This window comes from Halosimplex marinum, from assembly GCF_051414075.1.
Classification (GTDB): Archaea; Halobacteriota; Halobacteria; order Halobacteriales; family Haloarculaceae; genus Halosimplex; species Halosimplex marinum.
The window spans coordinates 53756-109775 of sequence record NZ_JBLKNY010000007.1 but is presented as its reverse complement, the minus strand read 5'-3'; the positions used below and the strand labels follow the sequence as shown (position 1 = coordinate 109775).

At 67.4% G+C, this 56020-nt stretch carries 50 protein-coding genes and 1 pseudogene (1 of these 51 only partly in view); 27 read left to right on the top strand and 24 right to left on the bottom strand.

Translation table 11 applies throughout. The annotated features are described in order from the left end of the window. Positions 1-45: 45 nt before the first annotated feature. Positions 46-954 (bottom strand): pyridoxal 5'-phosphate synthase lyase subunit PdxS, encoded by a 909-nt coding sequence (gene pdxS, locus ACMGFI_RS19055; protein WP_436911704.1) that lies wholly within the window; start codon positions 952-954, stop codon positions 46-48. Positions 955-1072: 118 nt separating this feature from the next. Here pdxS and ACMGFI_RS19050 point away from each other — a divergent pair, with 118 nt between their 5' ends. Then, positions 1073-1846, top strand: a complete 774-nt coding sequence (locus tag ACMGFI_RS19050; protein ID WP_436911703.1) for a DUF1405 domain-containing protein — start codon at positions 1073-1075, stop codon at positions 1844-1846. A 62-nt stretch (positions 1847-1908) separates the two neighbouring features. Here the strand turns inward: ACMGFI_RS19050 and ACMGFI_RS19045 are convergent, their stop codons facing one another. Then, positions 1909-2178, bottom strand: coding sequence for a hypothetical protein (locus tag ACMGFI_RS19045; protein WP_436911701.1), 270 nt, complete (start codon positions 2176-2178; stop codon positions 1909-1911). Positions 2179-2352: 174 nt separating this feature from the next. Here ACMGFI_RS19045 and ACMGFI_RS19040 point away from each other — a divergent pair, with 174 nt between their 5' ends. Further along, positions 2353-3195 carry a phytanoyl-CoA dioxygenase family protein gene (locus ACMGFI_RS19040; protein WP_436911699.1) on the top strand — a complete coding sequence of 281 codons (843 nt, stop codon included), beginning with the start codon at positions 2353-2355 and terminating at the stop codon, positions 3193-3195. Between the two features lie 433 nt (positions 3196-3628). On the opposite strand, the gene ACMGFI_RS19035 is transcribed toward ACMGFI_RS19040, so the two are convergent. The 4 genes from ACMGFI_RS19035 to ACMGFI_RS19020 all read right to left on the bottom strand — a co-directional run bounded on the left by ACMGFI_RS19035 (position 3629) and on the right by ACMGFI_RS19020 (position 10706). Next, the gene (locus ACMGFI_RS19035; RefSeq protein WP_436911698.1) at positions 3629-5719 is read right to left on the bottom strand and encodes an ATP-binding protein; all 2091 of its coding nucleotides are present in this window, start codon (positions 5717-5719) and stop codon (positions 3629-3631) included. 66 nt (positions 5720-5785) lie between these two features. Then, complete coding sequence (locus tag ACMGFI_RS19030; RefSeq protein WP_436911697.1) at positions 5786-7039, bottom strand: DNA cytosine methyltransferase; 1254 nt, start codon at positions 7037-7039, stop codon at positions 5786-5788. A gap of 312 nt (positions 7040-7351) precedes the next feature. After that, complete coding sequence (locus ACMGFI_RS19025) at positions 7352-10072, bottom strand: valine--tRNA ligase (RefSeq protein WP_436911695.1); 2721 nt, start codon at positions 10070-10072, stop codon at positions 7352-7354. 322 nt (positions 10073-10394) lie between these two features. Further along, positions 10395-10706, bottom strand: coding sequence for a hypothetical protein (locus tag ACMGFI_RS19020; RefSeq protein WP_436911693.1), 312 nt, complete (start codon positions 10704-10706; stop codon positions 10395-10397). Positions 10707-10785: 79 nt separating this feature from the next. Here ACMGFI_RS19020 and ACMGFI_RS19015 point away from each other — a divergent pair, with 79 nt between their 5' ends. Then, on the top strand, positions 10786-11826 hold the full coding sequence (locus ACMGFI_RS19015) for an NAD(P)-dependent alcohol dehydrogenase (RefSeq protein ID WP_436911692.1): 1041 nt from the start codon (positions 10786-10788) through the stop codon (positions 11824-11826). Positions 11827-12200: 374 nt separating this feature from the next. On the opposite strand, the gene ACMGFI_RS19010 is transcribed toward ACMGFI_RS19015, so the two are convergent. The 6 genes from ACMGFI_RS19010 to ACMGFI_RS18985 form a co-directional block, all read right to left on the bottom strand. Further along, positions 12201-13115, bottom strand: coding sequence for a DUF6807 family protein (locus ACMGFI_RS19010; protein ID WP_436911691.1), 915 nt, complete (start codon positions 13113-13115; stop codon positions 12201-12203). Further along, the gene (locus tag ACMGFI_RS19005) at positions 13112-14194 is read right to left on the bottom strand and encodes a Gfo/Idh/MocA family protein (protein WP_436911688.1); all 1083 of its coding nucleotides are present in this window, start codon (positions 14192-14194) and stop codon (positions 13112-13114) included. Before ACMGFI_RS19005 ends, ACMGFI_RS19010 begins: the two co-directional genes overlap by 4 nt. Positions 14195-14266: 72 nt before the next feature. Then, positions 14267-14560 (bottom strand): hypothetical protein, encoded by a 294-nt coding sequence (locus tag ACMGFI_RS19000; protein ID WP_436911686.1) that lies wholly within the window; start codon positions 14558-14560, stop codon positions 14267-14269. A 12-nt stretch (positions 14561-14572) separates the two neighbouring features. Next, positions 14573-15475, bottom strand: coding sequence for an HFX_2341 family transcriptional regulator (locus ACMGFI_RS18995; RefSeq protein ID WP_436911684.1), 903 nt, complete (start codon positions 15473-15475; stop codon positions 14573-14575). 319 nt (positions 15476-15794) lie between these two features. Further along, positions 15795-17261 carry a sodium:solute symporter family protein gene (locus ACMGFI_RS18990; RefSeq protein WP_436911682.1) on the bottom strand — a complete coding sequence of 489 codons (1467 nt, stop codon included), beginning with the start codon at positions 17259-17261 and terminating at the stop codon, positions 15795-15797. Further along, the gene (locus ACMGFI_RS18985; RefSeq protein ID WP_436911680.1) at positions 17254-17475 is read right to left on the bottom strand and encodes a DUF3311 domain-containing protein; all 222 of its coding nucleotides are present in this window, start codon (positions 17473-17475) and stop codon (positions 17254-17256) included. Before ACMGFI_RS18985 ends, ACMGFI_RS18990 begins: the two co-directional genes overlap by 8 nt. 242 nt (positions 17476-17717) lie before the next feature. Between ACMGFI_RS18985 and dnaG the strand changes: the two genes are divergently transcribed. Further along, a complete protein-coding gene (gene dnaG, locus ACMGFI_RS18980; protein WP_436911678.1) occupies positions 17718-19259 on the top strand; it encodes a DNA primase DnaG in 1542 nt (513 codons plus the stop codon). Positions 19260-19355: 96 nt separating this feature from the next. Here the strand turns inward: dnaG and ACMGFI_RS18975 are convergent, their stop codons facing one another. Beyond that, entirely contained in the window at positions 19356-19895 is a 540-nt protein-coding gene (locus ACMGFI_RS18975) for a GNAT family N-acetyltransferase (protein WP_436911677.1), read from the bottom strand. Then, positions 19892-21241, bottom strand: coding sequence for a DUF92 domain-containing protein (locus ACMGFI_RS18970; RefSeq protein WP_436911676.1), 1350 nt, complete (start codon positions 21239-21241; stop codon positions 19892-19894). Before ACMGFI_RS18970 ends, ACMGFI_RS18975 begins: the two co-directional genes overlap by 4 nt. Positions 21242-21393: 152 nt before the next feature. On the opposite strand from ACMGFI_RS18970, the gene ACMGFI_RS18965 reads away from it, so the two are divergent. Further along, entirely contained in the window at positions 21394-22002 is a 609-nt protein-coding gene (locus ACMGFI_RS18965) for an undecaprenyl diphosphate synthase family protein (RefSeq protein WP_436911675.1), read from the top strand. A gap of 25 nt (positions 22003-22027) precedes the next feature. Here the strand turns inward: ACMGFI_RS18965 and ACMGFI_RS18960 are convergent, their stop codons facing one another. Beyond that, a complete protein-coding gene (locus ACMGFI_RS18960; protein WP_436911673.1) occupies positions 22028-24037 on the bottom strand; it encodes a hypothetical protein in 2010 nt (669 codons plus the stop codon). A gap of 172 nt (positions 24038-24209) precedes the next feature. Between ACMGFI_RS18960 and ACMGFI_RS18955 the strand changes: the two genes are divergently transcribed. Next, complete coding sequence (locus ACMGFI_RS18955; protein ID WP_436911671.1) at positions 24210-25004, top strand: MBL fold metallo-hydrolase; 795 nt, start codon at positions 24210-24212, stop codon at positions 25002-25004. Between the two features lie 108 nt (positions 25005-25112). Here the strand turns inward: ACMGFI_RS18955 and ACMGFI_RS18950 are convergent, their stop codons facing one another. After that, the gene (locus tag ACMGFI_RS18950; protein ID WP_436911669.1) at positions 25113-26159 is read right to left on the bottom strand and encodes a glycosyltransferase family 2 protein; all 1047 of its coding nucleotides are present in this window, start codon (positions 26157-26159) and stop codon (positions 25113-25115) included. 203 nt (positions 26160-26362) lie between these two features. Here ACMGFI_RS18950 and ACMGFI_RS18945 point away from each other — a divergent pair, with 203 nt between their 5' ends. Continuing rightward, complete coding sequence (locus tag ACMGFI_RS18945) at positions 26363-27118, top strand: SDR family oxidoreductase (protein ID WP_436911667.1); 756 nt, start codon at positions 26363-26365, stop codon at positions 27116-27118. On the opposite strand, the gene ACMGFI_RS18940 is transcribed toward ACMGFI_RS18945, so the two are convergent. After that, a complete protein-coding gene (locus ACMGFI_RS18940; RefSeq protein ID WP_436911666.1) occupies positions 27100-27969 on the bottom strand; it encodes a DUF4037 domain-containing protein in 870 nt (289 codons plus the stop codon). The two genes, ACMGFI_RS18945 and ACMGFI_RS18940, sit on opposite strands and share 19 nt — an antisense overlap. Before the next feature lie 186 nt (positions 27970-28155). Here ACMGFI_RS18940 and ACMGFI_RS18935 point away from each other — a divergent pair, with 186 nt between their 5' ends. From ACMGFI_RS18935 to ACMGFI_RS18915, 5 genes and pseudogenes are all read left to right on the top strand, one after another. Further along, the gene (locus ACMGFI_RS18935; protein WP_436911663.1) at positions 28156-28908 is read left to right on the top strand and encodes a class I SAM-dependent DNA methyltransferase; all 753 of its coding nucleotides are present in this window, start codon (positions 28156-28158) and stop codon (positions 28906-28908) included. Positions 28909-29081: 173 nt separating this feature from the next. Next, on the top strand, positions 29082-30296 hold the full coding sequence (locus tag ACMGFI_RS18930) for a hypothetical protein (protein WP_436911661.1): 1215 nt from the start codon (positions 29082-29084) through the stop codon (positions 30294-30296). Between the two features lie 13 nt (positions 30297-30309). Then, on the top strand, positions 30310-30873 hold the full coding sequence (locus ACMGFI_RS18925) for an AAA family ATPase (RefSeq protein ID WP_436911660.1): 564 nt from the start codon (positions 30310-30312) through the stop codon (positions 30871-30873). Positions 30874-30967: 94 nt separating this feature from the next. Beyond that, positions 30968-31957 (top strand): nicotinate-nucleotide--dimethylbenzimidazole phosphoribosyltransferase, encoded by a 990-nt coding sequence (locus ACMGFI_RS18920; protein ID WP_436911659.1) that lies wholly within the window; start codon positions 30968-30970, stop codon positions 31955-31957. A 213-nt stretch (positions 31958-32170) separates the two neighbouring features. After that, a pseudogene (locus ACMGFI_RS18915) lies at positions 32171-32388 on the top strand (undecaprenyl diphosphate synthase family protein); the annotation flags it as partial. 58 nt (positions 32389-32446) lie between these two features. Here the strand turns inward: ACMGFI_RS18915 and ACMGFI_RS18910 are convergent. From ACMGFI_RS18910 to ACMGFI_RS18900, 3 genes are all read right to left on the bottom strand, one after another. Next, positions 32447-33625: an inorganic phosphate transporter gene (locus tag ACMGFI_RS18910; protein ID WP_436911657.1), complete on the bottom strand. Its 1179-nt coding sequence runs from the start codon at positions 33623-33625 to the stop codon at positions 32447-32449. Next, positions 33625-34416, bottom strand: a complete 792-nt coding sequence (locus ACMGFI_RS18905; protein WP_436911655.1) for a hypothetical protein — start codon at positions 34414-34416, stop codon at positions 33625-33627. Before ACMGFI_RS18905 ends, ACMGFI_RS18910 begins: the two co-directional genes overlap by 1 nt. A 231-nt stretch (positions 34417-34647) precedes the next feature. After that, entirely contained in the window at positions 34648-35523 is an 876-nt protein-coding gene (locus ACMGFI_RS18900) for a homoserine kinase (RefSeq protein ID WP_436911654.1), read from the bottom strand. Between the two features lie 247 nt (positions 35524-35770). Here ACMGFI_RS18900 and ACMGFI_RS18895 point away from each other — a divergent pair, with 247 nt between their 5' ends. Then, a complete protein-coding gene (locus tag ACMGFI_RS18895) occupies positions 35771-38119 on the top strand; it encodes a sensor histidine kinase (RefSeq protein ID WP_436911652.1) in 2349 nt (782 codons plus the stop codon). 78 nt (positions 38120-38197) lie between these two features. After that, the gene (locus tag ACMGFI_RS18890; protein ID WP_436911651.1) at positions 38198-39511 is read left to right on the top strand and encodes an NAD(P)/FAD-dependent oxidoreductase; all 1314 of its coding nucleotides are present in this window, start codon (positions 38198-38200) and stop codon (positions 39509-39511) included. A 49-nt stretch (positions 39512-39560) separates the two neighbouring features. On the opposite strand, the gene ACMGFI_RS18885 is transcribed toward ACMGFI_RS18890, so the two are convergent. Continuing rightward, the gene (locus tag ACMGFI_RS18885; RefSeq protein ID WP_436911649.1) at positions 39561-40154 is read right to left on the bottom strand and encodes a DUF6149 family protein; all 594 of its coding nucleotides are present in this window, start codon (positions 40152-40154) and stop codon (positions 39561-39563) included. Between the two features lie 224 nt (positions 40155-40378). Here ACMGFI_RS18885 and ACMGFI_RS18880 point away from each other — a divergent pair, with 224 nt between their 5' ends. From ACMGFI_RS18880 to carB, 5 genes are all read left to right on the top strand, one after another. Next, the gene (locus tag ACMGFI_RS18880; protein WP_436911647.1) at positions 40379-41659 is read left to right on the top strand and encodes an NAD(P)/FAD-dependent oxidoreductase; all 1281 of its coding nucleotides are present in this window, start codon (positions 40379-40381) and stop codon (positions 41657-41659) included. A gap of 270 nt (positions 41660-41929) precedes the next feature. Further along, the gene (locus ACMGFI_RS18875) at positions 41930-42346 is read left to right on the top strand and encodes a DUF7124 domain-containing protein (protein ID WP_436911645.1); all 417 of its coding nucleotides are present in this window, start codon (positions 41930-41932) and stop codon (positions 42344-42346) included. Positions 42347-42449: 103 nt separating this feature from the next. Further along, positions 42450-42983 (top strand): DUF5815 family protein, encoded by a 534-nt coding sequence (locus ACMGFI_RS18870; protein WP_436911644.1) that lies wholly within the window; start codon positions 42450-42452, stop codon positions 42981-42983. A gap of 239 nt (positions 42984-43222) precedes the next feature. Then, positions 43223-43453 (top strand): hypothetical protein, encoded by a 231-nt coding sequence (locus tag ACMGFI_RS18865; RefSeq protein ID WP_436911642.1) that lies wholly within the window; start codon positions 43223-43225, stop codon positions 43451-43453. Positions 43454-43791: 338 nt separating this feature from the next. Further along, positions 43792-47079, top strand: coding sequence for a carbamoyl-phosphate synthase large subunit (gene carB, locus ACMGFI_RS18860; protein ID WP_436911641.1), 3288 nt, complete (start codon positions 43792-43794; stop codon positions 47077-47079). Between the two features lie 159 nt (positions 47080-47238). Here the strand turns inward: carB and ACMGFI_RS18855 are convergent, their stop codons facing one another. Next, positions 47239-47868, bottom strand: coding sequence for a P-loop nucleotide/nucleoside kinase family protein (locus tag ACMGFI_RS18855; protein WP_436911639.1), 630 nt, complete (start codon positions 47866-47868; stop codon positions 47239-47241). Positions 47869-47996: 128 nt separating this feature from the next. On the opposite strand from ACMGFI_RS18855, the gene ACMGFI_RS18850 reads away from it, so the two are divergent. Then, on the top strand, positions 47997-48143 hold the full coding sequence (locus ACMGFI_RS18850; RefSeq protein WP_436911637.1) for a hypothetical protein: 147 nt from the start codon (positions 47997-47999) through the stop codon (positions 48141-48143). 22 nt (positions 48144-48165) lie between these two features. Here ACMGFI_RS18850 and ACMGFI_RS18845 read toward each other — a convergent pair whose 3' ends face one another. Further along, positions 48166-48492, bottom strand: coding sequence for a DMT family transporter (locus ACMGFI_RS18845; RefSeq protein ID WP_436911635.1), 327 nt, complete (start codon positions 48490-48492; stop codon positions 48166-48168). Positions 48493-48646: 154 nt separating this feature from the next. On the opposite strand from ACMGFI_RS18845, the gene ACMGFI_RS18840 reads away from it, so the two are divergent. After that, positions 48647-49054, top strand: coding sequence for a CBS domain-containing protein (locus tag ACMGFI_RS18840; RefSeq protein ID WP_436911634.1), 408 nt, complete (start codon positions 48647-48649; stop codon positions 49052-49054). A gap of 64 nt (positions 49055-49118) precedes the next feature. Then, on the top strand, positions 49119-49895 hold the full coding sequence (locus tag ACMGFI_RS18835; protein WP_436911633.1) for a class I SAM-dependent methyltransferase: 777 nt from the start codon (positions 49119-49121) through the stop codon (positions 49893-49895). A gap of 100 nt (positions 49896-49995) precedes the next feature. Here the strand turns inward: ACMGFI_RS18835 and hflX are convergent, their stop codons facing one another. Continuing rightward, a complete protein-coding gene (hflX, locus tag ACMGFI_RS18830) occupies positions 49996-51303 on the bottom strand; it encodes a GTPase HflX (protein WP_436911631.1) in 1308 nt (435 codons plus the stop codon). A 489-nt stretch (positions 51304-51792) separates the two neighbouring features. Here hflX and ACMGFI_RS18825 point away from each other — a divergent pair, with 489 nt between their 5' ends. From ACMGFI_RS18825 to ACMGFI_RS18805, 5 genes are all read left to right on the top strand, one after another. After that, positions 51793-52107, top strand: a complete 315-nt coding sequence (locus ACMGFI_RS18825; protein WP_436911630.1) for a hypothetical protein — start codon at positions 51793-51795, stop codon at positions 52105-52107. Continuing rightward, positions 52100-52267 (top strand): hypothetical protein, encoded by a 168-nt coding sequence (locus tag ACMGFI_RS18820; protein WP_436911629.1) that lies wholly within the window; start codon positions 52100-52102, stop codon positions 52265-52267. Before ACMGFI_RS18825 ends, ACMGFI_RS18820 begins: the two co-directional genes overlap by 8 nt. Before the next feature lie 842 nt (positions 52268-53109). Next, on the top strand, positions 53110-53868 hold the full coding sequence (locus ACMGFI_RS18815; protein ID WP_436911627.1) for a hypothetical protein: 759 nt from the start codon (positions 53110-53112) through the stop codon (positions 53866-53868). Positions 53869-53983: 115 nt separating this feature from the next. Beyond that, positions 53984-55354 (top strand): DNA polymerase Y family protein, encoded by a 1371-nt coding sequence (locus tag ACMGFI_RS18810; protein WP_436911624.1) that lies wholly within the window; start codon positions 53984-53986, stop codon positions 55352-55354. A 50-nt stretch (positions 55355-55404) separates the two neighbouring features. Beyond that, positions 55405-56020 carry the 5' portion of a fumarylacetoacetate hydrolase family protein gene (locus ACMGFI_RS18805; RefSeq protein ID WP_436911623.1) on the top strand. 98 nt of this gene lie beyond the right edge of the window, so the window shows 616 of its 714 coding nt (coding positions 1-616); the start codon lies at positions 55405-55407; the stop codon falls past the right edge of the window.

Genomic DNA, 56020 nt, shown 5'->3' with positions numbered 1-56020 from the left:
CGGGGAACTGAGACGAGACGCCGAGAAAGAACTAAGCTCGGCCGATCAGACGCCGCGGCCCTGCATCTTCTCCTCCTCGGGCAGGTCGGCGTTGGCGTCGCCCTTCATGCCCGCACCGGTGTTGGAGGCGATCTCGGCGAGTGTCTCGGGGTCGTCCCAGTTGTTGACGGCCTCGACGATGGCCGTCCCCATCGCCTCGGGGTCCTCGGCGCCGAAGATGCCCGAGCCGACGAAGATGCCGTCGCAGCCGTGGTGCATCATCAGCGCGGCGTCGGCCGGCGTCGCGATACCGCCCGCGGCGAAGTTGACGACCGGGAGCCGCCCCATCTCGGCGGTCTCGTGGACGAGTTCCGCGGGCGCCTCGTTCTCGCGGGCCCACTTCTCGCGCTCCTCGTGGGTCGCGCCCTCCAGTTCGCGGATGGCCGATTTGATGTTGCGCTGGTGGTGGACGGCCTGGTTGACGTCGCCGGTGCCGGCCTCGCCCTTCGTGCGGATCATCGCCGCGCCCTCGTCGATGCGGCGCAGGGCCTCACCGAGGTTGCGGGCGCCGCAGACGAACGGGGAGGTGAACTCGCGCTTGTCGATGTGGTAGCGGTCGTCGGCCGGCGTCAGCACCTCGCTCTCGTCGATCATGTCCGCGCCGGTCGCTTCGAGGATCTGGGCCTCCTTGGTGTGGCCGATGCGGGCCTTGCCCATCACGGGGATGGAGACCTCGTCGATGATCGCCTCCAGGGAGGCGGGGTCGGCCATGCGGGCGACGCCGCCGCGCTTGCGGATGTCGGCGGGGACGGCTTCGAGGTTCATCACCGCGACGGCGCCCACGTCCTCGGCGATGCGGGCCTGCTCGCGGTTGACTACGTCCATGATGACGCCGCCCTTCTGCATCTTCGCGAACCCGCGCTTGACCAGGTCGGTCCCGTGGCGGAGTTCCTCCAGGTCCGTTTCGTCGGTCATACTCCCGGCTTGGCGTCGGACTCACTTAACGGGTATCGTTCGCGGGTGGGAATCCGCGGGTCGGCGACCCCTCGACACGACCGCTATCGTTTTGCGCGCGGCGTCCACAGGGTGGGGTATGTCGGCCGTCTCCCGCGCGGGTCGCCGCATCGAGCGGCTCGTCGCCCGGTACTTCGACGCGCCGCTCCCCGACGGCGAGGGACTCCCCGCCTACGTCGCGCCGCTGCCCGACTGGCTGGAGGACCTGGGCCTCCGGCTGGCGTGGCCCATCGCCCTGGTCAACCTCGTCGGCACGCTCTTCGGCTTCTGGTACTACGCCGGCCGCCCGCTGGACCTCGCGCCGCCGCTCGTCAAGGGACAGCTCGGCGCCGCCCCTCTCCTGGCGTACCCGCTCGTCCCCGACTCGCCGGTCGCGACGATGTTCATCGGCCTCTCGCTGGTCGCCTGGCGGCTCGACGTCGACGCCGGCCCGCTGCACGCGCTCGCGTTCTTCGGCTGTATCAAGCTCGGCCTGTGGACGCCGTTCGTCCAGCTCGTCCTCAACGGCCCCGGCGGCATCGCCGCCTGGCTCTACTGGTTCCTCGTCCTCAGCCACCTCGCGATGGCCGTCGAGGCGTTCCTGATCCACCGCTACGCCGCCTTCTCCGTGGGATCGGTCGCGGTCGCGCTCGCGTGGTACGGGTTCAACGACGTGGTCGACTACTTCTGGCCGGTTCTAGAGGGGCCCCACCACACGTGGCTGCGCGCCGAACCCTTCGTCGCGCCCGGCGTCCCGGACCACGCGGTCCTCGCCCACGACCTCGCGGCGGCCTGGGCCGTCGTCCTCACGCTGGTCGCGACGTTCCTCGCGCTGGCGACCCGCGTCGAGAAGGTCAAGCGAGGCGCGGCCTGAGGGTCCCGAGGCGGGGACCGCCTTCCGCCCACCTTCCGCTCCCCCATCCTCTTCCCATCCTCTCAGTCGTCCGCGACCGGACGCGCGCCCGTCTCGCACCCGCCGCAGTACCGATACGTCTCCGACGCCAGCGGCGCGCCGCAGTCACGACAGGTCGCGGCGGCCGCCTCGGCGCCGGCCGAGAGGTCGGCGAACGGGTTCGCCCGCTCGCCGTCGTCGTCCTCGAAGAGGTGTCTCCGCTTCGGTCCCGGTCGCCCGTGGCGAGCGACGGCCACGAGCGTCGACACGACGGCGAGCGACAGGCAAACGCCGGCCGCGATCACGAGTGACATCCCTTGGTTTCCCCTTCGAACACGCACGGCTATGGGTTTCGAACCGGCCAAAAATTACGATTCGGACGATCGATCGGGCGGTTCGGGTCGCCGGCCGTCCGCGACTCGGCGGGAACTCCGGGAAGGTGCTTCCGCGGTCCGAAGCTATACCCCCGGGTCGCCCGTGTCCGAGGTATGGTATCGTTCACCGACTCGGAGCGCAGGTCGTTCGCGCGCAACGGCTTCCTCGTGCGCGACGACCTGCTGCCGGCCGGGCTCGTCGACGACGCTCGCGCGGCCGTCGTCGACGCGATGGACGCCGACCCGGACGACCCCGACGCGGTGCTCGGCCGCGGGTACGAGGTGGCCCTGGAGGGGGTCGACCAGGCGCCGCTGACCGAGATCGCCGAGCGCCTGTTCCCGGCCGCCGAGGCGCTCGTCGGCGAGGGCGTCCTCGAACCCCCGGGCTCGGGGATGCAGGTCGCGCTGGAGTTCCCGGACGGCGACGCCGCGGACCCGGTCCACGGCGCCAAGACCGTCGACGGCCACCTCGACGGCTACGCCGCGTTCGACGAGAACCCCGAAGCGACGACGTTCCAGCTCGGCGCGGCGGTCTACTTCGACGACATGGGGCCCCGCGGCGGCGGGTTCACCGTGTGGCCGGGTTCGCACCGCGCGGCCGCCGCCTACTTCGCCGACCACGCGCTGGAGTCGGTCGGCGGGAAGCCGAACAACTCCCAGCTCCCCGCGACGGGCGACGAGCCCGGCGAGTGGGACTACGACCGCCGCCTGCACGACCAGTGGGACCCCTACGAGATAGCGGGGGCGGCCGGCACGGTCGTCCTCTGGCACGGCCTGCTGACCCACGCGGCCGGTATCAACACCGGCGAGCGCGTCCGGATGACCGGCATCGAGCGGTTCGCCCGCGAGGACATCGAGGACGTTCGTCGGGACGCCGCTACCAACCTCTTCGAGTACTGGCCCGCGATGGCCGGCGTCCCGTTCGTCGACGGTGGGGAGCCGGTCGTCCCCGAGTGAACGCGGGTTCAGCGGAGGAGTGCGATTCCGCGGCGGCTGTGTTGTCGATCATATAGTTAATGCAGATCCAGCGGATGCCGAGGCTTTCACGTTTTAGCTGGGAAAGAGCGTTCTTCGCGACTCTCGTCTTTTCGGCATCACTGGGGCCGAAGATAGTGATGTTATCGGCTTGGTCGAACTGGATGGGGGCTAATAGGGACGAGAGATATCGATCTGACCCTCTCGGTGGTAGAGGTCTCTCGAGATGAATTACAGACGGAGAGCGCGTTTATCAATAATTATTTCTATTTATATGGTTATTTTATGATCCCATACACATATCAGACCGCACTTTTAGTTTCGAGCAAAGGGGAGTGAGTGTGGAATACGTTCGCTGAACCCAGAAGTGAAGTCGATCCTTAGAAATAGATTCGCAATTCTCAGTTTATTTCGTTTACTCGTCGGTACCACTAACCGTCGAGATGCTTGTGAAGGCATCTTCCTCAACTTCAGGCACTTGATTTTCGGCCTCTAAGAAATCCTGATGATGATCCTTTGCATCCTTGAGCAAATCATGCCATGATTTCCGCCCAGTCACAATATCATTCTCGACTAGATTCTCATACGAATCTCGGGCCATTTCAGTGAGATCGATTCCATCGGCTATAATTGTGAAGCGTGCTTCGTTCGGGAAGTCTTTCCTGAAGCCAGAGTTCTGCTCAAAGAAATCATCAAATGCGGTAACGTAGTTTCTAAACCTCTGGTAATCTTCATCACTGAAGGTATAATCAGGCGGCTTGAGTTCGACAACCCGGACTGATCCACGAATCTCCAGCATCACCAGATCGGGGCGCTTTCGGTCGAGGTCTTCGACAGCTGTAGTTGTAGTGATCTCCTCACCCTTCTGGGCCTCATACCACTCCTCAAATGCTTCTCTGATCTTGCTGATGCTTTTTTCTGAGGTAAGTGGTTGCCATGTTGGGTCAACAAGCCATGGAGAGTTTTCAACAATTTCGTGTAATTCGTCCTCATTTGCATCGTAATTATTGATTTTCTCCTCGAGTACCCGGATGGTGTTGATCTTATTCTGAGCAATCTGTCCGTATGAGGTGATTTCTGCGATGTGTGTTGACTCGAATAGTTCTATCAGATCTTCTGGATCGATCTCACCATCCTCAGCAAGCTGCCGTATCTCGTTCAGCGTATCCACTAGATGTTTATGCGGGGCTATTTGTAGAACAAAGTTTGTAAGATCTTCCAAATAATTCTCTAGTTCTAGCTCGTCTTCATTAGCATATTGACCGAGACTCTTGCCAAGTTCAACCGCTGCCTCCTGAATCCCTTCTTTATCGTACCTCTCTGCGGCCTTATCTCGAATGCCAGACTTCTCTACGAACTTGTTCTGTGCTTTTTCCCTACGCGGTTCTGTACTTGATTGTGCGACTTCCTTAACACGTTTTTTACCCCATTCTCCAAATTTATCTCCAAGTTCAGAGTTCCAAAGGATGTCTTGACGGTGTGTCTGGATCAGGTCTGGCCCATCATCCTGATCTAACCAGTCAGCGTGGATCTCACCAACAAGGTACGATCGGGTTACGAATTCTCCAGTAAAACCGGCTGGTAGACCGAAATCACGAGTGTTTGAGACCAGCTTTCCCCTTGCATAAATAGTCACTCCACCGAATTCATCGTTATATGATGTCTCAGCAAGGCCCATCCAACCCTTTACATCATATTTCTTCCCTTCATACTGGACCGGCTTGTCATCAAGACTGATCTCTGTTCCGTCTTGTAACGGTGGCTTAGAGTCTGAAAGCTTGAATTCGTCGTGTGGATCCTTGTTTTTATTGTCCTCTATTATTACATCAAAGTCGGAAGTCCCAGTTGCGAATCGCTGACCAAGACGCTTTTCGAGAGTATCCTTCTTAGGGACCATCTTAACGTTGAAATCATGAAGTTTGATGAGTGTACCCCTCTCTGGGCTCACATCACCGTCGTGTTCTAACGGCTTGGGTTTATAAGGTTCAGTCTCATCTTCAGAACGATCCGTAATCTCGTTATAATCCATCAGAAAATGCGATATCTCATACTCATCCTGATCTTCATCTCCGCCCGCAGACAGAACTTCAACTTGATCGCAAATTCCGAAAGGAGCTAATTTCCCAATACCTTTTCTACCCATCACTTCTCGGTCCTTCTCTCTGCTAGTTTCCTCTCCGTCCTCACGACGATCTCGACCAACTCTGAGAAATAGATCGTTCGCCTCTTCCGGTGTCATTCCGTGGCCATCATCCTCAATCTCTACATCGAATCCTTTCTGGTCTACGCCATCTGAGGTATGCGTGGCCAGATACTTTCCGAGCGGCAGTCGAAGTTCAACTTCTTCTGCGTCTGCATCATAGGAGTTCGCAATTAATTCAGCAACTGCTGCGGAAACCCGGTCATAGAGATTAATACCCAGTTTATCCACGATGGTTGTTTCAATATCCATCGTGTATCGGGAGTCCGAATCAGGCGATTTAGCGCCCTCAGCGTCTTGGGACATATGAATCCCATTTCTAGGGGGGACTCACAAAATACTTTCCTAGAACCGAAATTCTACAGATTCTACTCAACGAGTCGTCTCCAGTGGAGTCCGTGACGATGATTGGGAAACTCGGGACGCGAGAGATTGAATGAGATCCGGGGGGACTGCATTCCCAACGATCCTCTCTGAGTCATCATTTGTCGAAGGCAGTTTGAACCACCTCGGGAACGTCATCAAGATAGCCGCTTCTCTAAATGTAATCGCTCGATTCTTTTGCGGATGGGTAAATCTACCACAGCTGGGAGTTGTACACCGAGTTGTGAGAGTTGGCGCTGGACGCTCTCCATCAATAATTCCGTATGATGCAGAAGCGCCCTTCTCTAGTCCCTGATGAGCTTCAACAATGAGGTTTTCATCTTCTGTATCTTCTAGGTCACGCCAGCTATCTCCCCGTTTACGGATCGCTTCCATTCGCTCGATAGTACTCGGATGATGGGCACGTGCTCGATGCGCTTTATCATCAGGATAGCCTTCCAGACCTACCTGTTTCTCACCTGCTTCAAGACCCTGATATAGGCTATCTGCCTGGGAAAAAGCCTCGTTGACACTAATCCATTCTTTCAAATCTGCGTTCGCTGTGGCATCTTCTGTATGGGTTGGGCTTGGAAGTGAGACCTCGTCATCTTCGTAACCGTAAACGAACAGTCCAATAGTCCTCTTTCGTCGTTGAGGGACCCCATAGTCAGCAGCATTAAGAACGTCCAAGGCGACACCGTACCCTCCATTCTGCGGTGAATCACTTTCCTTTACGATATCTCCCATGGAGCGTTTTAACCAATCAATGTATGTAGTGGGATTTTCATCACCTGCGTTCAGGATATTTCTCACGTTCTCAAAAAAGACGACCTCTGGGACCTCTTCCTCTACAAATTCTACAAAGGCCCTCAGAAGGTTATCTTTCGGTTGATCTTCTGGCCAAGGTTCTGTATCTCGAAGGCTGCTAAAGTTCTGACATGGGGGGCATCCGCATATAATGTCAACTTCTCCTGCCGATAAACCGAAGTACTCTCTGATATCTTGAAACGTGACTGTTCGGAGATCTTCGTCCACCTTGTTATCTTCGTAGTCTCGACTGAGATCGGCTTCAAGTGGCTCGTCAAAGCTGACCTTTCCTGAGTACTCGTCGAGACTTCCCTCCCCACAGAGATTAGATTCATACGTCTCAAGGGCGATCGGGTCCGCATCTACAGCCCCAACTATTTCATAACCGGCTTTCACGAAGCCGAGAGATGCACCTCCGGCCCCGCAAAAGAGGTCAACGACTTTTCCCTGCGTCATGAATCAATGATCAGGTTGACGACGTCTAAATCTATCGGTTGTTCGACGTCCATTCGTATTTGGTCGGTGAACAGTTTGTTGGATGTCTGTTTTACCCCGTGCCATATCCATCACTACGATGTAGTACTTGGCACGGGAATTCAAACTTTGTATTGCACACCCCGAATGAGGATTTGCCTTGCTACGAATCAATTTTGACCTCGGCATTGACACCGTCCGCTTCGGCCTCGAAGTCGAACTCGATATCCAAAGAAGAAACCAAACCAAAAACCCGCTATTTCATATTCCCATAGAAACGCAAACCGGTCCCGGTTAGCCGACGATCAGGACCGCCGACTCGGTCTCGATCATCTCGCCGTCGCCCGAATACGTCCGCGCTTCCTCGATCTCGTACATCTCCGAATCGAGTTCGACGCCGGCGACCTCCAACTTCCCGTCGACCTCCTCGAACTCACCACTCTCGATGGCGGCGTCGATGTCGCCGACCTCGCTGCCGTACTCGGGGCCGACAAGCGAGTAGTCGAGGTCGACGCCGGTGACCTCGGTGGTGACCTCGGGCGCCTCGTCGAGCGTCTCAAGCTCGGCGACGTGCATCGCCTCGGCGACGGCGTCCTCGAAGCCCGCAATGGTGCCGTAGACCTGGACGCGGTCGAGGTCGGCGTTGAGCGCCAGCCCGTTGTCGGTCTTGTAGCGGCGCAGCGCGGCGATGACCTCCATCGCCGTCTCGCCGGCCGCCAGGTCGGCCTCGTAGCCCCGCGTCTCCGGCCAGTCCGTCGTGTGGACGGAGTCCAGCCCGTCACCGCCGTCCGCGTAGAGGCGCTGCCACAGCTCCTCCGTGACGTGCGGGAGGAAGGGGGCGAACAGCTTCAGGAAGGTTTGGTGGGCCGTCAGGAGGGCGTACTCGGTCGACCGGGCGTCCGCGCCGCCGTCGGCGTCGTCCAGTCGCTGTTTCGCGATCTCCAGGTAGTCGTCACAGAAGGAGTTCCAGAAGAACGAGCGGAGTTCGTTGCGGGCCTTCGAGAACTCGTAGGCCTCGAACTGCTCGGTCAGGGAGGCGACGGCGTCGTCCAGTTCCGCGAGCATCCAGCGGTCGACGGCCGCCAGGTCCTCGTCGGCCGGCTGCTCGATGCTCTCGGGCTCGCCCGTCAGCTGGTCGATGAGCCTGGACGCGTTCCAGAGCTTCTGGAGCAGGCGCTCGCCGGCTTCGAGATCGCCCTCCTTGTAGGGGAAGTCGTCGCCGATGGAGGTGCCGGCGGCCCAGTAGCGGGCGGCGTCGACCGGGAAGTTCGCCGTGACCTCCTCCGGGGGGATCACGTTGCCCTTCGACTTGGACATGGCCTCGCGGTTCTCGTCCAGGACCATCCCGTTGATCATGACGCTCTCGAAGGGAACCTCGCCGGTGTGCTCGTAGCACTTGACGACGGTGTGGAACAGCCAGAACGAGATGATGTCGTGGCCCTGCGGTCGGAGGTCGAACTGGTAGAGCTCCGGCCGCTCCATGGTGAACTCCTCGGCCTCGGCGTCCCAGTCCCAGCCGGCGTTGACGAGCGGGGTCAGCGACGAGGTGGCCCAGGTGTCGAAGACGTCCTCCTCGGGGCGGAAGTCGCTGGCGCCGCACTCGGGGCAGGCGTCGACCGGCGGGTCGTCCGCGAGGGGGTCGACGGGGAGGGCCTCCTTCGCAGCCATGATCGTCTCGCCGCAGTCGTCGCAGTACCAGACGGGGATGGGGATGCCGGAGTCGCGCTGGCGGGAGATACACCAGTCCCACTCCAGGCCCTCGATCCAGTGTTGATACCGGGTGAACATCTTCTCGGGGTACCAGTCCATCTCGCGGCCCGCTTCGAGGTACTCGTCGGTCCGGTCGAGCATCTCGACGTACCACTGCTCGGTGACGAGGTACTCGACCTCCGTCTCGCAGCGCTCGTGGACCTGGACGGTGTGCTCGTGGTTGCGGCTCTCGACGAGGGCCCCGACGTCGTCCAGATCGTCGATGATGGCCGCGCGGGCCGCCTCGGTGGACATCCCCTCGTAGTCGTCGGCGAGGTCGGTCATCGTGCCCGACTCGTCGATGGCGATGCGCAGGGGCAGGTCGTGGGCCTGGTACCACTCGATGTCGGTCTGGTCGCCGAACGTACAGCACATGACGATCCCGCTGCCGGTCTCCAGGTCGACGCGCTCGTCCTCGATGATGGGGACCTCCTGCCCGAAGATGGGGACCCGCGCCGTGCCGCCGACGAGGTGGGCGTTTTCCTCGTCGTCCGGGTGGACGAAGACGGAGACACAGGCGGGCAGTAGCTCCGGCCGGGTCGTCGAGATGGTGAACGTGGCGTCCTCGTCGGCGGGGCCCTCGCCGGTCTCGACCAGGTCGAAGTGGATGTCGTTGAACTTCGTGTGCTTGTCGGCGTCCTCCTGTTCGACCTGGGAAATGGCCGTCTCGCAGTCGGGACACCAGATGGTCGGGGCGCGCTGGCGGTACTCCCGGCCCTGCTCGTAGAGGTCGATAAAGGAGAGCTGGGAGATCCGCTGGACGCGGGGCTCGATGGTCTTGTAGGTGTTGTCCCAGTCGACGGAGACGGCGAGCGACTGGACGTCGTCGGTGAAGGCGTCCTCGTAGTCGGCGCAGACCTCGCGGCACTTCTCCTGGAACTCCCGGCGGGTGAAGTCCTGGTGGCGGATGCCGAGTTCGCGCTCGGTCAGGCGCTCGGAGGCGATCCCGTTGTCGTCGTAGCCGAACGGGAAGTAGACGGCGGGGTCGGCCATCCGGTGGTAGCGGGCGACGAAGTCCTGCAGCGTGAACTGGTAGAGGTGGCCCATGTGGAGGTCGCCCGAGACGGTCGGCGGCGGGGTGTCGATGCTGAAGGCGGTGTCTGCGTCGAGGGCGGCCTCGCGGTCGTAGGCGTAGGTGTCCTCCTCGACCCAGCGGCGCTGCCACTTCGACTCGACCTCGTCGGGGTCGTACTCGCCGGGGAGCGCGTCGTCGGCCTCGCGTGCGTCGGGGGCGTCGGCGTCCCCGGCGTCGCTGTCGGTGCTCATCGCTGCTCACCCCCGGAAGTCCCTCGTGCTCGGGGTCCGAGCGCAGTGGCTGTCGTGCGGTGCGTGCTGTCGGTCGGTATCGTGGTGTCGTACATCGGTCTGTCTGTCGGCCGGTCGTCGAACGGTGCGAACGCGGGGTCAGAATGGGGGGGTGTGGGGCTAGGGGGCCCCTACACGTACGGCGGCTACGGACAGCCGGGGCTCGTCCGCGGCGCGAGCGGCGGCTCCGTCGAACGGCCCTGTCATCGGTAGAGAGTGGACGAGGCTCGAAAATAACTCTTACGTCATCGCCACGGCCGCTCCGGCCGCAGTTCCGGCCGGCTCAGTCGCCCCCCGACGGGCTGGGAGTCCATCGCCGGGGAACGTCGCTCCCCCGGTCGTCGTACTCCCGGCCGTCGTCGCTATCTCGGTCGTCGCGCCCCCCGCCGTCCGAGGGCCCGGCCGACTCGCTGCCGTCGTCCCACGGGCGACCGCTCCCCGGACGCCCGAACGCGAGCGCCGACACCCCGTATCTGTCGCCCGCTTCGCGGCCGGGACCGAACCCCCGGTCGGCCCGCTCGTCGATGAACTCGTCCCGGAGCAGTACCCCGCGGTCACAGTCGAGCGACCGGTCGCCGCACTGGAGCGTGGGCATGGCGGAAATTATAATGATTAACCAATATAGTTTGGGGGCGGCGCCCGGATTTAACCGGCTCTCGTCCGTACGGGCGACTATGCGTGCTGCCCGACTCCACGAGTACACCGAGGACATGGCGAACGGGCTGACCGTCGAGGCGGTCGACCGCCCCGAGGTGTCGGCGGGCGACGACGTGGTCGTCGAGGTCGAGGGCGCCGGCTGGTGTCAGACTGACAACCACATCATCGAGGGGATGTGGACCGACTACGTCGACCAGGACCTCCCGCTGACGCTCGGCCACGAGAACGCCGGGACGGTCGTCGAAGTGGGAGAGGACGTGCGGACGGTCGAACCCGGCGACCGGGTGGTCTGCCACCCCGTCCAGACCTGCGGCGTCTGCCGGGCCTGCCGGGAGGGCGAGACGATGTACTGCGAGAACCAGGCGTTCAACGGCCTCACAGTCGACGGCGGCTTCGCCGAGTATCTCCAGACCGGCGAGCGGTCGGTCGTCCCGCTACCCGACGGCGTCGATCCGGCCGACATCGCGCCCCACGCCGACGCCGGGATCACCGCTTACCACGCCGCCAAGCGGGCCGTCGCCGACCTGAACCCCGGCGATACCGCGGTCGTCGTCGGCGTCGGCGGCCTCGGCCACATCGGCCTCCAGTGTCTCGACGCGATGTCCGCCGCCGACATCGTCGCCGTCGACCTCAAGGAGTCAGCGCGCGACCTCGCCGAGGACCTGGGCGCCCACCTGACCGTCGACCCCACGAGCGAGGACGTGCCCACAGTAGTCGACGACTTCACTGACGGGACCGGCGCCGAGCAGGTGCTCGACTTCGTCGGCGCCAACGAGACGACCGCGCTCGCGCCCGACATCGTCGCCGCGGGCGGCGACCACCACATCATCGGCTACGGCGGCCACATCCACGAGCCCGCCCAGGCCCTGGTCGACGGCGAGTTCGCCTTTCAGGGCAACATCGTCGGCCGGTTCACCGAACTGCAGGAACTCGTCGCGCTGGTCGAGCGCGACGAGGTCGATCTGCACACCAGCCGCTACGACCTCGGCGAGATCAACACCGTCGCCGAACGGCTCGAACACGGCGAGATAGACGGTCGAGCCGTCATCACGCCGTAACTCGCCCTATCGACAACCACTCTGGCGCGCGCTGTCGCGCGCTCTCGTGCGCGCGACGGAACTGCGCGAGGGATGAGCACCGCACGCCGTAGGCGCGCGGAGCGCAATCGGCTGGGGAGGTTTGTGGCCGTCTGCGGTGCTGTGCGGGGCGGTCGCGGTCCCTGGCGGACTGAAAGGGCGAGGCGCGCTCGCGTTCGGTTTAGTCGTCTGAGTCGGCACTATCCGCGCGGGCGGTGCGGAGAGCGCGGATATCCGACTCAGCGACCGCGAGCGGGCCGAGGGCTTTCACCGCTTGCTGTCGCCTGCGGTCGATTCAACTCCGAGCGAGCTGGTCGAGAGCCTTCCGCGGCCACCGAATATCGTGATCGGTTCATCTACACCGAGTCGACGAACGACTCGTAGGCCCGCTCGACCTGCTCCTCCTCGAGCGTCCCCGAGTGGACCCACAGCCCCCAGGTCCACGACCGCGACTCCCCTTCCTCCAGGGTCTCGACGGTCCCCCAGGTCGGGTTCGCGGCGAGGAAGCCGAACGGCTCGTCCATGACGAACCAGTCGACGGGCTCGTCCCCGTTGTCGGGGTGATCGAACATCGCGATCCCGGCCAACCAGGGATCGCCGACCGCGGCGGCGCCGGCCCGCCCGTCGAGCGGTCCCGAGTAATCGCACCACCGAGCGGCGGGACCGCTCGCGGCCCGCGGCGGCGACGTTTCGCCCGGGTCCCGCCCGTCGGGCAACAGCACGCGCCCCTCGCGCAGACTCCGGGCGAACCGCAGGCTCAGCCCGCTGTAGTGGCCGTGCAGCGTCTCGCTGGAGAGGTGGCGCCGCTGGCCCAGCGCGGTCAGTTCCTGCTCCCAGGTCAGGAGATAGCCCTGGCCGTCGGGTTCGTCAACCCGGATGGTCCGCTCGTCGTCCAGCAGTTCCTCTCCGGCGTCCGTCCGCCAGGTCGCCTCCTGTTCGATCTCGGCGCCGCCGTCGCTCGCCTCGCGCACCTCGTAGTCGCCGGCCTCCGCGTAGCCGTGGGGGTTCCCGGCGGCTGCGTTGGGCTCGGACTCCCAGCAGTTGACCCCGTCGACGAGCTTCTGACAGAAGAACAGCCCGAAGTGCCAGGGGTGGTCGTGGGGCGACGACACCACGAGGTTCTCGCCGGGCTTCGTATCCGCGCCGGGCGGCAGCGCGAGCGTGTCGAAGCCGGGCTTGCTGCCCGCCGGCTCCGCGTCGTACCGGGCGATCCGCGTCCCGTCGACGGACACCGACACCGCGCCGTCCGTGACGGCGGTCTCCATCGTCATCGCGCGGCCTCCCGGGCGTCCGCGAGTACCTCGTCGGTCGTCACGCGCTCGCCGTCTCGCGCCGCGCTCCGGTAGATCGCACGGATGGCAGCCATCGTCCCGAGGTTATCGCGGCCGCTCGTGAGCGGCTCCGCCCCCGACTCGACGCAGTCGACGAAGTGGAGGATCTCGTTGACGAACGCGTCCGAGGTGGGCAGGTCCGTCCGGCCGCCCTCGACCTCGTCGAACTCCTTCCGCGAATCGGGGTCGTCCCGAGCGTTGATCCGCGGCGTCGGAGAGCCGACGTACCCCTCCTGTTGCTGGCCGTCCGGGAGCGTATGCACGACGCCGTCGTCGCCCAGCAACCAGAACGACTCCGTGTAGGGCATCGCGGGCGCCGACAGCGCCACCGAGAAGTCGGCGATTGCGCCCGATTCGAACTCCAGCATCCCCGTGGCGTAGTCCTCCGCGCCGTCGAAGGCGTCGTCGACCGTCCGGGTCCACGCCGCGGCCCGGGCCACGTCGCCGAGGTAGTACCGCAGCAGGTCGAGCTTGTGGACGCTGTAACCGATGACGCCCCCGCCGCCCGCCTTCTCGCCGTCGTAGAGCCAGTGACCCTCCGGGAACAGGTCGCCCTGGTTGACCAGCGCGTCGCAACGGGCGTGTCGGACCTCGCCCAGGTCACCCGCGTCGACGCGCTCCTTCAGCGCGCGATACGGCGGGTGATACCGCTGCATCTGTCCGACCATCAGGGTCAGGTCGCGCTCGTCGGCCAGGTCGACGAGTTCGACGCAGTCGGAGAGCGCGGGGGCCAGCGGCTTCTCGATCAGGACGTGTTTGCCCGCCTCCAGCGCAGCTTTCGCCACGGGATAGTGGACGTGGTGCGGAAGCGCGATGTCCACCGCCTCGACGTCCGCCTCCGACAGAAACTCCTCGTGGTCGGTCCAGTAGTCGACGCCGAAGTCCTCGGCCACCGCTTCGGCTCTCTCGGCGTCCACGTCGCAGACGCCCGCGAGCCTCGCTCGTTCGGAGTGGTCCTCGTAGGCCGGCAGGTGCAGTTCCGAGATCCCGCCGGCGCCGATGAGTCCGATCCTCGTCATGGCACCGTCTCGGTCCCCGGCGGTCTTTACCCTTGCCGCGCCGGTCGAATTCGCTTGGAGCGAGTGGGCCGCTCAGCGTCCGCTCGCGACAGCACCCCGGACTCGCGGCGGGACGACCGCGAGACCCGAGCAGACGGCGACGGCGAGCGAACCGACGCCCGCTACGGCGGGGACCGAGACGAACCAGTCGTTGCAGCCGTCGTCCCAGACGAGGAAAGCACCGTCCACTCCCCGAAAGCCCGACGGTCCGTACGAGGAGCACGTAGCGGCGGTCCGCGAGACGATCCCGGGCGTCACCGCGAGTCCGAGCCCGACCAGCGCGACCCCGAGGAGCGCCGCCCCGAGCGATATCGAGCGTCGATTCACCGTCCGGCCCCCTCAGTCGTCGGAGTGCGCCCGCACCCACAGCTCGCCGATCCGCGACAGCCGCGTCCGGTAGGATTTACCCTGTTCCTCCTGCTCGATGTAGCCCTTCCCGCCCGGGCCCAGCCGGTCGACGTTGTAGATGACCTTCGAGCGGAAGCTGTCGGTGTACTCCTCGCCGAGTTCGCGGGCGAGCTCCTGGGCCAGTTCCGAGACGGACTCGAACTCGCCGTGCTCGCCGAGGGTGAAGAGGATGAGTTCCTCGAAGGGTTTGACGTTCGAGAAGGAGGCGACGGGGAGTTCGAGGATGTGCTGGCCGTCGAACTCCTTGGCGCCGATGGTCGTCCCGCGCTCGTCGAACTCCGAGAGCAGTTCCTCGGCCGCGTCGAGGCGCTCGTCGACGCGCTCGGCGAGGTCGGGGTCGTCCACCTCGCCCTCCAGGTCCGAGAGCAGGTCGATACCGCGGTGGAGTTCCTCGGCGAGTTCGGTTTCCAGGTACTTCTCGGGGACCGTGTAGTAGGTGTGGATGCGCCCGCGGTCCTCCTCGCGCTCGACCATGATGGAGTGGGCGGCCGTCGCGAAGGCGAAGGAGACCGTGCGGGGCATCGCGGAGATGTTGACCCAGACGCCGGCGTCGTCCTCGCGGTCGAGTTCGGCGTTGATGAGCTCGAACGCCTGCTCGAAGGCCTCGTCGTAGTCGTAGACGTCCTCGACGACGAACCGCTCGGTCTCGGCCCCGAGGAGGTTGCGGTAGTCCTGCTCCAGTTTGGCGGCGAGATTGCGGGAGTACTCGACGTTGGCCTCGCTGCCGACCGCGCCCTCCAGCAGGACGACGCGGTCCACGTCGAGCCTGTCGCGCACCAGCGGCGCGATCAGCCGGTCGTAATCGAACCCGACCGGGACGATGTGGGTCTGCATACCCGGTAGGTGGGGCCGGTGTTTACATAAAGTGCCAACCTTCCGACCGTCGCCCCCGACGTCACCGGCGTGTCGTCACGCTGGTACCGGCATTTCCGGGTGCCATCGCACTCGATCCGGCCGGCCATGTGATTTATTGCGTTTCTCTGCCACGAATCGGTTGTCATGGCGAGGAATCCCAGGTGTCCCCGGTGTGGCAGTTTCAACGTCACTCGAACGCACGGGATGAAAAGCTGCAAAGACTGCGGGAAGAGCTGGGAGTGAGCCGCGACGAGGCTCGGTCGGGAGCGAGCGGGACTATCGGTTCCCGACCGTTCCGTCAGTCCGCGCCCGTCGCGTACACCGACGCGTCCTCGTCCGGCGCGGGGCTGGTCACCAGCGAGACGCCGACGGTCAACAGGAGCCCGACGACCATCCCGACGACCGAAGAGGACCAGCCGCCGAGGACGCTCCCGGGTACGACCTCGGTGAAGACGCTCAGCAGATAGAACAGCTGACTCCCGCCGATGCCGACGTACATCCCCCACTTCGTCGTGTCCGTCCAGTACAGCGCCACCCCCACGGGCAGCGCGAGCTGGGCGAACCCGCCGAAGGCGGTGTCGCCGATCTCAAGCAGCGTCGCGGGCTGAAACAGGCTGGCGACGAACGCGAGCGTGGCGAAGACGGCGACGCCCACCCGACCCAGGAACGCCTCACGTGCCTCGGTGGCCTCCGCGACGAGCGGGCGGTAGATGTCCCGAGTGAAGTACGACGACCCCGACAGCAACATCGAGTCGCTGGAGGACATCATCGCGGCCATCGCGCCCGCGATGACGAGCGCCGCGAACCACGCGGGCGTGTACTCGGCGAGCAGTAGCGGGAGGACGTTCTCGTTGGCGCCGGCCTGGATGCCGAGCCCACGCGCCCACGACCCCAGCATGAACGCCGGGACGAACAGGAGCACCACGAGAACGGGCCACAGCGGCAGCGTCCGCTTGATGACGGCCTTCGACTCGGCGACGAAGAAGCGCTGGTTGACCTGCGGGAACATCGTGACGCCGAAGGCGATGGAGATGGCCGTCGAGAGGATGTACGGGACGGTGTAGGTCCCGCCGCCGAGCGCGAGGAAGTTGCCGTCCACGCCGCCCAGCGTCGCGGTCGCCGAGCCGACGCCGCCGACGGCGCTCGCGACCCAGACGAACGCGGCCCAGACCATCACGAGCATGAACGCGCCCTGGAGGGTGTCCGTCCAGGCGACGCCGCGCATCCCGGAGAGGGCGACGTAGACGATCATGAACAGGGTGATGCCCCCGGCGCCGGCCCAGTAGGGGACCGCGCCGCCGGTCAGCGCCTCGACGGCCGTGCCGGCGCCCTGCTGCTGGAGCATCACGTACGGGAACAGCCAGAAGATGCTGACGCCGGCGACCAGCAGCCGCAGACGGAGCGACCCGAAGCGGTCGCCGAGCATCTCGCCGAGCGTGACGTAGCCGTTGGCCTTCCCGACCAGCCACTGCTTGTACCCGAGGACGTACCACAGGATCGCGAAGATGACGCCGTCCATCAGCCCCATGACGAGGATCCACTCCGGGCCGGCGCCGTAGCTGATGTTCGGGCCGGCGAAGAACGTGAACGCCGAGAGCAGCGTCGCGAACGTCGTGAAGAGAAGGACGACGGTCCCCAGCGTCCGACTCGCGAGGTAGTAGTCCTCGGCGGTCCGCTCGGTCAGCCGGTAGGCGACGACGCCGACCCCCAGCGCGACGAGCATGTAGCCGACGATGATCCCGACCTGGAGGGCGGTGTCAGCCATCGCGACCCACCCCCTCGACGCCGAGCCCCCAGGCGCGGCGCGTGAACGCCCAGAGGACGACGGCGACCAGACAGAGCCAGCCGACGTGATAGGCGACCCACACCGGCAGTCCCGCGACGACGCCGTCGGCGCCCCACATGAACCACGGGACCGACAGCGCCGCCAGCGCGACCGCGACCACCGCCCAGCCGACCACCCGCGTGCGCTCGTTCATACACGCCCGTTCGGCTACTCCCCCGTTAACTTTTCGTCGAAATCCTACGGTGTGCAGTTTCGAAGAGAATTTCTCTTCGAACCGGATCGTCGGGCTGACTGCCCCACCGCGGCGCGGCGATATCCGGGGCATCGGCAGGTATTACAGTCGTCGAGTGACAAGTTACGGATCGTTCACGGGAGCGTCCGTGGACGGCGGTTCACCATCACCATCACCACGCCCCGGACCGGGGCAGTTCACCAATGTACGATTCAGCGAAGTATCTGATCCACGCGGACATCAGGACCAGCGGGGTGGTCGAGCGGAGCGACGTGGTCGGCGCGGTCTTCGGGCAGACCGAGGGCCTGCTCGGCGACGAGCTCGACCTCCGGGACCTCCAGGAGTCGGGGAAGCTCGGCCGCATCGACGTGGAGGTCGAGTCCGAGCGCGGGAGCTCCTTCGGCGAGATAACCATCGCCAGCGGGCTCGACCGCGTCGAGACGTCGATCCTCGCTGCCGCCCTGGAGAGCATCGAGCGCGTCGGCCCCTCGACGGCCGACGTGGAGATACGCGACATCGAAGACGTGCGCTCCGCGAAGCGCCGCCGCGTCGTCGAGCGCGCCAAGGAGCTGCTCGCGGAGTTCGACGCGACCACGATGTCCAGCGAGGACCTGGTCGAGGAGGTCCGCCGGAGCGTCCGCGTCGAGGACATCACCGAGTTCGCGGGCCTGCCCGCCGGCCCCCGGGTCGCCGACAGCGACGCGATCATCGTCGTCGAGGGCCGCGCCGACGTGCTGACGCTACTGAAGTACGGCATCAAGAACGCCATCGCGGTCGAGGGGACGGACGTACCCGACGCGGTCGCAGAATTGACCGACGACCGCACGGTGACCGCGTTCCTCGACGGCGACCGCGGGGGCGACCTCATCCTGAAGGAACTGTCGCAGGTCGGCGACGTGGACTACGTCGCCCTCGCGCCGACCGGACAGTCCGTCGAGGACCTCTCGCGGAGCGCCGTCATGGACGCGTTGCGCGACAAGGTACCCTTCGAGACGGTCTCGACCGCCGACGCCGAGGCCAGCGACGCCCACGGCCTCGCCGCCACCGACGGGAGCGCCCAGCCGTCGCCGCCCGACGACGACTCGGCGACGGTCGACCCCGAGGCGCCGGTCGAACCCGGAGGGTCCGCCGAACCGCCCGACCCCGGCGACAGCGGCCCGGTCGCGGAGGCGTCGGCCGAACCGCCCGACCCCGGCGACAGCGGCCCGGTCGCGGAGGCGTCGGCCGAACCGGCCGACCCGGCGAAGCCGACCGGCGAGGGCGAGAACGACGAGTCGCCGGCCGACGAGGCGCCGACGGGGGCGCTACCCGACGAGCCGGCGGAAGCGACCGCCGACGAACCGACCGACACGGCGGCGGCGGCCGCGTCCGCGCGGGACGAGGGCGAGTCGGACGAATCCGGGGCGAGCGAGTCCGACCCGGAGACCGAAGAGGGGGCGGACCGCGCGGTCGAACCCGAGACGCTGGCGAGCCACGTCGAGGCGGTCGTGGGCGGCTCGACCGGGTCCGTCCGGCTCCTCGACGCGAGCTACGACACCCTCGCCGAGGGCGAGGCCGACGGGGCGTTCGACCTCCTGGAGTCCGCCGAGGCGGTTCCGGCGACCGTCGTCCTCGACGGGGAACTCTCCCAGCGGCTCCTCGACGTTGCCGCCCAGCGGGGCGTCGATCTGGTCGTCGCCCGCGAGGAGGGCGAGTACGTCAAACAGCCCGTCTCGCCGCGCGTGCTCACGGCCGACGAGGTCTGATACGGATTATTGCAAGCGTTTCCCGGGGTCGACCGCACGACTGCGTGCGGTCGAGCCCCGAATGTCTTGCGATAATCCGTATGAGCGTCTTCCTTCTCAGTCCCCCAGTTCGCGCACCAGCAGAAACCCGTCGCCCCGCTCGTAGTGGTCGGGGAGCCGCTCGCGGCGCTCGAAGCCCCGCTCGCGGTAGAACTCGCGGGCCGCCCCGTCGACCTCGCGGACGGTCACCCGGAGTTCGTCCGCGTCCGACTCGCGCAGTCGGTCGACGAGCGCGTCCACCAGCGCCGAGCCGTACCCCTCCCCCTGGTGGTCGGGTGCCACAGCGAGCTCGGCGAGATAGCCCGCCTCGTCATCGCCGTCGGTGACCGCGAGCGCGTAGCCGACCGGCCTCCCCGATCCGCCGGGTACGGCGTCCGGATTCTCGTGACCCGAAGGGTCGGACCCGGCGCCGGACCCGGACCCGGCCTCGGACCCGGCCCCGGAGCCGTCGGCGGTCGCGACCAGCAGTATCGGCGGGCCGTCGACGGCCACGGTCAGCAGTTCCTCCCACGGTTCCGCGAGGGCGGCGGCCTGGATCGCGCGCAGCGCCGGGAGGTCCCCCGGTCGACCCTCCCGGACCCGGGCGCGGTCGGTCATAGGACGGCGATGGGGAGCGCCGCGGCGGCGACGCCGGCCGAGGCGACGCCGGCGGCCAGCGTCGCGAAGAAGTTGACGCCCTCGTTCTCCAGGAAGACGCCCTCGACCGTCGCGCCGAGCAGGCTGTCGACGGTCATGCCGACGACGCCGCCGAAGACGACGATGCCGGCACCGAGCGCGTCGACACGGCCGAACGCGCCGAGCGCGATGGCCGCGATGAGGCAGGCGCCGGCGAGGCCGGCCACCTCGCCCTGCCAGGTGACCGCGCCGTCGGTGCCGGGCTCGACGCGCTCGAAGGTGGTGATAAGTCTGGGATTGTCGAAGACGCCCCCGATCTCGCTGGAGAGGGTGTCGCTCATCGCGGCGGCGATGGAGCCGGCGAACGCGAACAGGAACAGCTCCGGGTCCAGCCCCGTCAGGGTGGGGCTCGCCGACCACCCGAGGACGGCGAACAGGCCCACCAGCGAGTTGGCGAGGACGTTCCCGCTACCGCGGGCGCCCTCGTTCTCCTCGGCGATGCCGCGGCGTTCCTTCTCCTCGTAGCGGAACTTCGTCGAGAGGCCCCCGACGCCGAAGAAGGTGACCAGCAGCAGGAACCAGCCGAAGTCCCCGAGGACGATGGTCTGCAGGCAGAGGAAGACGCCGGTGATCATCCCCGGGAGCGACGCCGTCTCCAGCGCGTAGGCGAGGTAGCCGAACAGGAAGGCGACGGCGAGCGCGATCGCGACGCCCGCGGGGTCGATCGACAGCGGCAGGTCGGAGAACAGCCACAGCAACAGCCCCACCGAGACCATCACCAGCGGGTCGTCGCGCTCGAAGAGCACGGCCCGCAGGAGCGCGCCGAGCAGGGCGCCGCTGGCGGCGAGGAAGGCCACGAGGGGCCACTCGGTGGGGACGCCGACCAGGACGCCGGCGGCGTACTGGCCGACGGTCCCGGCGAGAAAGCCCGCGAGGACGAACCCGGCGGTCGCGACGAACGGCTCGTCGCGCACCGAGCGGACGAGGTGGCCGCCGAGATTGCCCCACGCGAGCAGGAAGACGGTCCCGACGAACACGGGCATCGGCAGGGTGAACCGCACGGCGAGCAGCGCCAGCGCCGCGGCGGCCAGGGCGAAGCCGGCCAGCCCGTAGAGGCGGCCGTCGCGGCGGTCGCCCGGCCGGGCGAACAGCTCGAAGACCGGCCCCCCGTCGACGACGTACAGCGCCAGCGCGGCGACGAGGAGGAACGGACCGGGGGCCGCGACGGTCGCGAGTGCCGCGCTCGTTCGGCCCGCGATCGGCGGCACGGCGAGCGCGAGCGTCCCGACGAGGGCGAACGCGCCCGCGCGCCGGACTGTCGTTGTCACGCTATGTCCGGTATCCCCGGTGAGCTACTTACCGTTTCCGAACCGCTTCGTCCCGTGGTGGCGGCGTGACACGTCGGCGACCGGCCGCTCCGAGGTGGTCGCTCCCCGTCCACGAGCGTGAGATTTAGGACGCGCCCGGGGAACAGGCCAGTGTGGGACTGTACGACCGCTATCTCGCCCTCCGCATCCGATACAGCGACGCCGACCTCCCGGGGACGGTCGCGGTCATCGTCACCGAGCGGGACCTGCTGGAAACCGGCGCCTACGAGACGCTGGAGGACTGCTTCGGGTGGGCCTTCGAGTTCGGCGCCGAGCGGGTCGTCGTCTACGTCAGCGTCCTCGACACCGAAGTCGTCGACACCATCCGCCGGGAGCTCGCCGACGTGGACGCCCCCCGCGAGCTGGCGGTCCGCGGGCCGGAGGACGACGAACAGGCCGACGCGCCGATCCAGGTCGGCATCGGCCTCGGCGGCAAACACGAGTTCGCCTCGGCCGTCCGGGGCCTGGCCGAGGAAGTCGACGCCGGCGAACTGTCCCCGGAGGACATCGACGAGGACGCGATCGAGGGCGAACTCGTCTTCCCCGTCCAGCCGGATCTGGTCATCAAGACGGGCGCCGAACGCCTGTCGGATTTCATGATCTGGCAGTCCGTCTACTCCGAGCTGTACTTCACCGACGTGAACTGGCGGGACTTCCGCCGCCGAGACTACCTGCGGGCGCTCCGGGACTATCAAAACCGCCAGCGCAGGTTCGGACGGTGAGCGGCGGCCCCCCGAACCCGGGCGCTCACCAGCGCCTGAAGAACTGGTCGCCGTCGCGACTGAACGGGTCCCGCGTCCCGGCGTGGATCTCGGGTATCCTGTCCCCGGACGCGCGGGCCGCTTCGGTCAGCGGCTCGTACTGCCTGTTGCACACGTCGAGGAACCCGACGTTGTGCGGCTCGCCGCTGAACGCGCCGATCGCCGGGTCGTCGTACAGTTTGTAGTAGTGGGCGCCGACACACCACGGTTTCGAGGCGGCGTTTTCGACGTACTGGCGGTAGAACTCGCCGCGGCTCTCCTGGTCACCGACGTGACACAGCCCCGGCGCCGGCGGGCCCGCGTCCAGCGCCCCGAACGACCACTCCCCGACCAGGATCGGGAGCGACAGCGCCGAACTGATCCGGTCGCCCGGCAACTGGTCGATGGATTTCTCGTACCAGTTCATGCTGAACACGTCGAAGGTCTTCATCCCCTCGTACATCCACGGCTCCGGCGGCGTGACCGCACGGATACCGAGATTCAGGTGGTTGTCGTCGACCGCCCGACACTCCGCCGAGAGCGTCGAGTAGAGCTTCGTCACCATCACCTCGCTGAACGCCTCTAGGTCCGCCCGGGCCGTCTCCGACGGCTCGGCGGGGATGTCACCCCCCTCGGCGATGGCGTCGACCGTCACGTCCGCCCCCCACGCGGCGGCGAGATCACCGTCGATTCCGTAGCGTTCGGCCAGGAACTCGGCGAACTCGCGGCGAGTCGCGCAGGCGGTCGTGTTGTGTAACATCTCCTCGGCCGGCAGCGAGTCGATGAACGACCAGTTCGGCTCGTTCTGGAGGAAGTACCCGAGCAGGGCCGGGTCGTCTTCGGTCGCTGCCAGCGCCCGGGCACCGCGCTTCGCGTCTTCCTCGAACGACGCCGCGAAGACGTCCGGGAAGTCCCTGTAGAGCGTCTCCGAGAACTCGAAGTCGAGCACCCGCACGTACGGGAGGGCCATCGACCGCGCGGAACCGAGGTCGGAGAACGCCCCCACGGTGTTTATGCCGCTCGTCCGCAACACCCCTTCCGTCGCCGCCTCCCACTCGTCTTTCCAGAATCCCTCCCCGAATACCCGCCGGAAGTTGCGCGCGAGCAGGTTGATCTCGTCGGTTTCCTCCTCGCCGTCCGGTTCGCCGTCCACGGCCGCGATATCGTCCCGCAACTCGTCGGCCGGAGCGGCGACGCGAGGGGAAACCGCGTTCATGCCGGTGGACCAGAACGGATGGCCGTCCGGGTCGACGAGCCACCACCGGTCCCCGTCGTGGTGCGTCCGGAAGAAGCCGGTCGCCTCGACCGTCCGCTCCGTCCAGCCGCCCCACTTCGAGAACGACGACGCCGATCCCCCTGAGTTCGGCAGGTCACTCTGTCGGGTCAACCGCTCGGATAGCTCGTCGATGTCGTCGGTCTTCCCGTCCCAGTCTTTGACGTTCGACTGCCCCAGCTCGTCGACGTAGTGATCGCGGTCGATCAGCTCGTTGTGGTCGGCTGGGTGGCCCTCGGAGACGGACAGCGGCGTCTGGTACCACGTCAGATCGGACCGTCCCTTGTTGTACACCCGGATCCGGACCTCGTCGATACGCTCCGGGTCGATCCTGTCCCCGCCCGTCAGCTTCCGGGACACCGCCCCCTCCTTCTCGAGGAACCGGTTCCCGTCGTGAAGCGACCGTATCGGGAGCGTCACTTGCGTCCAGTACCTCGGTAACACGAAGTACACCGAGTAAAACTCCGCTCTCGGGTCGTCTTCGCCGGAGGACAGATACGGGATGGACAGCCCGTCGTCGTCGGCCCGGTTCACGATCCCGATCCTGAACCGCGGACTGTACTCCGTGTCGGCGTAGAGTCGATAGGAGAGCACCGAGTCCATCGTGAGCGAACCGTCTACCTCGTAGACCAGTTCGTCCCCGACCGACCGGGACACGTACTCGGTCACGTTCCCCCTGGGGAACGAGTCTCCGTCGCCGCGTGCCTCCAGTTCTCCGGAGACGTTACTGACTTCGAATTCCATTCGATCGACAATATCTATGATGCAGTATATACTTGGTGATCCAGTGGAAACACCGGCAAGTTGACACCGGAACCGATCGGTGGCGGTGTGGGGCGGCCGAGCCGGGACGGCGAGTTCCGGCGTCAGGTGTCGTGTCAATAGTGATTTACCCTCTCGCCGCGACTGGTCCGCCATGATCGTGACTGTCCTCGGGAGCGGGGACGCGACGGGCGTGCCGGCGCCGCTGTGCGGGTGCGAGTACTGTCGCGAGAGCGAGCGGCGCCGGCGACCGGCAGTTCTGGTCCGGTCCGGGTCGGACCGGCTGGTGTTCGATATCGGCCCGGACATCGGAGAACAGCTACACGAAGTGGGCGTCACCGACCCGGACGCGTTCTTCCTCACGCACGCACACGGGGACCACGCCGGCGGGCTCCCCAGACTCGGCCAGGCGGCGAAGTGGGACGCGGCCCACCTCGAATCGGCCGACGCGTTCGCCGCGACGGACCCGGACTCGTTCTCGACGGCCTACGAACTCTACCTCACGGAGACCGCGCGCGCCCGTCTCGACGCCGACTTCGAACGGATCGACGACCGGCGTATCGACCCGGCGACCCCGGCCCGGGTCGGGGACCTGCGGGTCGACGCCTTCCCGGTCGAGCACCACAGGCCGACGTTCGAGACGCTCGGGTTCACCGTCTCGGACGGGACCACGACGGTCGGATACGCGCCGGATATGCGTTCGTTCGTCGGGGGACCGCCGGACCGAACGTACGACCTGTTCGTCTGCGAGGGCGCCGCGGTGTTGGGCCAACCGGTCCACGGGCCGGGGGACGAACTCCGGGAGGCCATCGACGCCGTCGACGCCGAGCGGGTCGTGCTGGTGAACGCGAACGAACACATCCAGCGCGCCCACACCGACGAACTGCGAGCGCGGGCGACCGACGCGGGCTTCGAACTCGGGTCCGACTTCCGGACCTACGAGTTGTAGCGACCCCGCGGCGCGGACACCCCGGAGGTGAACACCTCCGGCGAGAAACGCGACGGACTGGCGCCCTGGCAGTGGTCGAGCGCGGGCGCGCTTCCCGCCGCCCGACGGTCACCGGTTCGAACGCGCGCCGTCCGGGGCCGGTTCGACGCCGTCGGGTGAGACGGGGTCGTCCGCCCCGGCGACGCCGTCGGACGACCCCGCCCCGGAGGCCGATTCCTTCAGTATCCCGTCGGCGTAGCCGCGGAGCCAGTGGTACTCGGCGGGCCTGACGGGAAGCCGGACCAGGCGCCGCCAGACGGGGGCGATACCGCTCTCGGTCCCGCGACAGAACAGCCTCGCGAGCGACCGGTAGTACCGGTCGTCGAAGAGCTTCTTCCGGAACAGGAGGCTGTTGCGGGCGTACCAGTAGGTCCCCGGCCGCTGACTCTTGTCCGCCGCGCGGGACCCGCCCGACTCGGCCTCGATGTGGTAGACGACGACGTCGGGGTGGTACACCAGGTCACCGCACGCCCGACTCACCCGGACCATCAGGTCCCACTCCTCGAAGATAGCCGGGCCGCCGAAGGAGTTGTCGAACCCGCCGACGCGCCGCAGCGCCTCGGTTTCGAACGTCATGTTCGCGCCGCGGAGGATGTCCGTGTACACCGGCTGTTCCGGGACCCACATCCCCGACGCGTCGACGACCTCGCCGTACTCCGTCACGCGGTTGCGGGCGGGCGGGTCGGGGTCGACCTCGTCGACGAGTTCGAGGTCCTCGTCGGTCCGCAGCGCCGGGCCGCCGACCCCGACGACGGACGGGTCGGACTCGTAGGCCGCGACCGTCTCCTCGAGCCACTCCTCGACCGGGACGGTGTCGTCGTCCAGAAAACAGAGGAGGTCGCCGGTCGCGTCCCCGACGATCCGGTTTCGGGCGTCCTGCTGGTTCGTCCCGTCACCGGCCATCCGTTCGTACCGGAGTTCGGTCGGCGTCCCCGAGAACGTGTGCTCGCGGTGGTCCGCGACGACCTCCCGCGAACGGTCGTCGGGACTGTCGTCGATCACGAGTATCTCGTCGGCCGGCCGCGTCTGCTCGCCGAGCCGTTCGAGGAGGTCGTCGAGATACGCCGGCCGCATATGCGTCGCGATCCCGACCGTCGTTTCGATAGCGCGCCCCATCGGTCAATTAAACGTGTTCTTCACTCGTGTTACTTAGTTGTATCGAACGGCCGTTCCAGACGGAGACGGCTCGTCCCGCTGGGATCGATACGAGCCGACAACCACAAGGGACTGGTCGCCCCTGGGGCACCTATGCACGGCCGACTCCGTTCGACAGCGACCGCCACTGGTACGCGGAAGCCCACGGGGGAGGGGACGGCACGATGACGGGCGACCGGCTGTTCGGGTCCTTCGACGACCGAACGGCGGTAGTCACGGGAGCGAGCGCGGGGATCGGTCGGGCGACCGCCTACGCGCTCGCCGAGCGAGGCGCGACCGTCGCCCTCGCCGCGCGCCGCTCCGAGCGACTGGAGACGATCGCGAGGGAGATCGAGCGGGAGACGGACGGAACCGCGACCCCCGTACCGACCGATATCCGGTCGGTCGACGAGGTGGACGCGCTGTTCGACCGAACCAGGGAACTGCACTCCGAGGCGGACATCCTGGTCCACGCCGCCGGTCTGTTGCGCGACGACGACGTCGAGGACGACGCGCTCGACGGCGCGAAAGCGATGATCGAGACCAACGTCGTGGGAAGCCTCCACGTGACGGAGCGCGCGGTCCCGCAACTCACGTCGACCGGCGGACACGCCGTCTTCATCGGCAGCTACTCCGGGAAATACCCCAGTTCGATCAATCCGGTGTACGCGGGAACGAAGTGGTGGCTCCGCGGGTTCGTGAAAAGCGTGGAGGCGGCCGTCGGGGGGCAAGGGGTTTCGGTGTCGCTCGTGAATCCCTCGCGCGTGCGAACCCCGATCGGCCGACCGATGGGGTCACCGAATCTCGACGCCGAAGCGGGTGAAATCCTCGAAGCGGACCAGGTCGCGAAAGCGGTTCTGTTCGCGTGTAGCTTCCCGGACGCGGCGGTCAGCTCGGTCGACCTGTTCAAATCCGACAAGTATCACTCCGAGGGGTTCTGACCCGACGGCCACTCGCTGCGATACAGCGCTCTGGTCTCCTCGAGAAGCCGTCTGAGAGCGGCCACCTGCCGCATCATCGCGGCCTCGTCGGACGCGTCGGTCGTCCTGAGCGTCTCCAGTGTCGACTCCAGGCCGTCCGGCCGAACCTCGAACTCCTCGATGTAGTCGTAGTTCCACTTGTCCCCCGGGTAGTACCGGCGGTTCAGCGCGAACAGACAGAGGACGAGCGACCGGAGACACCGGGCGCTGCACGCGTGAAAGTGGAGGAAGTCGCCCCGCTCGGCCTGGGGTTCGATCCGGCGAGTCAACAGGTCCTCGGCGGCGTCGAGGTGATACGAGGCCGTCGCCTCCCCGAACTCCTCGGAGTACTCGCTCGACAGCCGCTTCAGCTCCGTCAACACCCCGGCCTCCTCGTAGAGGATGTCGCACGTCCGCACCGAGTCGGCGTGCATCGACTTGTACTTGCCGAACGCCGCGTCGTTGGGCGCCCACTTGGGCGTCTCGACGCCCGACGCGTGGAGCCGTTCGATCGCCGCTCGCAACTCCTGCAGGTCGATGAGCAGCAGGTCGATCTCGGTTCCGGCGCGGACGTAGTGTCTGCACGTCCCCGATATCTCGTGTTCCCACTCCACCGCCCCGGTGAACCCGTCCGTCACGGGGTCCAGCGCCGAGTTACACCGTTCCGGGGCGGGGGGGTCGGGAGCGTAGAACGCCGCCACGTCGATATCCGACGGCGGTTCCGCCCCGTCACCGCTGGTCGACCCGGTGAGACTCACCGCCCTGATCGATTCGAGTTCGCGGAGCCGCTCGGAGATGTCGCCGGCGACGCGTTCGTGTTCGCTCCCGCTCATCGGTGTGTCCGACTATCAGGACATCTGAAAAATAGTTTCCGATATTTACACCTTCGCGGTCAGACGGCCCGAGTCCGCCGGTAGCAGGACGAACGGTTAGTGATGGGGGCCGTACTCGGTCGAATTACTGTTCGACGGAGATCTCGTCTGAAAAACCTTATATTCGTGTCACAACGATTCGCCGCCATGAGCGACCGGCCACCGAGTCCGGAGTCAGTGTACGACGACATCGCCGACGAGTACGCCAGCCGGATCGACGACTGGGCGTACAACGCGGACTACGAACGACCGGCGACGCTGTCCCTGCTCCCGGACCTCGAGGGCAAGCGGGTGCTGGATGTCGGGTGCGGCCCGGGGAAGTACGCGGAGGAGTTGTCCGACCGCGGGGCGGAGGTTCTGGGGATCGACGCGAGCGAACGGATGGTTTCCGAGGCCCGACAGCGGCTGGCCGGTCGGGACGGCGTGGCGTTCACACGCCACGACGTGACCGACGGGCTCGACTTTCTGGATCCCTCGTCGTTCGACGCCGCGGTCAGCGCACTCACGCTCCACTACATCGAGGACTGGGCGTCCGTGTTCTCGGAACTGGCCACCGTACTGCGTGACGGGAGCGTGTTCGTGTTCTCGACACAGCACCCGTTTTCGGCGTTCCAGCGCTACGAGTCGGCGAGTTACTTCGACACCGAGTTCGTCAGTCGGGAGTGGGACAGCTTCGACCCGCCGATAGAGATGCCGACGTATCGCCGGCCGCTCGAATCGATGATCGGCCCGCTGTTGCGGACCGGGTTCGCACTGGAGGAGATCGTCGAACCCGTCCCGGAGTCCGAGTTCGCCGAGAAGATGCCGGCGAAATACGAGGAGCTCTCGCGGAAGCCGACGTTCCTGTGTGTCAGATCCCGCCTGTCTGGATCGTCGGTCACCGGTACCGGACCCGACTGAGGGCCGGTTTCACACCCGGACCCCGCCGCCGACAGTCACCACGCCCGCCGTCGATCCCCGCGTCCGCTGTCCCGAAGATCGGTTCCCGGGGACGATCACGTTCGAAAGGATCCTTGACACGAACTGGCGACACGACATATAGATTTAAGTATTCGCTTACTTATCCTCTGGCAATGAGATTCCTGCTCACGGCGGAGCCTTTCGGTTTCGGTCCGGCCTCGAAGGCCAAGACCGTCGCGAGGTACATCGAGGACGCCGTGGACGAGGCCGATATCCTCGTCGCGACCGAGAAGTCCGCACTGGAGTTCAGTCGAAACAACGTGTCGGTGTTCGACGAGATCTACGATACGGAGCGTGTCTCGGTCGACTCGATCCTCGCGGACGAACGGATCGACGGCCTGGTCAGCGTGATGGAAGCCGACGCGGTGGTCGCCGCGGCGAACCGCCGTGTCCCGGCCTATTTCGTCGACAGTCTCTACTGGTTCTGGGAGTGGGAGTCCCCGGAGTCGGTCATCGACTCGTTCGAGTCGGGGGCCCCGCCCGAGACGACGGACGCGGAGTACGCGGCGCTGACCCGACACGAGACGAAGATCGTGGCACATCTCCTCTCGGACCACTCGTTCGTCCAGACCTTCCCGGGGTGGCGCCGTGACGACGTCGCGGTCGACCGCTTCGCGCCGATATCGAGGGTGAACCCGATCGTCGACACGACGTACGACTTCGACGAGCGGACAGGCGACCGCATCCTGCTGAACTTCTGCGGGCAACTGTCGCCGGCGGCGTCGCTGGACGACGCGGTCACGTACGTGGAGACGGTTCTCGAAGCGATGTCACCGACGCTCTCGGAACTCCAGGGGCGGGGATATCAACCCCTGATAGCGGGCAACAGTACGGTGCTGGAAGGGGTCGATACGTCGTATCCCGCCAGGTCGTTGAGCCACGAGACGATGCTCTCGGAGATCGACGCCGCCGACCTGCTGTTCTCGCCGCCGTCGATCACGACCCTCTACGAGGCGTCGCTGTACGAGACGCCCGTCTGTCTGTTGCCGGAGCAACACCCGGGCCACTGGCGGAACTACCGGCGGATGAAGGAGAACGGAAAGACGGCGGCGTACCCCGGCTTCGTCATGGGGGACAGGTACGCGCGACTCCGGTCGACGAGTTCCGACGTGGACTACGGGACCGACGAGGGGGGACCGGGTGCCGTGTACGAACTGCTCGAACGACCCGAGATCAAACAGCGACTGCGATCGACGTACGAAACCGCACCGGCCATCCTGGACCGGTCCGAGAGCGTCCTGGCCTCCCAGCGGGACGTGTTGCTCGGTGCCCGGAGCGGGTCCGGCGGTCGCACGGTCGCGACCCACGTCAAGCAGGCGCTGGCCTGACGGGGTACACGGGATGTACGATAGAGCCGTCGCCGTCTCCGGATACGCGGGTTCCGGCAAGACGACGGTGTCGACGGAGGTCGCAAACCGGGCGAACTGCCACTACGTCAACGTCGGGAACGTCGTGTACTCGTTCGCGCGACGGAAACTCGGACGGGACGCGCCCAGGGAACGCCTGCAGCGAGTGATCCGGGAACACAACGGGCGCGGGGACGGTGCGGCGAGCACGCGCTGGTTAATCGAGGTTCTCGACGCGATCACGGTCAGGGAACAGGTCGTCGTCGACGGCGTCCGCCGGACGGGAACGCTGGAGCGGCTACGTGAACTGTTCGACCGCGTCGAGGTGGTGTTCCTGGCCTGCCCCTTCGAGGTCCGACTCCGGCGGGTCCAGTCGCGCTCCGACGACCGGGCGCTCTCGGCGGCGGAACTGAGGCGACGCGACAGACGCGAGGCCGAATACGGGGTGGAGACGCTGCGCGAGGACCGACGGTACGACTATCTGGTCGACAGCTCACAGCCGCGGAGCGAGGTCATCGAGGAGCTGTCGCCGCTCTACTCGGACACCCGAGCGAAGTAGCGGGTCGCCGCGCACAGACTTGACGAAAATAGAAAACTTTTTCTCCAATATAAAATCAAGAATTGTCATGTTCATTGTAGTTCCGGGGACGACGATGACAGCACGGATCGAGGGGATAAGCGCTATCGGAACGTCCGACGACCTCGTGAAGTACGGACCGGCCGGGGACGCGGAGATCCTAACGTACGGCGAGTTGGTCACCGCGCCGCTGCTCCCGATGGACCCCAGCCTCGGACCGACGCCCGCGATGCTCGTACGGGCCGTCTGCGACCGCCTCGACGAGGAGATCGTCGTTCTCGACGGTGGAATCTGGGGCGAGACGGCGGCGCCGACCGTAGACGTGGAGGCGTCGCCGGGCAGCGATATCCGGGAGGCGACCGACGCGGTCCCGAACGCCGCGGAGATATTCAGCGAAGGCCGCGCGTTCGCCGAAGGGCTGTCCCGTCCGAGGGTCGTGGTCGGGGAAACCGTCCCCGGCGGCACCACGACCGCCCAGGCGGTATTCACGGCGCTGGGGTACGAGGAACAGACGTCCAGTTCGTTCGCCGAACAGAATCCGACCGAGTTGAAGCGCCACGTGGTCGATACCGCGCTGACGCGGAGCGGCCTCGCCTCGCGCGACGACCCCGACCCTCTCGGGATCGTACGGAGCGTCGGTGACCCGGTCCAGGCGGCGATCCTCGGACTCCTCAGCGGCGTCGCCGGGACGGACACGGATATCATGTTGGCGGGCGGAACGCAGATGTTGGCGATCGCCGCGCTCGCCCGGGAGATGGGGATCACTACGGAGATCACCGTCGCGACGACCGAACAGGTCCGCCGGGACCCGTCAGTCGACCTCCGGCGGACGGCGGACAAGTGTGACGTCGCCCTCCGGATCAACGATCCGACGTTGCCGGACCCGCGCCATCCCGCGATGAGATTCTTCGGTAGCGACCTGCAGAAAGAGGGGGTCGGCATGGGCGGCGCCCTGGAACTGCTGGCGGAAAACGACCTGTCGCTCGCGGATGTCGCCGACCGTATCAAGGCGATCCACGACCCGCTACTCGAGTCCCACCCCGAGTTTTCGTACGACCTGGAGTGACCGCAACAGCGGGAGAGTTCGGAGCCCCGCGGACTCTCGGCGCCTCGGAGCGGTTCACTCCGATCGGGGTCAGTGGACGGTCGCACCCTCTCGCCGATCCGGTCTGGGAGACGTGGATCGCGACGTTCCCGTCCTCGAAGGTGTCGACTACGGCCGAGGCGATGGTCCGTCGGTCGATCCCGTAGCGGGCGGCGGTCCCCCAAGGACCTCACCGAGGATGTCGACGGGACTGCCACCGAGGGTGAACTCGTCTTCCCTGTCGGACGGACCCGGTCATCAAGACGGGCGCCGAACGCCTGTCGGAGTTCCTGATCTGTCGGTCCGTCCACCCCGAGCTGTACTTCACCGACGTGAGCTGGTGGGACTTCCGGCGACGCGAGTACCTGCGCGCGCTACGTGACCACCAGAACCGCCAGCGGCGGTTCGGCCGGTGGGCCGCGCGAGGCGGACGGTCGGGAGGGCCAACACGAGCGCCGGGCGCTCGACCGCTCAGAACCCGAACACGGGGACGAAGCGGAACGTGAGGTACGCGCCGGCGGTGGCGATGGCCGGCACGACGTTCTGCATCAGGACGACGCGGGCGGTCGTCGCGGGGTCGAACAGGTCGCCGGGCTCGGGGATGTCCTCGGAGTCCTCCTCGCCGATGGGTGGCAACTCCTCGCCGGGTTCGTCCGCGGCCAGCGCGTCGACGCTGACCGGCGGGGCGTCTTCGGCCGAGACGGCCTCCGGGACGGTCACCGGACGGGTCGCCCGCCCCCACCCCAGGCCGACGATGCTCATCGTCGCGATGATGACGAAACTCGCGGGGATCCCCAGCGCCGAGAGGAAGACGACCAGGGTGGAACTGACTCCGGCGACGACGATCGCGGCCGTCAGCGGCAGTTCCGTGATGTCGCTGCCCATCGTCTCCAGCGTCCGCCGGGCGATCGTGAACGCACCGATGGTGACGGCGATCCCGCCGAAGATGATCGCCGGGTTCATCGCCAGCTCGTCGCTCCCGACCAGCGGGGCGACGGCGTTGGCGATGTTCGAGGTACCGGAGCTGAACGCCATCAGACAGCCGATCGCGACGACCGTGACCACGCCGGCCAGTTCCCGCCGGTTGGTCGTCCGGTGGACGGACACGCCCGGGATCGACCCGGACCGGTCCACGTCGAACAGCGGTCCGGTGCTGCGCTCCATCGCGACCAGCCGGTTGAGCCGCGCGTAGAAGTACCGGCCGATGACCAGCGACACCCAGAAGCCGATGATCGGCGAGACGATCCACCAGGTGACGATCTCGCCCATGACGGCGAGATCCAGCACGCCGCCGGCGAGCCCGAGCCCCGCGATCGCGCCGACCGCTGTCATCGACGTGGAGGCCGGGACGCCGAAGACGTTCCCGACCAGCAGCGCGACCCCGATGAAAAACAGGACGGCGATCGACGCTTCGAGCGTGAACACGCCGGTGTCCGTGACCAGTTCCGTCCCGAGCTTCGTCACGACGTTGCGGCCGATCGTCCAGGCGCCGACGAAGAAGAACACGCCCATCAGCGCCGCGGCGGTCGTCTTCGAGATCGCGTCGGCGCCGACCGCCGGGCCGAACGCGGGCCCCGTCGTCGACCCGCCGATGTTGTACGCGACGAACATCGAGACGAGCACGCCGACGACGAGCAGGAGTTCGACCATCAGTCCTCCCCGCCGTCGGCCGACTGCTTCGGCTCCGCGTCGGACCCCTCGCCGTCGCGCCCGGCCTCGTCGAGTTGCTCCTCCAGCGTCTCTTCGACGGTCTCCTCGACAGTCTCCTCTACCGTCTCCTCGACGGTTTCACCGACCGTCTCCTCGACGGTTTCGCCGACGGTCTCCTCGACCGTCTCGCCCACTTTCTCTTCGACAGTTTCGCCGACGGTCTCCTCGACCGTCTCGCCCACTTTCTCTTCGACAGTTTCGCCGACTTTCTCCTCGACCGTTTCACCGACTTTCTCCTCGACGGTCTTCTCGACGGTCTCGCCCACTTTCTCCTCGACGGTTTCCCCGACGGTTTCCTCGACGGTGTCGGTGACCGTCTCTTCGACGGTCTCGCCGACCTTCGCCTCCACGGTCTCGTCGACGGTCTCCTCGACCGTCTCACCGACCGTCTCCTCGACGGTGGCACTGACCGTTTCCTCGACGGTCTCACCGACGGTCTCCTCGACGGTTTCGCCGACGGTCTTCTCGACGGTCTCGTCGACGGTCTCGCCGACCTTCGCCTCCACGGTCTCGTCGACGGTCTCCTCGACCGTCTCCTTGACCGCGGTGGTCATCCAGTCGGGGTCGAAGCGGGCCATCTTCCAGACGACGTGGATAAGATACGCGAGCAGGACCCCAAATCCGAAGGCCAGCCCGACGGCGTTGTCGGCGACGACGATGAGCCCGACCGAGACGGCGATCAGCAGGCCGTAGGTCAGATCGACCAGTGAGTCGACGCGGCTCGGGTTCATCGTCCGTCCGCCGTGTCCCGGTATCGTGGGGATTGGGGAGCGATACGCTGTCGGCGAGATGGGAAAGAAGACACGCGTACCTGTATAGAGTCGCTCTCGTGTAAAGTACCTTGGCAAAGACGTACGAACCCGGCCGTCGCGCGCTCGCTCATACGGATTATTGCAAGCGTGTACCGGGTCGACCGCACGACTGCGTGCGGTCGATCCCGGGATGTCTCGCAATAATCCGTATCAGTGGAAGGTGGCGCCCTCGCCGATCTCGGTCTGGTAGACGCGGGCCTCGACGCCCTCCTCGTCGAAGGCGTCGACCATGGCGGAGGCGATGTCCCGGCGGTCGGTCTCGTAGCAGGCGGCGATGACGCTCGGGCCGGCCCCGCTGATGGTGACGCCGGTGGCGCCGGCGTCGAAGGCGGCCTGCCGGACCTCGCTGTACCCGTCGATGAGTTCGGCGCGGGCGGGCGTGACGACCGAGTCCTCCATCCCGCGGCCGACGAGTTCGGGGTCCGAGCGGTGCATCCCGGTCGTCAGGGTCGCGGCGTTGCCGACGGTCTCGACCATGTCGCTCACGCGGGCGCCGTCGGGGACGACCTCGCGGGCGTCGCGCGTCGAGACGACGATGTCGGGGAGGCACGTCACGAGGGAGATGTCGGCGTCGACCTTCGAGATGCCGCTCGGCGTGGCGATGGTGAACCCGCCGAGGATGGCGGGGGCGACGTTGTCGTCGTGGGCGTCCCCGGAGACGACGGCCTCGCCCTCGGCGGCGATGGGGACCAGTTCCTTCCGGGTGAGCCCGCGGTCGTAGAGGCGGTTCAGGGCGACCGCGGCGGCCGCGGCGGAGGCGGCCGACGAGCCCAGGCCGGAGGCCGGGCGGACGCCCTTGTCGATCTCGATGTGTGCGGGGGCGTCCAGCGCCTCCGCGACCGCGCCGACGGTGTTGTCCGCGGGGTCCTCCGGGATGAACTGGCTGCCGGCGCCCGTCACGTCGATGGTGGTCTCCGGCGCCCGCTCGACGCGGACCACGTCGGCGGGCCTGTCCAGCGCCACGCCGAACACGTCGAAGCCACTCCCCAGGTTCGCGCTCGTCGCGGGCGCCCGCACCGTCACCATATCGAGCGGTTTCCGGGACTGCGGGCAAAAAGGTAGCGGACTGCGGGGCCGGTCGCGGGCGCGGGCGGCCGTCGGCGGAGGGTCACCGGACCGCGGGCCTCGACGCCGCGGCGTGCCTCGCGGCCGGCGACGGCCCCGCCTCGGTGACGGCCCTGTTCCCGCCCCGGCGCCGGCGTTGTCTCACGTGATACTGCGACACAACGCATAATACGGACGAATTGAAATTACGGTGTCGTGAACCCGTCAGATGGCTGGTGAGGCGCTCGGTCCGGTGGTCGGGGCGACGGCGGTCGGCGGCGCCGTCGAGCTCGCGCTCGCGGCGGTCGCGTACCGCAACCGCGAGCGGCCGGCGGCGCGGGCGTTCGGCTGGCTGTCGCTCGCCGCCGGCGGCTGGGCGCTCCTGCAGGTCGCGGTCCTGACTGCGCCGTCACCGGCCGCCGCGAGCGCCGCCCACGCCCTCGCCGGCCCCGTCTCCTCGCAGGTCCCGATGCTGTGGCTGGTCTTCGCCGCCGTCTACACCGGTCACCGCGAGCGGCTCACTCCCGGGCGGCTGGCCGCGCTGTGGACCCCGCTGACGGCGTACTCGCTCGTCCAGCTGACGGCGCCGATTCACGGCGCGCCCCTCGCGCCGGTGCGGACGGTGACGGAGAACGGGATCACCGCCCCGGCGACGGTGGAGACGCTCCCGTTCGCGCTGTACTCGCTGGTCGCGTACGCTCTGATTCTCGCCGGCTACGTCCTCCTGATCGCCTTCCTGCTCGACTCGCGGAACGTCTACCGCGCGGAGACGGGTGCGCTCGTCCTCGGCGGGCTGTTCCCGACCGCGGGGGCGGTCGTGGTCTCCGCGGCCGGCGGGATCCACCCCGGCGTCTCGGTCGCCCCCGTGCTGTTCGCCGTCCACGGCGTCGTCGCGGGACTGGTGCTGTTTCGCTACAACTTCGTCGGGGTCGCTCCGGTGGCGACGGACCTCCTTGCCGAGGAACTCGACGACCCGGTGTTGGTGCTCGACGACGAGGACGCGGTGATAGACCACAACCCGGCCGCGGGACGGCTCGTCGACGGCGACCTCGGGGGTCGCCACGTCGACGCGGTCGCCGACGGGTTCGCGGCCCGGCTGGACGACGGCGCGCAGGTCACCGTCGACGCCCCCGGCGACGACAGGGAGGTGTCCACCTTCTCGGTCGGGGTGACGACCGTCGACGACCAGTACGGGGCGACGAAGGGGCGACTCGTCCACCTGCGGGACGTGACCGACCAGCAGCGGCGGCTCGACCAGCTGACGGCGATGCAGGCGGCCACACAGCAGTTCATCGGCGCGCGGACCGCGGCGGAGGTCGCCGACATCGCGGTCCGGTTCGCGGGCGACGTCCACGGCCAGGCCTACGCGGCGCTGTTCCGGTACGACGAGGGGGCGGACGCGCTCGTCTCCGAGGCGATCACCGACCGGCTGGCGGCGCAACTCGGCGTCGACCCCGACGAGTCGATCCGGGTTCCGCGGGACTCCGGCCCGCTCTGGACGAGCTACGAGGACGACGAGCGCAGGACCTTCGAGGGCGAGCGCGACCTCGTGGTCGGCCCCTACGCGTTCGGGTCGGCGTCGGCGCTGTTCCTGCCGCTGGGCGACCACGGCGTCCTCGTCATCGGCAGGGAGGAGGCCGGCGGCTACACCGAGACCGACGAGCAGCTCGGGGAGATCCTCGCCCGGACGACCGAGACGGCGCTGACCCGCGTCGAACACGAGGAGCAACTGCGGACCAGCCGGGCCGCCGTCGAGCGGCGCAACCAGCAGATCGAGTTCTTCAACGGCGTCCTCCGGCACAACATCCGCAACGCCATGCTGGTCGTCGACGGGCACGCCGAGCACCTCCAGTCGCGCGTCGGCGAGGCCGACGCCGAGAAACTGGAGACCATCCGGACGTGGTGTTCGGACCTGACGGACATGACCGAGAAGATCCGGGCGGTCAACGACACCGTGACCGCGAGCGAGGACGAACGGCTCGAACGGGTCGACCTCTCGGCGGTCCTCCGGGAGCAGGCCCGCGGACTCTCCGACCGCTACGAGGTGACCGTGGCGGTCGACGTGGCCGACGACCTGACCGTCGCCGCCAACGAACTGGTCGCAGACGTCGTCGGGGGCGTGCTCTCGAACGCGGTCGAACACAACGACAGCGCCCGCCCGCGGGTGCGGGTCACCACCGAGCCCCTGGGCGAGTGGGTCCAGGTCCGGATCGCCGACAACGGGCCGGGCCTCTCCGATGAGATGCAGACGCAGGTCTTCCAGCGGGAGATGGCGACCAGTCAGACCGCCCACGGGTTCGGCCTCTACTTCGTCTCGGTGATGATGGACCTGTACAACGGCAACGTCTGGTTCGAGGACGGCGAGGGGGTCGGCTCCCCCGACGGGAGTTGGACGGATGGAGGACCCACGGACGGAAGGTCCGCGGACGGAGCCAGCTCCGATGGGGAGCCCACGGACGGAGACGCCACCGACGGAGGTTCCGCGGACGAGGGGGCCGACGGCGGACCCCGCGGGACCGTCGTCGTGCTGGAGTTCCGGCTGGCCGACGAGGCGCCGCAGCTGTCGGCCGGCGGGTGACGCCCCCGTTCGGGTCCGGGCGGGTCGGCGGACGGGACCGAGCGAAAGGGCTTTTCCGGTGACCGCGGAACGGGAGGTATGATCGGAGTCGTCGGCGGCGGCATCGCCGGCCTCGCGGCCGCGTATCGCCTCCAGGGGCGCGGTCACGAGGTCCAGGTGTTCGAGGCGAGCGACGACGTGGGCGGGCTGGCCGCCGTCTACGGGACGGCCGGCGACCCCATCGAGAAGTTCTACCACCACCTCTCCGCCTCCGAGGAGACGATCGTCGAACTGATCGAGGACCTGGGCCTGGGCGGGGACCTGGAGTGGCGCTACAAGACCGACTCCTACTACGTCGACGGGGTCGTCCACCCCATGGAGAAGGCCTGGGAGATCCTCGCCTACCCGCACCTCTCTCTCTACGACAAGTTCCGGCTGGCGATGCTCGTCAAGGAGATCGACGTGCGCGGCGGCGTCCCGAAGTTCGACACCTACGACGACATCACCGACTTCGAGGACGTGCCGATCAAGGAGTTCCTGCTCGAACACACCACCCGCCACGTCTACGAGTCCTTCTGGGAGCCGCTGCTCGACGCGAAGTTCGGCTCCCGGAAGGAGGACGTGTCGGCCGCGTGGCTGCTCGGTCGGGTGAAGTTCCGCGGCGAGCGCGACCCGCTGCGCGGCGAACAGCTGGGCTACCTGAGAGGCGGGTTCGGCGTCCTGCTGGACGAACTGCTCGCCGCTGTCGGCGAGGAGAACGTCACCACGGGCGCACGCGTGACGGCGCTGGACACGGCCGGCGGCGCCGTCGACTCGCTGACCGTCGAGCGGGACGGCCGGACGGAGACCCACGACGTGGACGCCGCCGTCGTCGCGGCGATGCCGAACGTGCTGGAGGACCTGACGGGCTACCCCTGCGAGATCGACTTTCAGGGGACCGTCTGCTCGGTCTGGAGCATGGCGGAGTCGCTGTCGGACACCTACTGGCTGAACATCAAGGACGACGCCCCCTTCGGCGTGTTCATCGAGCACACCAACTTCGTCCCGCCGGAGCGCTACGGCGGCGAACACCTCTACTACACCGCCAGCTACATCCAGAGTCCCGAGGAGGAGCTGTGGGGGATGTCCGACGAGGAAGTCGAAGACTACTGGGCCGGGGGGATCGAGGGGCTGTTCCCCGACTTCGACCGCGACAGCGTCAACTGGGTGAAGACCGCACGGAACCCCCGGACGGCCCCCATCTACGAGCGGGGCTACCTCGATATGGTCGTCCCCTACGACCTGGGCGAGGAGGTGGCAGAGGGGGTCTACTACGCGGGGATGGCATCCCGGGCGCAGTACCCCGAACGGTCGCTCAACGGCGGGATCGAGGCGGGCTACGCCTGTGCGGACCTGATAACCGGGGACCGATAGCGGGGATCGGGGACCGGGGCGGCCCCCCGGTCGCGTGGCCGCTCCGCGCTCACGCGTCGGCTTCGTCGCCGTCCACGCCGGGTGCTTCCTCCACGTCCACGTCCTCGGGCTCCTCCTGCCCGCCGACCACGAGCTCGCCGTCGGCGGTCTCGACGTACACGTCGTCGGCGAACCCGCCCACAGCGTAGGGGTGTTCGGGGTCGTCGAGTTTCTCCGGGGTCGACGGGGCGTCGGCGATCCCGTCGGCCGGCCGGAAGTCGCCGAGCGGGTCGTCGATACTGATGTCGTAGCGCTCGAAGAAGTCCCGATAGCGGTCGTAGTGGTCGCCGAGCTCGTCGTCCGGGAACTCCATCATCTCGGTCCAGCCGTGGTTGTAGAAGTCGAAGTTGGCCTGGATGTGGGTGATCTCCCTGGCTTCGGCCTCGGGAAACCCGTCCTCCAGTGCGGCGACGTAGGTGTCCATCGTCGCGTCGAAGAAGTCGTCGAGGTGGTCCCGGCGCTCCTCGCGGCGGCCGGGGTCGGCCTTCTCGGCGAAGATGTCGGTGTGCATCCCGACCAGCCGGTCGTTGACCTTCTCCCCGACGACCGGCAGCGTGAGCGCCTGTTTGGCGGCGAAGTGGCGGACGTTCTGACGGATCTTCATCGTGGTGGGGCGTTCGGACGCGACCGTATTCAACGTCTCGACCGAACGTCGACCGGGATCCCGGCCGAACGCGGGCCGGATCGGCGATCCGCTACCGATCTCGGCGCCATCGGGCGTTCGACACGACGGAACGATCAGATTTTTCGTTCGAGGGAGTGAGTTTGGCAATCAACCGCATGGATAGATAGCAATCCACATTAACCACGGTTACGAACACCCAGAGCATGAGCGCATCCCACGTCATCATCGGTGATGGCATCGCGGGGAGTTCGGCGGCCGAGACGATTCGCGAGGAGGACCCCGACGCCGAGATCACCGTCATCACCGATGAGGGGGAGGCACTGTACAACCGGATCCTGATCAAGGAGTTCGCCAAGGGCAAGCTGCCCGAGGCGCCCATCTCGATCCACGAGCCCGGGTGGTACGAGGAACGCGACATCGACCTCCAGCTCAACACGCACGTCACGACCGTCGACACCGACGAAAACGAGATCCACACCCACGAGGGGACCGTCTACGAGTACGACAAGCTGCTCGTGGCGACGGGCGGGACGCCCGCCAGCCTGGCGAGTTTCGGCATCGACAACGCCGACGCCGACGGCATCGACCACTTCTGGACGTTCCAGGACGCCCGCTCGATCAAGGAGAACGTCGAGAACGCCGACCAGGGGATCATCGTCGGCGCGGGCCTGCTGGGCATCGACCTGGCGGCCATCTGCGGCGCCCAGGACCTCGAGGCCAACTACCTCATGCGCGGCGAGTGCTGGTGGCGCTACGCGCTGAACACGGAGGGCGCGGAGATCCTCCACGAGGCGATGCGCGAGCGGGGCGTCACGCCCGTGTTCAACTCCGGCGTCGACGAGTTCGAGACCGACGACGACGGCCGCGTCCGGGCCGCGGTCGACCCCAACGGCGAGCGCTACGAGGGCGACTGGGCCGGCGTCGCCATCGGGCTCGATTTCAACACCGAGTTCCTGCAGGACACCCCCGTCGAGACCAACGACAACGGCGTCGTCGTCGACGAGTATCTGCGCACCAACGTCGACGACATCTACGCCGCGGGCGACCTGACGTGGTTCTACGACACCATCCTCGGCGAGATGGGGCAGAACGGGTCGTGGGGCTCGGCGAAGGAACAGGGCTCCATCGCCGCGAAGAACATGATCGCGGACGTCGAGGCCGGCGGCGAGACGGACGACCCCGAGGAGTTCCGCTGGGTCTCCTCCTACTCGATCACGCACTTCGACTTCCCGTTCCTCTCCTTCGGCCACCCGACCGAGGGCGACGACGACGCCGCCCGCAAGTACAGCGACACGGAGTGGCGCCGGCTGGCGTTCAAGGACGGCAAGATCGTCGGCGGCGTCCTCATCGGCGACCTGTCCCAGCAGTCCAAGTTCAAGAAGCTCATGCGCGAGGAGCGCGAGGTCGCCCAGCACAAGGACCTGCTGCTCGAAGAGGACGTGGACATGGACAAGCTCGAAGAGGCCGCCCCCAAGCCCGAGTAACTCCGCGGTTGCTCCCTCGATAGTTCCTCCCCGTTCCGGCGACCGCTCCTTCGATAGTTACTCCCTCGATAGTTCCTCCCCGTTCCGGCGACCGCTCCTTCGATAGTTGCTCCCTCGATAGTTCCTCCCCGTTCCGGCGACCGCTCCTTCGATAGTTACTCCCCGTTCCGGCGGCCGCTCGCGAGCGCTCCGCGATCCCCGGGCCGGAGCAGACGGGTCGTTCGTGGCCTGATCGAAGGCGTTTTCCCCGGGCCAGTACCCCTATCGAGTATGGACAGCGGCGGCAGTAGCGACATGACTCTCGCCTTCGACCTGGACGCGCTGAAGGCCCTGGCCTACCCCGACCGGGTGTTCCAGGACGCGCGCCAGTGGAGCGAGTACGTCGGCGTCGTCTCCGAGCAGCCGACCTACGTGGTGACGAACTTCACGCGCAAACACCGCATCCGCCAGGACTTCTTCTCCGGGCCGCGCAGCCGCGCCGAGAGTCTCGAAAACGTACAGAAACAGTTCGGCACCGAGCGACACGTCTTCGTCGGGACCGACGACGAGGACGCCGAACTGGCCGAGGAAGTCGGCTGGGAGTATCTGCCCGTCAAGGACGCGGCCGAGGCCGCCGAGTGGGAACTCGGTGAGCCGGAGACGCCCGACGAGGACGCGGGCGACGACGAGCGCGACGACTGGCCGTGAGTTTCGGGTCTCCGGTCGCCGACCCCGAGCAGTACCGCGACGGTCCGGCCGACCGTCGAGCGCTACCGCGGCGTTTAAACGGCTGACGGCGGTACACCGGGTAATGGCAGAGCCGCGCGTCCCCGGGAGCGAGGGGGCAGACATCGAGTTGCCCTGCGGGGAGACCGTCTCCCTCCACGACCTGGACATGGGACTGCGGGAGTACGACTGCGCCTGCGGCGAGGCCCACGCGGTCGTGATGGACGTGCACCCGCTGGGCCGGTTCGTCCCGGAGTTCCTCGCCGAGGTGCTCACCGAGACCATCGAGACGGCCGACGACTTCCCCGAGTTCACGACCGCCCACGTCATGGGCATCGTGATGGAGGAGTTCCCCGAGGACGTGGTCAGCGAGGACCTCTCCGACCAGGGGGAGGTGGGCTACTCGATGCTGTGGCTGACGGACTTCGACGCCCGCCGGCTCCACGAGGTCGTCGTCGAACTCGTCGTCGAGCTGATGGACCACGCGGTCAGCCACGCCGACGACGAGGCGGCGGCCGCGCAGTTCGAGGAGTGGCTCCACGAGTTCGACGTGAGCGCGTTCGTCGACCAGTACCGCGAGGAGCGGGAGTTCGAGACCGAGCACGACTCCGCGGTGTAACGCGCCCCGTCCACGGCCGACCCGTCGGCGTCGCCCGGGCTCGGGGCTCCTCCCGTCGAACTGCCGTCCGGTAGTTCCGAACGCCCGTCCGAACCGTTCCGTTCGGTCACACGTAGTTGCGAGGTGCGTATGACAGCCGCCGACACACCCGGGCCGTCGCCGTCCTGCGGTTGGTCGAGATCGGCCGTCTGACGCCTGTCTGACGGTGTTTAATGGTTGGGGAGGGTGTACGGGTGTGTATGCGCGTACGGCAGCGCGACTTCGAGCGCATCCGGTCCGTGCTGGAGGAGGCCGACGCGGAGGAGCCGCTGACGGCCAGGGAGATCCTGGATCTGCTCGACGAGCACGGCGAGGAGTTCGACAGCGCTCACCGCGTGGCGACCGTCCTCGGACGCCACGCCCAGTCCGGCGAGGTCGAGGTCATCCGCGACCAGCCGTATCGATACGAGTTCACCGACCGCAACAACTGATACGGATTATTGCGAGACATCCCGGGATCGACCGCACGACCGCGTGCGATCGACCCGGGAAACGCTTGCAATAATCCGTATGAGGCCGTACCTTCTGGGGAGGAGGTTGTGCCGCCAGCCGCCGCCGTATCGTCGCCCCTAAATGTGCCCTCGCAGTGTGTCCGGTAGATACCCGACCGCTGACGGGGAACGCGGGCGAGCGCTCCCTCCCCGTCGGCGCCGTTCCGCGCGCTCCGCCCCGCACGCCGACCGAACGGGCGGTACGATTTTCGAAACTCGATTTCGATTTCCGCATTCTTTCGCCGGGTTTATTACGATGAGCGGACTCCGCCCGAGTAATGACACAGGACGAGGACCGTACCATTCTGCTGATCGGGAGCGGGCCGATCAAGATCGGACAGGCGGCCGAGTTCGACTACTCGGGGGCGCAGGCGTGTCGCGCGCTCCAGGAGGAGGGGGCGCGCGTCGTGCTCGTCAACTCGAACCCGGCGACGATCATGACCGACCCGGAGATGGCCGACGCCGTCTACATCGAACCCATCAACACGGAGGCCATCTCGGAGATCATCCGGAAGGAGAACCCCGACGGGGTCATCGCCGGCCTCGGCGGCCAGACGGGCCTGAACGTCACCGCGGAACTCGCCGAGGAGGGCGTCCTCGACGAGCACGACGTCGACGTGATGGGCACCCCCCTCGATACGATCTACGCGACGGAGGACCGCGACCAGTTCCGCCAGCGCATGGAGTCCATCGGCGAGCCGGTCCCCGAGTCGATCACCATCGAGTCCATGGACGAGGTCGAGGAGGCCGTCGAGGCCGTCGGCGGCCTCCCGGTCATCATGCGCACGACCTACACCCTCGGCGGTGCCGGGTCGGGCGTCATCGACGACATGGACGAGCTGAAAGACGCCGTCCGGAAGGGGCTGCGCCTCTCGCGCGACGACCGCGTGATGATCACGGAGTCCATCGACGGCTGGATCGAGCTGGAGTACGAGGTGATGCGCGACGCCGACGACTCCTGTATCATCATCTGCAACATGGAGAACCTCGACCCGATGGGCATCCACACGGGCGAGTCCACCGTCGTCACGCCCTCACAGGTCATCCCCGACGAGGGCCACCAGGTCATGCGCGACACGGCCCTCGACGTCATCCGCGAACTCGGCATCCAGGGCGGCTGTAACATCCAGTTCGCGTGGCGCGACGACGGCACCCCCGGCGGCGAGTATCGCGTCGTCGAAGTGAATCCCCGCGTCTCCCGCTCGTCGGCGCTGGCCTCCAAGGCGACGGGTTACCCGATCGCTCGCGTCACCGCGAAGGTCGCACTGGGCAAGCGCCTCCACGAGATCGAAAACGAGATCACGGGTCAGACCACCGCGGCCTTCGAGCCGGCCATCGACTACGTGGTCACGAAGGTCCCCCGGTGGCCCAAGGACAAGTTCACCGACGTGGAGTTCGAGCTCGGCCCGGCGATGAAGTCGACCGGCGAGGCGATGTCAATCGGCCGCACCTTCGAGGAGTCGCTGTTGAAGGCCCTCCGGTCGAGCGAGTACGACCCCGCCGTCGACTTCTCGACGGTGTTCAACGACGAACTGGAGGAGTACTACCTCGAACGCCCCTCGCCGGACCGCCCCTACGCCATCTTCGAGGCGTTCAGTCGCGGCTACGACGTCGAGACGATCCGCGAGATCACGGAGATCCGCGAGTGGTACCTCAAACGGTTCAAGCGCATCGCCGACGCCGCCGAGGCCGCGGCCGAGGGCGACTACCAGGCCGCGGCGGACGTGGGCTTCACCGACCAGGAGATCGTCGCGCTCGCCGGCGGCGAGTTCAACGACACCCACGCCTCCTGGCTCCCCACCGTCGAGGGTCCCGACGCCCCCGACGACGACACCGCGATGGCCGACGGCGGCGCCGAAGCGGAGTCGGCGGAAGCGGCCACCTCGCCCGGTCCGGACGTGACCGTCGACGAGGTCGAGAGTCGGACCTCCGACAGGGACTTCAAGCTCGTCGACACCTGCGCCGGCGAGTTCGCGGCGACGACGCCGTACTACTACTCCTCGCGTGACCCCATCTCGGGGCTGGGACGCAACGAGGTGCAGGTCGACCGCGACGCCGAGAGCGTCGTGGTCGTCGGCGGCGGCCCGATCCGCATCGGGCAGGGCGTCGAGTTCGACTACTGTTCGGTCCACGCGGTCCGCGCCCTCGAAGAGCTCGGCATCGACGCCACCGTCGTCAACAACAACCCCGAGACGGTCTCGACGGACTACGACACCTCCGACGGGCTGTTCTTCGAGCCCATCACCGCCGAGGAGGTCGCGGACGTGGTCGAGGAGACCGGCGCCGACGGCGTGATGGTCCAGTTCGGCGGGCAGACCTCCGTCGACATCGGCCACCCGCTGGAAGCGGAACTCCAGCGCCGGGACCTCGACTGCGAGATCATGGGCACCTCCGTCGACGCCATGGACCTCGCGGAGGACCGCGACCGCTTCAACCGCCTGATGGACGACCTGGGCATCGCCCAGCCCCAGGGCGGCTCCGCCACCAGCGAGCAGGAGGCGCTGGACCTGGCCCACGAGATCGGCTACCCCGTCCTCGTGCGCCCCTCCTACGTGCTGGGCGGCCGCGCGATGGACATCGTCTACAGCGACGAGGACCTCAAGGAGTACATCGAGGAGGCCGTCCGCGTCAGCCCCGACAAGCCCATCCTCGTCGACGAGTTCCTCGAAGACGCCGTCGAACTGGACGTCGACGCCGTCTCCGACGGCGAGAACGTCCTCATCGGCGGCATCATGGAACACGTCGAGAGCGCGGGCGTCCACTCGGGCGACTCCGCCTGCATGATCCCGCCGCGCTCGCTCGGCCGCGACGTGAACCGCAAGGTGCGGGAGGTCACCGAGGACATCGCCCGCGCGCTCGACACCGTCGGCCTGCTGAACGTCCAGCTGGCCGTCCGCGACGGCGAGGTGTACGTCCTCGAAGCGAACCCCCGTTCCTCGCGCACTGTCCCGTTCGTCTCGAAGGCGACGGGCGTCCCCATCGCCAAGCTCGCCGCCAAGGTCATGGCCGGCGAGAGCCTGGACGACCTCGACGTGACCGAGCAGGTGCCCGAGCAGACCTCCATCAAGGAGGTCGTCCTGCCGTTCGACCGCCTGCCGGGCTCGGACCCGCGCCTCGGCCCGGAGATGAAGTCCACGGGCGAGGTCATGGGCACCGCCGATTCGTTCGGCAAGGCCTACCAGAAGGCCCAGATGTCCGTCGGCAAGCCCATCCCGCTTTCGGGCACCGCCGTCGTCGACCTCTCGGAGAGCGAGTTCCCCGGCCGCGAGACCGAGGCCGGCGAGGAACTGGTCGAGCAGTACGCCGAGCACTTCGACCTGGTGACCTTCGACGACACCGAGGAGTTCGTCGACGCCGTCGAGAGCGGCGACCTCGACCTCATCGTCTCGCGCCAGCGCGAGCCCCTGGAGGCGGCCGTCGAGGAGGAGATCACCTACTTCTCGACGCTCGCTTCGGCCCGCGCGGCGCTTGAGGCCATCGAGGCCGCCGACGAGCCGCTGGACGTCCAGCCCGTCGGCCAGCGCGTCAAGCGCGACGAGTACTGGGGCCAGCCCAAGCAGGACTGAGCGGCCGACCCCGGTTCGACCCCCTCCCACCTCTCCGCATTCTTCCCTCTCCGTTTCGACTCGTCCCGAGTAGCGACGACCTCTCTCGTGTTCAGTATCGGTTGGAGACATCACACGGAACCACGAACGAGGGTCGCCGGTCCGACCAGGTCCCCGGCCTCAGGACGACCCGGTCACGTCTTCGACCCACGCTTCCACAGTTGCAGCCGTCTGTTCAACCTCGACATCGGTCGTATCGACGAGTCTGATGTCGTGTTCGGGGCCATGCTCCAGGAACCAAGCGTTCGTTTCGAGAAATTCCTCGCGCTTCTCGGGTTTGTCCTCCAACCACGACCTAGTTTGGAGACGGTTGGCGAGGACATCCCGATCAGCAACGAGCGCACATCGCTCGATCGTCGGAAAGTATCGCGTTTCATCGCATCCAGCGACGTTCGGAGGGAACCCGATACCCGAACCGCCCACGAGTGCCTGCTGGCCGGAGTAGTGGAGTAACATTCCGACTCGCAGCCACAGTTGACAGTAGGCCGTCCACTCCATCGTCTCGTGTTGAATTCCGATAAGCACGTCGGACTCGATGACGAGCGGTTCAACCCGCTCTGCGAGGTGGCGAACGATAGTGGATTTGCCGGCACCAGGTGCTCCCGTCAGTGAGAGGAGTGATCGGTACTGGAACGGATATTCGTTTTCACATACCGGACACGTGGCGACCGCTCCGTCCCTGTCTTGGGTTTCTGATCTAACAATCTTATCCAGACTGAGATCGCCACAGGAAAGACAGATATTCAACATACGTTGGTCGAGACCGTCGGGGTACAAAATAGTGTTTCAGGCTAGCGTACGGTTCTCAATACGCACGCGAACTGAGCACTCTCACGGACGACCGGACACCTTTCCGTTCGGAACACCAACCGTTTCCTATGGCCTATCGCACCACCCTGGGCTGGTCCCTGATCACTTCGGGTATCGTCACGCTCCTGCTCGGCGTCCTCCCCGGCGGTGACCTGATGTGGGGACTGCTCCTCCTCGCGCTCGGGACCGCGACGCTGCTGTACCGGCAAACCTGACACACGGGGCAGACGGCCAGCCTCAGGACGCGCCGCTCGCGGTGAGGTTCAGCCCGGCGATGCCGACGACGATGAGGCCGACGAACGCGACGCGGGCGGCCGAGAGCGGCTCGTCGAACAGGACGATCCCCAGCGCGGCAGTGCCGACGGCGCCGATGCCGGTCCAGACGGCGTAGGCGGTGCCGACCGGCAGGTGCTCGACGGCCTTCGCGAGCAGGACGACGCTGATCAGCATCGCGACGCCCGTCGCCGCGGTCGGGACCGGACGGGTCAGCCCGTCGGAGTACTCCAGCCCGACCGCCCAGGCGATCTCGAACAGCCCGGCGACGAAGAGGAGGTACCAGGACACGGGAGACTCTTCCGCGAGGACCCGCCTGTGGCTTGCGGTTCGAGTCTCGACGGGGCGGGTCGGCCGGGAGGTGTCGGGCCGCGGGCGACGACATCGCCCGACCGCTCTGCCGGGACCGCCGGTGTTTATACGCTGGGTATGTGTAGCAGTGTCTATGGAAGACATCTTCGTCGCGCGGTTGATGAGTTCCGGTCTGCAGTCGGTGGGGCCCGACACGCTCGTCGAGGACGCCGCCGCGCAGATGCAGGACAACGGCGTGGGGTCGCTGGTCGTCGTCGACGAGGACAACCAGCTGCTGGGCATCCTCACGACGACGGACTTCGTCGACATCGTCGCCAAGTCCAAGCCGAAGGCCAAGACGACCGTCGAGCGCTACATGACGACCGACGTGCTCACGACGACCGCCCAGACCTCCATCGTCGAAGCGGCCGACCTGATGATCGAACACCGGATCCACCACCTCCCCGTCGTCGACGACGAGGAGGGCGTCATCGGCATGATCTCGACGACCGACCTGGCGGGCTACATCTCCAGCGTCCAGACGCCGTCGCCCACCGAGTGACGGCCCGGACCCCGTTCGTGCAGTCATCGCCGAAGTATAAACCCCGGCGCGGCCTGTCTCCCCCATGACCGAGGACCCGGAGGCGGTCTTCGCGGCGAACCGCCGCTACTGGGACCGCTCGACGCCGCGGAAGATGGCCCACGGCAGCTACCCGCTGGCGGCGTTCCGGGCGGGCGAGTCGACGCTGTTCGACCACGAGCGCGAAGAGGTGGGCGAGGTCTCCGGGCGGTCGCTGCTGCACCTCCAGTGCAACAACGGGCTGGAGACGCTCTCGTGGGCGCGGGAGGGCGCCGAACCCGTGGGGGTCGACATCTCCGGAGAGAGCCTGCGGGTCGCCCGGGATCTGGTCGCCGAAGCGGACGTGGACGCCGAGTTCGTCCAGTGCAACGTCTACGACGCCGCCGACGCGCTCGACCGCCGCTTCGGCGTGGTGTACACCTCCCGCGGCGTACTCGGCTGGCTCCCGGACCTGGACGGCTGGGCCGACGCGGTCGCGCGCTCGCTGGCCGACGACGGGCGCTTCTACCTCTTCGAGGGGCACCCGCTCGTCCACTCGTTCGACTCCGACCTGGAAATCGGGGGCTCGTACTTCGAGACGGGCCCGCGCGAGCGGACAGAGTCCGATTTCGGCGTCGACGAGCGCCACTACCTGACCCACCACCGGCTGGGCGACGTGGTCACGTCGCTCACCTCGGCCGGACTCCGGGTCGAGTTCCTCCGCGAGCACCCCTTCGACTACTGGCGGCGCTGGGAGCGGATGATCCGCGACGACGCCGGCCGCTGGCGGCTCCCCGACGACCCGATCCCGCTCACCTTCTCGCTGCGGGCGCGGCCGGCGTAGCCGCTGGCTGGCCCGTCCCCGCGTAGCCGCCGTCGGCCCACTCCGGCGTGGCCGCCGACTTGACTCTCCTGGGCCGGGAGACGTCGCCGTTCCGCGGGAGCTACCCCCCGAGCGCCTCGGCGTCGGCCCGCAACCGGTCGACGACTGCCGGCCGCCCGCGGACCGACAGCGCGACCGTCTCGGGGCCGTAGTCGACGGACTCGACGACCGCGCGGTCGTACGCCTGCGAGACGATCCCCATCGCCTCGTCGCCGTTGGGGAGTCGCAACTCGGCGCGCTCGGTGGGGAGCCGCGCCGCGACGGCCGCCCGGAGGCGGTCGAGGTTCGTCCCCTCGCGGACGCTGACCGGGACCGGCTCCGGCGCGAGGTCGGCGACCGCCTCGCGGCGCTCGGCCAGCGCGTCGCCGTCGAGCAGGTCGACCTTGTTCAGCGCCGTGACGACCGCCGACTCGTCGACGCCCTGGCCCGCCAGCACGTCGAGCGCGACGCCGACCTTCTCGCGCAACGCCGGGGGCTCGTCGCTCGCGTCGGCGACGAGCACGACCGCGTCGGCGGCCGCGGCGTCCGACAGCGTCTCGCTGAACGACTCGACCAGCCAGTGGGGCAGGTCGGCGACGAACCCGACGGTGTCGGTACAGAGGGTCCGCCGGCCGTCGACCGTCGCCCGCCGCGTCGTCGTCTCCAGCGTCTCGAACAGCCGGTCCCGGACCGCCGCCGTCTCCGTCGCCGCGTCGGGGTGCGTGTCGCGCTCGTTCGCGCCCGCCTCCTCGGCCGCGTTGAGGCCCAGGTCGTCGGCAAGTCGGCGCAACAGCGTCGACTTGCCGGCGTTGGTGTAGCCGGCGAGGGTCACCAGGTCGAACCCCTGCTCGCGGCGCTCGGCGCGGTGTTGCTCGGCCGGGTGCGGCAGGTCCGAGAGCTTCCGTTCGAGGTCGGCGATCCGGTTTTTCACCCCGTTGAGCGGCGTCCCCTTCTCGACGCGCCTGTTCATCCCCTGCACGTCCGAGCGCGCCTTCAGCCGGGGGAGGTCGTACCGCAGCCGGGCGAGTTCGGTCTGCAGTTGCGCCCGGCGCGTGCTCGCCCGGTCGGCGAAGATGGCGAGCACCAGCCGGTAGCGGTCGAAGACGGTCGTCCCCTCGGGGAGCGACTCCCCGATGGCGGCCGTCTGTCGGGGCGTCAGCTCCCCGTCGACGGCGACCAGGTCCGCGTCGGTCTCCGCGACCCGCGCCGAGAGTTCGGTGACCTTCCCGCGCCCGAAGTGGGTCCCCGGGTCCTCCGCGCGGGCCTGCGTCACTGCACCGCGGACCTCGTAGCCCGCGGCCTCGGTCAGGGCCCGGATCTCCTCGGTGTCGACCGGTTGTTCGTCCGTTCGTGCCGCGACGATCGCTGTCGATCCCGTCCGTCGTCTCATGTATGTGTGTCTGTGGGTTGCGTCGGTCTGCGGGCGATACCGCCGCCCGACTGCCGGTCCCTGCCGGACGGCCGCCGGGCTATCGGACCGTCGAAGATATTCGGTCGCGGCGTCCCAGCAGTGTCCACACACCGCGTCGCGGCAGTGTTCGTACACCGCAGAGAAGCGCCCGTCGCCCACTGTCGTGTCCGGTGGGCCGACGCGGCGCGTCGGGGCCAGCGACCGTCAACAGAAGTGTCTGATCTCCATCGCCGTGTCCGTCCGGTCGGCCGCGGCCGTCAAGAGCGTTGCCGTTGCGTGACACTCGTTCGCACGACCCGGGGTCGGCCTTCGAGCAAGCTGATTGCCGGTTCGTTGTCGACTACTTTCACCGCCGAGATTTCACTTTCACCCGCGGGACGGCGCGGCGATCACCTCCGGAACTCCGCGTCCACTTTCACTCCGGAGGTGCGGCTAACGGCTTTTGTATCGGGGTCGCTGGTCGTGGACATGACGACGAGCGAGCGCGCGGACGGGCGCCCGGCCGGCGACGGGCGGGCGGAACCGGCGGTGGAACCGGACGACGAGGCGGCGCCGTGGCACCGGCGGCGGTGGACGACCATCGTGCTGGAGGAGTACGGCGACGGCTGGCGGGCGACCCAGACCGGCGTCGCCGCCGAGGGCCACGGCGACACCGCGGCCGACGCCGCGGCGGCGTACTGCCGGCGGATCGCCGAGACGGGCGAAACCGAAGGGGACGCGACCGGGCGGGACGCATCCGGTCCGGACGGGCCGCCGAACGGCCGGGGAGGGCGTGATGGCTGACGCGCGGCGACCGGGCTCGCGGCTGGTCTACCGCTGTCGGGCCTGTGGGTTCGAGTTCGGCGTCGGGACCGCGGGCGTCGTCCCGTGCCCGCGTTGCGGGAGCATCGGAGACCACGACCGGACGGGGACGACGGCGGGGGCGACGGATGGTGGCCCCTGAGGAGCTCGCGGACCTGCTGGCCGACCCGTACCGGGTGGCCTGCCCGACCGGCCACACGGCGCTGAAACCCGCCGCGACGACCCCAGCGCCTACTGCCGGAGCTGCCGTGAGTCCTACCACGCGACCGAACTGGTCGACCGGCGGGTCGAAGCCTGCAAACCGTACCGGGACGGGAAAGACTAAGTATGCGTGGCATTAACACACAGGTGGAGCCATACGGGGCTCCCGACGTGAACCAGCGTCGTGAACTCCCGGACCATTGGCACCGTGCACGAACGAGCGGGCGAACCGCGACGGGTCCTGGCCACCCCGTCGCACCTCGAGGTTTTTATCGGCGCAACTGGGTGAGAGCGGCAGGTGCCGTGTTCTCGGACGTGCCCGGCGAGTCCGCGACTGCGGACGAACGGACGACCGCAACCGCAAACAGCGTGAAAGCCCCCGTCCGCTTCGGTCGAGGGGCTCGCTGCGCGCTTCACTCGCTACGCTCGTTGCAGTGCTTGCGTCGCCCGTCTTCCCGAAGCGGACGGCCCCTTTCATTCCCGCCCGTGTCGACTGACCGGCCAGTCTGTGCGGGTGGGAATGAAAGGGGCGACCGTCTCGACGAAGCCCGGGGAAGCAAGCACCGCAGCCCGGAGGGTGAGGAGCGCAGCGAGCCGCGCGAGTCGAGACGGTCGGGGCTTTCACGCTGTTCGGAGCCACGAGTCAGTCAGCGGTCACCACGGGCGTCGCAGTCCCGGAACCGACTCCCGTGCCCGTTCCGACCACCCCTACGAAGACCCGCCGGATGACCGTCCGAACTCCTCGGCCAGTAACTCTATTGGGGAGGGCGGAAAGGGGAGTGTGTGAACGGACGCTGGGGCGGTCGCGCGGTCTCGGAGAACGTCGTCCTCCTGGCGATGGCGCTGGCGGCGGTGCTGCTGGCGATGTCGCTTGTCGCGTCCATCTCGGGCGGGCCGACCGACCCGGACCGGCCGCGGGCGAGTTTCGTCTTCGGGACCAACGGGACGGACGTAGTGGTCACCCACTACGGCGGCGACCGGCTCAACGGCTCGCACGTCTACGTCGAGTCGGCGGCCCGCGGGCGGCTGGGCGAGTTCGCCGGGAACACCAGCGCCTGCGCGACGCCGGTCGAGAACGTCACTCGCGGCAGCGAGTGTCGTGTGACGGGAGCGGTCTACGAGCAACTGTACGTCGTCTGGAACGGCTCCGGCGGCGACCGGCTCGTCCTCGACCGCCGGTCCGCGGACCCGACGCCCTCGCCCACCCCGACTGCGACACCGACGCCGACGGCCACTCCCACGGCGACGCCAACGCCCACCGCGACGCCGACTCCGACGCCGACACCGGATACCGGAACGCCGACCGACGCCACCGCGGCACCGAACGGGACGGTCACGCCGGGCTCGAACGGGACTGCCGTACCGAACGGGACCGCTGCACCGAACGGCACCGCCGTGCCGAACGGGACGAGCGCGCCGACCGGGTCCGACGGCAGTGGGACGGGAACGCCGTCGAGCGAAGGGACGGCGACAGCCGCGTCGGGCAGCGCCGCCAGCCCGACCGGCGCGGAGACGCTGGCCCCGACGCCCGCGGGCGGATGACCGGCGGGCGCGGCGAGGGGTTCTTGCCCCGCGACGCCGGAGGTGCTACCGAATCGATGCCCGCGAGCGAGCGCGGCGATGCGACGCGCGGACTGGACCCGGCGGGGGATCCGCGATGAGCGGCGACCTCGGGAGCCTGGGGGCCGACGCGACGCCCGATCAGGTGGTCTGTCACGTCGACATGGACTGCTTCTACGCGGCCTGCGAGCGACTCCGCGAGCCCGCGCTGGAAGGACAGCCGCTCGTCGTCGGGATGGGATACGAGTCCGAGGAGACCCACGGCGCGGTCGCCACCGCCAGCTACGAGGCCCGCGAGTTCGGCGTCGAGAGCGCGATGGCCATCTCCGAGGCGCTCGAACGGCTCCCCCGGAAGGTCGAGGCCGCCCGCGACCCGGAGCTCGACGTCGAGGAGGCGGGCTTCTACCGCCCGGTCGACCTCGATTTCTACAACGAGGTCGCCGCGGACGTGAAGGCGATCCTCCGCGACGCCGCCGACGTGGTCCGCGAGGTCAGCATCGACGAGGCGTACCTCGACGTGACCGACCGGGTCCGCTGGGATGACGAAGCGGACGGCGGCGGTGGCGACGAGGGACCCGACGCTGGCACCGACGACTTCCCGACGGTCGAGACGTTCGCCCGCGACCTCAAGGAGCGCATCGAGGCGGAGGTGGGCGTCGCCGCGAGCGTGGGCGTCGCGCCGACGATGAGCGCGGCGAAGATCGCCAGCGACTACGACAAACCGGACGGGCTGGTCGTCGTCGAGCCCGGCGAGGTCTGGGAGTTTCTCGCGCCGCTGGACGTGGCCGAGATCCACAACGTCGGGCCGGTCACCGCCCGCCAGTTGCGCGACATGGGTATCGAGACTGCGGGCGACCTGGCGGCCGCCGACCCCGAGCGCGTCCGGGAGACGTTCGGCGAGCGCGGCCTGGAGGTCCGGCGCTACGCCCGCGGCGAGGACCCCCGCGAGGTGACGCCCGTCGGCGAGCCGAAGAGCCTCTCGCGGGAGTCGGCGTTCACCGAGGCGACCGACGACACCGAGCGCAAGCGCGAGAAGGTCCGCGCGCTGGCCGCAGACGTGGCCGACCGCGCCAAGCGCGAGGGCGCCCTGTACCGGACCATCGGGATCAAGGTGGTCACGCCGCCCTACGACGTGAACACGCGCGCCGAGTCGCTACCCGGCCCCGTCGACGATCCCGACCTGCTGGAGTCGACGGCACTCGACCTCCTGGAGGAGTTCGACGACGACCGGGTCCGCAAGCTCGGCGTCCGCGTCTCGAAGCTCGACTTCGCGGAGAGCGACCAGGCCAGCCTCGCCGGGTTCGAGGGGTCGAACGGCGGGGACAGCGGCGGAACGGACGCGGATGATCCGGCGGGCGGCCACCGCGCCGACGGCGATGCGGGCACGGAGGACCCGGTGGACGACTCGGACGGTCGGGACGCTCCGGAGAGTCCCGAGGGCCAGCGCTCCCTGCGGGACTACGAGTAGCGCGCGGCCGATACCGGGGATTGTTGTGCGGGAGCACCGAACGGCGAGCCATGCGACTGGCACGACTGCAGACCCCGGAGGGCGTCGTCAGCGGGCGCTACGAGGACGGGACCGTCGTCACCGAGGACGGCGAGTACGTCGTCGGCCGCGACGGCGAGTTGACCTACCCGTGTTCGCCGTCGGCGCTGTACTGCGTCGGCCGCAACTACGCCGAGACGCTCGACCAGATGGACTACGAGCGCCCGGAGGAACCGGACTTCTTCATCAAACCCCCCGCTTCGCTCGTGGGTCCGGACGACCCCGTCTACTACCCCGAGTGGACCGACGAACTCACCTACGCCGGCGAACTCGTCGCCGTGATCGACGAGCGGTGCCGGGACGTGAGCCCCGAGGAAGTGCCCGAGGTGGTCCGCGGGTACACGATCCTCGACGACGTGGACGCGCTCGACCAGGGGGGCCGCACCGCGCGGAAGGCCTTCGACACCTCGGCGCCGCTGGGACCGTGGATCGAGACGGACGTGGACCCGACCGGCCTGGACATCGAGACCACCGTGGGCGGCGAGCAACGGCAGGACGCGAACACGGAGCTGATGCTGTTCGACCCCTCCGAGGTCGTCTCCTATCTCTCGCGGCGGTTCACGTTCCAGCCGGGGGACTGCGTCGCGT

Excerpts from the sequence above, each read along its gene's own strand:
- ACMGFI_RS18890 (WP_436911651.1), top strand. The coding sequence starts at position 38,198 with ATGATCGGAGTCGTCGGCGGCGGCATCGCCGGCCTCGCGGCCGCGTAT.
- ACMGFI_RS18900 (WP_436911654.1), bottom strand. The coding sequence starts at position 35,523 with ATGGTGACGGTGCGGGCGCCCGCGACGAGCGCGAACCTGGGGAGTGGC.
- ACMGFI_RS18810 (WP_436911624.1), top strand. The coding sequence starts at position 53,984 with ATGAGCGGCGACCTCGGGAGCCTGGGGGCCGACGCGACGCCCGATCAG.
- ACMGFI_RS18925 (WP_436911660.1), top strand. The coding sequence starts at position 30,310 with ATGTACGATAGAGCCGTCGCCGTCTCCGGATACGCGGGTTCCGGCAAG.
- ACMGFI_RS18960 (WP_436911673.1), bottom strand. The coding sequence starts at position 24,037 with ATGGAATTCGAAGTCAGTAACGTCTCCGGAGAACTGGAGGCACGCGGC.
- ACMGFI_RS19015 (WP_436911692.1), top strand. The coding sequence starts at position 10,786 with ATGCGTGCTGCCCGACTCCACGAGTACACCGAGGACATGGCGAACGGG.
- ACMGFI_RS18940 (WP_436911666.1), bottom strand. The coding sequence starts at position 27,969 with ATGAGCGGGAGCGAACACGAACGCGTCGCCGGCGACATCTCCGAGCGG.
- carB (WP_436911641.1), top strand. The coding sequence starts at position 43,792 with ATGACACAGGACGAGGACCGTACCATTCTGCTGATCGGGAGCGGGCCG.
- ACMGFI_RS18975 (WP_436911677.1), bottom strand. The coding sequence starts at position 19,895 with ATGACCGACCGCGCCCGGGTCCGGGAGGGTCGACCGGGGGACCTCCCG.
- ACMGFI_RS18880 (WP_436911647.1), top strand. The coding sequence starts at position 40,379 with ATGAGCGCATCCCACGTCATCATCGGTGATGGCATCGCGGGGAGTTCG.
- ACMGFI_RS19050 (WP_436911703.1), top strand. The coding sequence starts at position 1,073 with ATGTCGGCCGTCTCCCGCGCGGGTCGCCGCATCGAGCGGCTCGTCGCC.
- ACMGFI_RS18920 (WP_436911659.1), top strand. The coding sequence starts at position 30,968 with ATGACAGCACGGATCGAGGGGATAAGCGCTATCGGAACGTCCGACGAC.
- ACMGFI_RS18905 (WP_436911655.1), bottom strand. The coding sequence starts at position 34,416 with ATGAACCCGAGCCGCGTCGACTCACTGGTCGATCTGACCTACGGCCTG.
- ACMGFI_RS19040 (WP_436911699.1), top strand. The coding sequence starts at position 2,353 with ATGGTATCGTTCACCGACTCGGAGCGCAGGTCGTTCGCGCGCAACGGC.
- dnaG (WP_436911678.1), top strand. The coding sequence starts at position 17,718 with ATGTACGATTCAGCGAAGTATCTGATCCACGCGGACATCAGGACCAGC.
- ACMGFI_RS18935 (WP_436911663.1), top strand. The coding sequence starts at position 28,156 with ATGAGCGACCGGCCACCGAGTCCGGAGTCAGTGTACGACGACATCGCC.
- ACMGFI_RS18870 (WP_436911644.1), top strand. The coding sequence starts at position 42,450 with ATGGCAGAGCCGCGCGTCCCCGGGAGCGAGGGGGCAGACATCGAGTTG.
- hflX (WP_436911631.1), bottom strand. The coding sequence starts at position 51,303 with ATGAGACGACGGACGGGATCGACAGCGATCGTCGCGGCACGAACGGAC.
- ACMGFI_RS18865 (WP_436911642.1), top strand. The coding sequence starts at position 43,223 with ATGCGCGTACGGCAGCGCGACTTCGAGCGCATCCGGTCCGTGCTGGAG.
- ACMGFI_RS18825 (WP_436911630.1), top strand. The coding sequence starts at position 51,793 with ATGACGACGAGCGAGCGCGCGGACGGGCGCCCGGCCGGCGACGGGCGG.
- ACMGFI_RS18895 (WP_436911652.1), top strand. The coding sequence starts at position 35,771 with ATGGCTGGTGAGGCGCTCGGTCCGGTGGTCGGGGCGACGGCGGTCGGC.
- ACMGFI_RS18840 (WP_436911634.1), top strand. The coding sequence starts at position 48,647 with ATGGAAGACATCTTCGTCGCGCGGTTGATGAGTTCCGGTCTGCAGTCG.
- ACMGFI_RS18950 (WP_436911669.1), bottom strand. The coding sequence starts at position 26,159 with ATGGGGCGCGCTATCGAAACGACGGTCGGGATCGCGACGCATATGCGG.
- ACMGFI_RS18875 (WP_436911645.1), top strand. The coding sequence starts at position 41,930 with ATGGACAGCGGCGGCAGTAGCGACATGACTCTCGCCTTCGACCTGGAC.
- ACMGFI_RS18855 (WP_436911639.1), bottom strand. The coding sequence starts at position 47,868 with ATGTTGAATATCTGTCTTTCCTGTGGCGATCTCAGTCTGGATAAGATT.
- ACMGFI_RS19010 (WP_436911691.1), bottom strand. The coding sequence starts at position 13,115 with ATGACGATGGAGACCGCCGTCACGGACGGCGCGGTGTCGGTGTCCGTC.
- ACMGFI_RS19025 (WP_436911695.1), bottom strand. The coding sequence starts at position 10,072 with ATGAGCACCGACAGCGACGCCGGGGACGCCGACGCCCCCGACGCACGC.
- ACMGFI_RS18910 (WP_436911657.1), bottom strand. The coding sequence starts at position 33,625 with ATGGTCGAACTCCTGCTCGTCGTCGGCGTGCTCGTCTCGATGTTCGTC.
- ACMGFI_RS18930 (WP_436911661.1), top strand. The coding sequence starts at position 29,082 with ATGAGATTCCTGCTCACGGCGGAGCCTTTCGGTTTCGGTCCGGCCTCG.
- ACMGFI_RS18990 (WP_436911682.1), bottom strand. The coding sequence starts at position 17,261 with ATGGCTGACACCGCCCTCCAGGTCGGGATCATCGTCGGCTACATGCTC.
- ACMGFI_RS19035 (WP_436911698.1), bottom strand. The coding sequence starts at position 5,719 with ATGTCCCAAGACGCTGAGGGCGCTAAATCGCCTGATTCGGACTCCCGA.
- ACMGFI_RS18835 (WP_436911633.1), top strand. The coding sequence starts at position 49,119 with ATGACCGAGGACCCGGAGGCGGTCTTCGCGGCGAACCGCCGCTACTGG.
- ACMGFI_RS18955 (WP_436911671.1), top strand. The coding sequence starts at position 24,210 with ATGATCGTGACTGTCCTCGGGAGCGGGGACGCGACGGGCGTGCCGGCG.
- ACMGFI_RS18885 (WP_436911649.1), bottom strand. The coding sequence starts at position 40,154 with ATGAAGATCCGTCAGAACGTCCGCCACTTCGCCGCCAAACAGGCGCTC.
- ACMGFI_RS18985 (WP_436911680.1), bottom strand. The coding sequence starts at position 17,475 with ATGAACGAGCGCACGCGGGTGGTCGGCTGGGCGGTGGTCGCGGTCGCG.
- ACMGFI_RS18995 (WP_436911684.1), bottom strand. The coding sequence starts at position 15,475 with ATGCAGACCCACATCGTCCCGGTCGGGTTCGATTACGACCGGCTGATC.
- ACMGFI_RS18850 (WP_436911637.1), top strand. The coding sequence starts at position 47,997 with ATGGCCTATCGCACCACCCTGGGCTGGTCCCTGATCACTTCGGGTATC.
- ACMGFI_RS18945 (WP_436911667.1), top strand. The coding sequence starts at position 26,363 with ATGACGGGCGACCGGCTGTTCGGGTCCTTCGACGACCGAACGGCGGTA.
- ACMGFI_RS18820 (WP_436911629.1), top strand. The coding sequence starts at position 52,100 with ATGGCTGACGCGCGGCGACCGGGCTCGCGGCTGGTCTACCGCTGTCGG.
- pdxS (WP_436911704.1), bottom strand. The coding sequence starts at position 954 with ATGACCGACGAAACGGACCTGGAGGAACTCCGCCACGGGACCGACCTG.
- ACMGFI_RS19045 (WP_436911701.1), bottom strand. The coding sequence starts at position 2,178 with ATGTCACTCGTGATCGCGGCCGGCGTTTGCCTGTCGCTCGCCGTCGTG.
- ACMGFI_RS19030 (WP_436911697.1), bottom strand. The coding sequence starts at position 7,039 with ATGACGCAGGGAAAAGTCGTTGACCTCTTTTGCGGGGCCGGAGGTGCA.
- ACMGFI_RS19005 (WP_436911688.1), bottom strand. The coding sequence starts at position 14,194 with ATGACGAGGATCGGACTCATCGGCGCCGGCGGGATCTCGGAACTGCAC.
- ACMGFI_RS19020 (WP_436911693.1), bottom strand. The coding sequence starts at position 10,706 with ATGCCCACGCTCCAGTGCGGCGACCGGTCGCTCGACTGTGACCGCGGG.